The following is a 57671-nucleotide window of genomic DNA, read 5'->3' as shown; positions in this document are numbered from 1 at the left end:
AGGTCGTCGATTTTGACCTGACAGATCTGTTTCGCAAGGCGATGTTGGGACAGCGCCAGACCTGCTTTGAAGCATTCTGTACCCCGAGCGGAGTATGGTATGAGATTAACGCGTTTCCGTCCGGTGAGGGCTTGGCCCTTCTGCTGCGCGACATCAGCGAGCACAGGTCGGCGGTGGAGGCGCGCCGCCAGATGGAGGAGCAGCTTCATCAGAGCCAGAAGATGGAAGCCGTCGGTCAGCTGACGGGAGGCGTGGCGCACGATTTCAATAATCTGCTGATGATTGTTGCTGGAAACCTCGAGATGATCGAGGAGCAAGCTGCCGATCCTGACTGTGTGCGGCGGCTTGCGGCAGTTGCCCGGAAGGCCGCTGACCGGGGCACGGCAGTGACCAGCCAGCTACTTGTCTTTTCGCGCCGCCAAGAGCTGAATCCGCGGCCGGTCTACGCGGATCACCTCATCAGGGATTTCGATGAGCTGATCCGGCGTGCGCTGGGAGACCGGTGCGAGCTCAGAATATCCGCCGACGAGCGCCTGTGGCCGTGCCATGTGGATCCCGGTCAACTTCAGACCGCGCTCCTCAACCTGGCCGTCAATGGGCGCGATGCGATGCCAGATGGTGGTGTCCTCGCGATTGAGGCGCGAAACGTCACCGTAGATGAACATGCGATTGGCGTTGAGGCCGGATCCTATGTCAGGATTTCCCTGACAGATACAGGGAGCGGTATGACATCCGATGTGCTCGATCGGGCGTTTGAGCCATTCTTCACGACAAAGGATGTGGGAAGGGGGACCGGGCTCGGCCTCAGCATGGTCTATGGATTTGTTCGGCAGTCGGGTGGCCATATCACTATCAAGAGTGCGCCCGGAAACGGGACGACCGTCAGCCTCTATCTGCCCCGGTCGTCCCAAGTGCTCGATGCGAATGGGCCAATGGTTCGGGCGCAGAAGGCTTCCACCGATTCCGGTCGAGTGCTCCTGGTCGAGGATGATGACGATGTTCTGGACGTCACATCTTCGATGTTGGGCAGGCTTGGGTATCAGGTCGTTTGCGCCCGTAGCGGCATAGAGGCCATCCGCATGCTCAAATCGGATAAGGAATTCGATCTCCTGTTCACGGATGTGTTGATGCCACAGGGCGTGAATGGCATCGAGCTCGCCCGCGAAGCCAGAAAGATTTGCAATGGCATCAAAGTGCTGCTTGCATCCGGCAACGCGACGGATGTGCTCGCCAGGCACGGGGCAGTCGACGAGTTTCCGATCATTGGTAAGCCTTTTCGTCGATCGGAGCTGGCGCAGCACCTGCAGGTGGTCATGGGCGATGCATGATGTCGGGCCCGATCGCAAATCGGGCCGACGTTGTTGGCCCGTGAGTTGCTGAAGCTTTGGCACAAGCCCCGCATAGATCCGTTTGCGGGCCGCGATTATCAGCTTGTCTGATTGGACGGATTAGCCTCAGAATCTTGTAGCCATTTCAGCAAGGCGCCGATGTGCGTTCTCGCGTGCCGACCGAATCGGCTCAGGCGCCCCAGTCGTGGGACCGATCGCCACGAAGCGCACATCCTTGACGCCGACGAAGCGGAGCGCCTCGCGCAAATAGGGCGTCGCCATGTCAGTGCGGCCGCGGTTCATGCCGGTAGTGTAGTCGCTGCCGCTGGCGAGGATAACGAGCGTCGGCCGGTCCTTGAGCAGGGGCACATAGCCGTCGGACGGATCAAAGCGGAACGTCAATCCGGGCTGGATGATGATGTCGAACCATTGCTTCAGCTTGTACGGAATGCCGAAGTTCCACATCGGGGTGGAGATCAGCACGCGCTCGGCGAGCGAGAAGCGGACGGCAATGCGTTCTGCGACGGCAAACTGATCACGCTGCGCATCCGTGAAGGTCATCCCCTTGATGCGAGCGTATTTGGCTTCGAGAAGGGCGCCCGCAAACTCCGGCAGGCGTTCTCGCCACAAGTCCATGACGTCGACGTCCCAATCCGGCCGCGCCTGGCGAAAGCGATCGAGAAAGACCCGCGCTCCGGCCGCCGATTCGGAATCGGCGCGCGGCGAGCAGGCGAGGTGCAGGAGCTTGGGCATCGGTGGCCTTCACTCACCCCAGCGCCTTGATGACTGTATCGGCATTGGTGACGACGGAGACATTCTGCAGGGCGAAGTTGATCGAGGCGTTGTGCCACTCGGCATTCATGGTCGAACAGCAGTCCTCCGGCGTAACCATGAAGTAGCCCTTGTCTGCGCCGGTGCGCGCGGTGTGCTCGACGGACATGTTCGTCCATGCACCGGTGTTGACGATGAAGTCGCGGCCGGTGGCCTTGAGAATCGTCTCAAGCCGCGTGCCTTCCCAGGCGCTCATGCGCATTTTCTCGACGATGAAATCGCCGGGCCGCGGCTCCAGTCCGGACACAGGCGCTGCGCCCCAGCTGCCGCGCACCATCGCCTTGCTGTCAACCAGCCCCTCGAACAACGGCGCATTCAAGGTGACGCCGGGCGCGCCGGGCTCGACAACGAACCAGACATGAATAATGACGACGCCGCGAGCCCGCGCGGCATCGGCTAGACGGCGGACGTTGTCGACCACGTGCTGTTGCCGCGCATGTGCCGGTGCGCCGGATTCCGCAAACGCGCCGCCATCCATGATGACGTCGTTCTGCAGGTCCTGGATAATCATCGCGCAGCGCTGTGGATCCAGCCGCATATCGCCCTCCGTCATCTTGGGCGTCTGTGCGGACGAAGCAGCACCGGTGCCGCGTTTGGCGCTCATATAGGGCTCATGGCGCGGGCCGACCTTGGTCGGGATCGCATAAACCGAATGGGTCGCCGTCAGATAAAGGGTGCGGAAGTCGGCACCGCCCCAGGCGAGATTGGCGACGAGCTCAGGGACACGGACTTTCCCGAGCAACTCTCCATTTGGCGAATAGACCCACACGCCGCCGGGCGCGGTGACCCAGACGTTGCCGCGCTGATCGCACTTCATGCCATCAGGCACGCCGGGCTCGAGCTCGGAGCGGATGCCGCTGGCAAAGACACGCGAATTGGTAAGAGAGCCATCGGCTTGCACATCGAACACACGGATCAGAGCCTGCGTGGTGTCGTTGGCATAGAGCCGCCGTTCGTCCGGCGAAAAACACAGGCCGTTGGGCTGGTCGAACAAGTCGCGATCGACCAGCAGCCTCGGCTCACCGCCGCCGGGCGGTACCCGATACACGCCCTGGAAGCCGAGCTGGCGCGGCCGCTCGACGCCATAGACCGGCATGCGTCCGTACCAGGGATCGGAAAAATAGATCGCGCCGGAGGAATGCACGCAGACATCGTTGGGGCTGTTGAGCTCCTGTCCCTGGAAATGTGAGGCGAGCACCTCGCGCCGCCCATCGCGGCGTTCGCGAATGAGTGATGACGTGGCGTGCTCGCAGACGATCAGATTGAGCTCCGCGTCATAGGTCATTCCATTGCATTTGTTCGAGGGGCGCTTGACCTCGGCGACACCGCGCTGCGCGTCCCAACGCCTTCGCACGTCGGCCGGCATATCTGAGAACAACAGGTGGTGGTCGACCGGATGCCAGATCGGACCCTCGGTAAACTCAAAGCCCGTGCCAACCTGGCCGACTGGCGCATAGGGATCGATGAGGTTTTCGAATTCGCTCCGCAGGGTGACGTGTGTCATCGGTCGGTCCTCGCAAGCTCAGGCGGGAAACCAATCGCGCCGCGGCAGGGTCTGAACGATGGGGCCGGGCACCTGGTCATGCAGCCGTCCGACGACCGTGCCGCCTTCGATTTTTGCTGGTCTGTCGTGAACCGGAAGGAGATAGCGCGCGTTGCTGAGCAGCTTCTTGATCGCGGCCTTTTCGGCGCGTTTGCTGGTGCCGTGATTGCCCGTGGTGCGCGGCTCCCAATCCTGGATTTCGTTGAAGGGCGTGACGATCTGGTCGTTGAAATCGTAGATCACGTCGCCGCAGATCGTCGCAATGCCGTCGGCGGTGTGGACGTGGATGTTCATCGAGCCCTCGGTGTGCGCATTGGCGGCCTCGCAATAGACGCCCGGCATCAGTTCGATCGGACCGGTCAGATCGAGATCGAGGAAACGCAGCGCGCCTTTGGTGTGCAGGCGATCGACGAGATGCTTGATGTCCGGCGCCGGATATTGCGGATGCATCAACCCGGAGACGGAATATTCCAGCTCGCGGCGATTGAGTACGACGGTCGTGTTCATCGGAAACAGATCGTCCTTCCCGGCGTGATCGATATGCAAATGTGTATGACAGACAAAGCGTACGTCGCCCATCCGCACGCCGTGACGGGCAAGCTGGTTCTCGATCATATTCTCATGGAATTGCAGGCCGCGCATGCCGAGCGTTTCCATGATCTGATTGGAGCGGTAGCCGGTATCGACCAACACCGGATAGGGGCCGCCGAGGATCAGAAAGCCCAACGTCAGGACGCGGCGCGTCCGGCCGCAGTCGCGGCCGAGGACAAGGAAGCTCGATTCGAGCTCGATATCGCCATAGTCCAGGATTTTGATCTCCAGCGGCATCCGATTCCTCCCCGATTGCTGTCTGTTGTCACGCCACAGCCGCTCTTAAGAACTTAGGCGGTAGACACGCGTGGCCGTTGTCCTGAAGATCGCCTCGCGCTGATCCGCGCCAAGCGGTGTGGCCGCGGCAAGATAGGCGTCCACCAGGCTGCGGTAGCTGGTCCACAATTTCTCGATCGGGAAGTTCGAGCCGAACATGCAGCGCTCGGCGCCGAAGATCGCAACCGTCTGATTCAGCAGGTCGGCCACATGCCCGGGATCGTTGCGATGCACAAACGTGCCGAGACCCGACAGCTTTGACACGACGTTCGGGCAAGCGGCGAGCTGCTCCATGCCGGCGCGCCAGGCGGAGCGGCCTTCGGGCGAAAGGTCCTCAAGCATGCCGGCGTGTTGCAGGATAAAGGTGATCCCCGGACAGGCCTGGGCGAGGGCGGCGGCACCCGCCATTTGCCGCGCGAAGACTTGCAGATCGAAGCTCCAGCCGTAGTCGGCGAGATGCGCAATGTTGCGCCGGATTGTGGGATCGGCGCAAAGATCGGGGCTCTCCGCAAAGCGGTACAACGGGTTGTCGTGCCAGTGCAACTGCATGCGCGTGCCGCGCACAAGCGGATAGCGCGCAAGGCGGTCGAGCTGGGGACGGACGTCGTCGACGGAGAAATTGGCATAAGCGACAATCGCGTGCGGCCAGCCGTGCTCGTCGGCGGTCTGCTGCACCCACGCGGCTTCATCCTCGAAGTCCTCCCTGGCCCAATTGGTCTGCACATAGACCGAGCCTGTCACGCCTGAGCTTGCGAGATCGTCGAGATATTCCTGGATGGTGTAGTCACGCCGGATCGGTTCATAGGGACCAAAGATACGCGGTTGCATAGGGCCGGACAGCCAGGGGAGGTCGGCCTGACGCCAGATGTGATGATGCGCGTCGACGATCCCCGTCATGCCGCTTTCCTAGATCCAAGTGATAGCAGGTGTGAAACGACCGCTGCGCTCGATCCGCCATCGACCATGTCGTCGACGAACGGCGCTATCGCAATCAGCGCCTCGGTTTGCGGAAGAAAGCCGGTGGTGGTCGCGAGCGGGGTGAGCCAGCTGAGCCGCCAGGCGCGCCGCGACAGCTTCGCGGCCGCATCGCGCAAGCTTGCGGGATCGCCGCGTTCCAGTCCGTCCGAGATGACGACGACCACGGCGCCACGTGCATAGCCGGCAAATCGCGGCACGGCCAAAAAGGCTTGCAGCGCGTCGCCGATCCGGGTGCCGCCATCCCAGTCGCTGACGAGATGCGCCGCGGCATTCAGCGCCTGTTCCCGGCGCTTCAGGCGGAGCGCGCGGGTGACACGGGTCAGTCGCGTGCTGAAGGTGAAGACCTCGATATTGGCGACGGCTTGCGCAAGCGTATGGGCAAGCCGCATGTTCTCCTCGGTCCGCGCCTTCATCGATCCAGACACGTCGATCAGCAGGAGAATCCGGCGCAGCCGCGTCCGTCGCCGCAGCCGTGCCAGATGCAGGATCTCGCCGTCGCTTCGTACCGATTCACGCAAGGTGTGGCGAAGGTCAGCCCAAGGACCGCGCCGTGCCCGCTTGTGCCGATACCCGCGCCGCCGCGGCAGGCGGGACGGTGCCTCGCGGGATAGGCGGCGCAAGGCATCGGCGGTCGCACCTCGCGCGAAGCGGCGCTGGACGAGGGCTTCGGCGCGCGTCGCGGTCAGGCCTGATTCGTTCGCCTCGTCCGCAAGCAGCGGCTCCTCGTCACCGCCGCCTTCTTCCTGCAGGCGGACGAGCTCCTCGTCCTCGGCGTTGTCGGCAGCGAGCTGCTCGTGGCCGATAAAGTGGATATCGAACAGCCGGTGATAGGTGGCTTGTCGCTCGGGCGGCGGTGCCAGCGTCGCTAGCCCGGCCTGACGGATGTCAGCGAGGCTCTTTGGACCCAGAAGTTCGATCGCAGCGAGGAACGTGGTGGTCTGCTCCGGCGCAACCGCAAAGCCGTTGGCGCGCAACAGTGCGACGAATGTGACGAAGACGCGCGCTACGGGTGGCAGTTTGGCTTCGTCGCTCATGCGGCTGCCTCCGCGATCAGGGCGTCCAGCCGCGGCGACATGAAGCGCAGGTCCTCTTCATCCTTCAGCGCGAGGCCGATGGAGCGCCTGAAGGCATCCGGCCAGCGCGCGCCCCGTTGATGCAACACGGTTGCCGCCTCCGCCCAGTCGACGGCCTCGGCAATTCCGGGCGCCTTGGTCAGGGGCTCGCGCCGCAGCTTGCCGACAGCCGCGACGACCGCGCGCGCTGTCGATTCGGCGACGCTTGATGCCCTCATCATCACGATGCGCGCCTCGCGCTCCGCCGTGGGATAGTCGATCCAGTGATAGACGCAGCGACGCCGCAGCGCCTCGTGAAGATCGCGCGTGCGGTTCGAGGTCAGCACGACGACGGGACGTTCGGACGCACGAACCGTGCCGCGCTCGGGGATGGAGATCTGGAAGTCGGAGAGAAATTCGAGCAGAAAGGCTTCGAACTCCTGGTCGGCACGGTCGATCTCATCGATCAGGAGTACGGCGGAGTCAGCGGCGCGCAAAGCCGCGAGCATCGGCCGCTCAATGAGAAATGACTCGCCGTAGATATCGATGCTCTCGTCGCCCGCTTGGCGGATCGCGAGCATCTGGCGCGGATAGTTCCACTCGTAGAGGGCAGCGGCCGCGTCGATCCCCTCGTAGCATTGCAGGCGGATCAGGCGACGGCACAGCACCGCAGCGATGGCCTTGGCCGCTTCCGTCTTCCCGACCCCCGGTGCGCCTTCCAGCAACAGCGGCTTGCCCAGCGCGAGTCCAAGATAGGCAGCGGTCGCAAGCCCCTCGTCGGCGAGATAATAGGCCGCGCGCAGCGCCTTCTCCAGCGCCTCCGGACTATCGATGCCGACGATATTGCTGCGAACCGCCATCGTCCGCGACCTCAGCGCCGCGCCTGCGGCTGCGCGCCGCCTTGTGCCTTGATCGCCCGCAACACCCGTTCGGGCGTGATTGGCAATTCATCGATACGTACGCCGACGGCATTGAAGATCGCATTCGCGACCGCGGGCAGCACCGGATTGGCGCACATCTCGCCGGGGCCCTTGGCACCGAACGGCCCGTCGGCCGCGGGGCGCTCCAGCACGGCGATATCGTGCGGGCAGATATCGCCGGGTCCCGGCATCAGATATTCGACGAAGTCGCGTGGTCCGTGGCTTGAATCAGGATAATACGGCTCCGTCGTCTCGTAGAGCGTATGGCTGATGCCCATCCAGGCCCCGCCGACCAGCTGCTGCTCGACCAGCCGTGGGTTGAGGGCGCGACCGAGCTCATAGGCACTGTCCATGCGGATCATGGCAACGTCGCCGGTCTCGTCGTCAACCTCGACCTCGGCGACGAGGCAGGCATGTGCATAGCACGTCGCCGGCGACATCTCTCCGGTCTCAGGATCGACGTCGGACAGCGGCACCAGGAAGATGCCGCGTCCCGAGATCGTCTTGCCCTGCTTGAATTGTGCGGCGATCGCGACGTCCTTTGTCGAAATTGACCGATGCGGAGCGCCCTTGACGTGAATATTGCCGCGTCCGTCGGTCTCGAGATCGGCAGCATTGACCTCAAGCTCCTCGGCTGCTGCTTCCATCATGACGCCCCGCGCTTCCTTGGCCGCCGCCATCACCGCATTGCCGACGCGATGGGTACCGCGCGAGGCGAACGAGCCCATGCAATGCGGTCCGGTGTCGGAATCGGCGGTATCGACATAGACGTCCTCGACCGGTACGCCGAGGGTCTCGGCACAGATCTGGCGCGTGACCGACTTCATGCCCTGGCCGAGGTCGATTGAGGACAGCGAAACCGTGAACTTGCCGCTGGGGTTGGAATGGACCAGCGCCTGGCTGGGATCGCCGCCGAGATTCATGCCGATCGGGTAGTTGATCGAGGCGATGCCGCGTCCGCGATGCTTTGCCATCTCAGCGCCTCCTGGTGCCGAACACAGAGGAGAAACGGGTCGCGCCATGCGACGGCGTCTGCGGGCGCGGAGGAGGGGGTGGGGGCGGCGAAGGGGAAGGAGGCGGCGGTGGCTCTCGTGACGTCGTCGCGGGTAGCCTATCGTAAACGGTGCGTTGCGAGGCAGCCGCAACAGACGCAGCATGCGCTTCGCGCGGCGTTGGCGGGACAGTAGCCCGTGCGCCACCGCCCCCTTGGCGTGATGAGGCGCGCTTGAACTCCTCGCGCAGCGGCCACTTGGCCTTTTCGGCGGCAACCTGGACGCATTCGATCAGCGCCGTGTTCTTGGCCTCGCGCCTGTGCGCCTTCATGTCACCGTCCCGATAGGCGTTGAGAATGCGAAACTCCATCGGATCCATGCCGACGAGATGCGCAAGCTTGTCCATCTGGCACTCGATGGCAAAGTCCATCGCGGTGACACCGAAGCCGCGCATCGCGGTGGCGGGTGTCCGGTTCGTGAAGACGCAATAGACGTCGCCATAGACATTGGGAATCGTGTACGGCCCTGGCAGATGCGCGGCACATTTTACCGCGGCATAGCTGGATAGCCGGGTATAGGCGCCGCTATCGAAATAGGCGCGGATCTTGCGCGCCACGACGCGTCCATCGCGCATCACGCCGTCCTTGATGTAGATGCGCTCGGCACCGCGCGGCGGGCCATATTGCATTTCCTCCTCGCGCCCGAGCAGGTAGCGCACCGGCCGTCCTGTCAGCATCGCCGCGAGAATGCAGAGCGGCTCGGTGATTGTGTCGACCTTGCCGCCAAACCCGCCACCCACGGTGCCACCGATGAAGTGGAAAGTGTTTGAAGGCACGTCCAGAACTTTCGCGCAGGTGTCGACGGAGAAAAAGAGCGCCTGTGTCGAGGTGTAGACCGTGTAACGGCCATTGGTGTCGGGTGCTGTGATCGAGCCGTTGGTCTCGGTCGGCGCGTGCTCGATCGGTGACATCTGGTAACGTTGCTCCAGCACGTGATCGGCCTGCGCGAGGCCTCGCTCGACGTCGCCGAAACGCAGTTTCTGATGATCGTATTTTTCGTAGTAGATGAACGCGTTCTTTGGATAAGTCTCGTTGACGACAGGCGCGCCAGGCTTCAGCGCATCCTCGACGTCAAACACGGTCGGCAGCGGCTCGTAGTCGACCCGTACTTTTGCCACGGCCTCGTAGGCTTCGCGCGGGCTGTCGGCGACAACAGCGACAATCGGCTCTCCCTTGTAACGGACCTTGTCGACCGCAAGCGACGGTTCGTCGTCCTTGCCGAAATTGATCAGGCTCAAAAGCGTATTGAGATTACGCGGTACATCGGCGCCACGGATGATGCGTCGTACGCCCGGCGATCGCTCGGCCTCCGTCGTCTCGATGCGGCGCAGGCGGGCATGCGAATGCGTGCTGCGCACGACCTTCAAATGCAGCATGCCCTGCAGCTTGTGATCATCGAAATAGGTCGAGGTGCCGGTGACATGGCCGAGCATGTCCTGCCGCTGCGTGCCCTTGCCGATCTCCTTCAAATTGTCATCCCGCTCGTCGGCGAAGATGTCCTTGCGCAGTTCCAGCATTGTCTTGTCCTCTAGGCCCGGGCGCGGTTGCCTGCGGCGGCGAGCACGGCGTTGATGATCGGCTCATAGCCGGTGCAGCGGCAGATATTGCCCGAAATTGCTTCGACCACCTCGGCGCGGCTCGGCTGTGGATTGCGGTCGAGCAGCGCTTTTGCCGCCATCAGCATCCCGGGTGTGCAGTAGCCGCATTGGGCGGCAAAATTGTCGGCAAAGGCGCGTTGCAGCGGATGCAGATTAGGGCCTTCCTTCAACCCATCGAGCGTCTCGACCGAGCGTCCTGCGGCGGTTTCGGCCAAGGTCAGGCAGGCCAGGTGAAGTTCGCCGTCGATCAGTACGCTGCACGCGCCGCAGCCGCCCTGGCCGCAGCCGAATTTCGGCGTCATGTCGCCGATCAGCTCGCGCAGTGCGACCAGGAGATTGGTGCCGCCGTCGACGAAGATCGCGACATCGCGGCCGTTGTGACGAAATTGCAGGGCAGTCTTGGACATGTGATCTATTCCTGGTCGGATAACAGCCGCCGCAAATGCACGCCGATGATCTCGCGGCGATACCAGGCGCTGCCTAGCGCATCGTCGACCGGCGAGGTGCCCTCGGTGATGGCTGAAGCGGCGGCTGTGATCGTCGAAGTATCGAGCGGGCGGCCTTCGAGCGCGCGTTCGGCGGCTCTGGCGCGAATGGGCATGGGCGCCATCGAACCCAGCGCGAGGCGCGCCCCCAACACCCGGCCGCCGCTCATGGGGACGTGGGCAGCGAGGGTAATGACGGAGGCGCCTTTCGGTCTGATACGCGTGATCTTTCGATAGCGGAACGCGTCCGAGCTGGCTGGCCTCGGGCAGGAGACCGAGAGCACGAGATTGCCGGCTTGCCGTTCCCGCGACTGCAGAAATTCGTCGATCGGTAGGTCACGTGCGCCGAAGCCGCCCTGCACGGACACCGTGGCATCCAGCGCAAGCAGCGCGACCGTGAAATCGCCGTAAGGGTTGGGCGCGAACAGGTTGCCGCCGACAGTCCCCATATTGCGGACGGCAGGTCCCCCGATCGAGCGCGCCGGGGCGTGTAGGAAGGCCAGATCCCGCTCAGCAAGGATTTTCGCAAAGGTCACGCCGGCGCCGATGGTCACGCGCGGGCCGGCGGCCTCGATACGCCGCAACGCAACGTCATTCGCCCGTACGATGCTCGAAATCGAGACGTCGCCCTCGTTCAGCGCACGCATGACTAAGGTGCCGCCGCCGAAATAGCGGGCAGTTCGGTCCGAGGACAGGGCGGATGCCGCTTCGCCTGCGCTCCCGAATGTCCTTACCGTGACGGGCATGATGCCTCCACTCTCATGCGGCCTCCCTGAGATGCGTCCGTATGGCGTCGAATCCGGTCTGATAGATCTGCTCCGCGACCATTTGAGTAATGCTTTGCGCGTCCTCCGGCTTGGTCGTGAAGCGCGATTCCCAGTGCCAGAAGGTGCGGTCGCCGTCGGTGACCGGGAGCAGGCGGACGTGAGCGACATAATTGAACATCGGGATCGGGGTATCGAGCAGGCAATAAGAGAAGGTCTGCTCGAGATCTGAGAGCGCGAGCAGCTGCTCACGCAGCTCCGAACCGTCCTTCAACTTGAAACGGCGCACGCAGCCGATCTTGTCGGACGGTTGCGCCCGCTCGATGGCGCTGGTCGCAACCGCCGGATGCCAACGGTCGTGGCCATTGAAGTCGCGCAGCAGGTTCCACACCGCGTCGGTCGGTGCATCCAGGACGGTGCTTTTGACAATATGCGGCACGACTAGCCTCCGAACGCCCGCTTCAATGCGTCAAATCCGCCCTGGAACACGCCGCTGCCGATATTGTTAACCAGTTCCGCTTCGCGCTCGGCCGCGCAATCGAACTCCGCGGTCCATTCCAGGAATGTCTTGTCGCCATCGGTCACCGGCGTGAGCCGCAGCGTCGCGACATAGTTCTCGACCCCCATCGGGGATTCCAGGATCGAATAGGTGCAGAACATGTCGTAATCGGAGAGGCCTAGCAGCTTCTCGCGGATGCGATCGCCGTTGCGCAGGCGAAAATCCCGCACGCAGCCGATCTTGTCGGCGGGTTCGCCGCCCTCGATACGACTCTCCGCAATCGCCGGATGCCAGTTGGGCAGGCCGTTGAAGTCCCGCACGCGCGCCCAGACGCGGTCGTTGCGGGCATTGACGACAGAGGAGACGTAGACTCTCGCCATGCGCCTTTAGCCTTTCTTGCGCGGGCTGCGCTCAGTGGGCGTTGCGGCGGGCGTCGATTCCGCCGGCGCTGCGGCCGACTTGCTCTCGCCACCGCCTTTGCGCGTCGAATCCCGGATGCCCTGCATGTCACGCGCCTCGCGAATCAGGCCCGGCATCTTGGCCAGGCTGCCGCCTTCGACCCCGATCTCGGAGAGGATTGAGTCGATCAGCGGCGCCTGCACCCGATATCGCAGCGCAGAGTCGATCACCTCGTCGGTGGCGCTGCGACCGGAGCCATTGGCGTGACCGTTGCCGTTGAGGCCGTCGACCTGCAGAATGCGGATGCCCTCGATCTTCTCCATCGGCTTGACGCTTTCGCGCACGATGCCCTCGATACGATCAAGCAACTTTCTGCGGAACAGCGAGAAGCGGGCTTGATCGGTGAGTACGTTCTCGGCCTCGTTGAGCAGCCGCTGCGCTTCGGCTTCCACCGCCGCCCGGACACGCTCGGCTTCGGCCGCGATGCGGGTTTCCTCCGCCTGTTTCTCGGCGAGCAGCACTTCGACCGTCTTGCGCCGCTTGGCGATCTCGTTCTCCCGTGCAGTCACTACGCGCTCGGCGGCCTCCGTCGCACGTATGCGCGCCTCCTCGGCTGCCGCGCGGGCCGCAGATTCCTCCAGCGACTTCTGATGGATGGCGATCGCCTTTTCCATCATCGCCGTTTCGACGTCCTTCTCGCGGCCGACCTCCAGCTTGCGCAGGTCGCGCTCGCGGCCAATCCGGGCCTCGTCGAGCCCGCGATCGGAGGCGATGCGGGCGCGCTCGACCTCCTCGCGCGAGGCAATTTCGGCTTCCTGCAGCGCCTGCACGCGCGCGATTTCGAGTTGCTCGGTGGCGCGGCGCCGCTCCAGCCTTGCCGCGTCCAGCGCCTGCTCGCGGTTCACGTCGGTCGCCTCGACCTCCTTGCGCGCAACAATCTCGGCCTGCTTGACCTTTCGGTCGGCATCCATGCGCTCGGAGCGCTTGGCGGAGAGCGCGATGACACGGTCCTCGTCGGCAATTTCGACTGCGCGCTTCTGCTCGATGTTGAGCACTTCGCGCGTCTTCGACGAAGCGATGCGTTCGGATTCCAGCGTCAATTCGACGCCAATCCGCTGACGCTCGATGGCATCGCGGCGCTTGAGCTCGGCGGCTTCGATCGTCTCAGTCCGCTCGATCTCCAATGATCGCGTCTCCCGTTCAGCGCGGATGCGCTCGGCGGCGATCACCTTTTCCTGCGAAATACGCGCGGCTTCGATGGCCTCGCGGGAGGCGATGTCGGCCTCCTCGACGGCGCGGTTGCGGGCGATCTCGAGCGAACGGACGCGCTCCTCTTGCGCAATGCGCGAGCTTTCGGTGGTCTCACGTGCGGTGATACCGGCAACATCGATGGCCTGGTTGCGCTCGATCTCCAGCTTTCGGGTCGCATGCTCGGAGCCGATGCGCTCGGCAGCGAGCGTGCGCTCGCGCGCGATTTTGGCGGCCTCGACGGCCCGCTGCGCCTCGATTTCCGCCTCCTGGACGGCGCGCACTTGCGCAATCTCGAGCGCGCGCGTCCGCTCGTCGGAGGCGATGCGCTCCGCATTGACCGCCGTCGTCTGGGCGATGCGCGCCCGTTCGGTCGCCTCGCGCGCGGTGATTTCGGCTTCGTCTACGGCGCGGGTGCGCTCGATCTCGCGACGACGGGTCTCTTCCTCGTTGGCGATGCGGGCGTCGGTGACGACGCGATCCTGCTGGATTTTAGCCTTTTCGACCGCTTCGCGGGCGGCGATCTCGGCTTCCTCGACCGTGCGCATACGCTCGATGTCACGCTGGCGCACCTCACGCTCGGAAGCGATCCGTGCCGTATCCACCGCGCGCTGATTGGCAATTCTCGCCTTTTCCACTTCCTCGCGGGCGACGAGTTCCTTCTCCTCGATGGCGCGTGTACGCTCGATCTCTCTCTGGCGCGTCTCGCGCTCGGAGGCGATGCGCGCCTCCGCGATCGCCTGCTCATTTGCGATGCGAGCCTTTTCGATGGCCTCGCGCGCGGTAATCTGCGCCTGTTCGGACTCGGTCTCACGCAATGCGCGCTCGCGAGCGACTTCCGTGCGCTGCAGCGCACGGCGCATCTCGATGTCGCGCTCCTGCTCAAGGCGCGCGGTTTCGCTCTCGCGTTCGATCTCGAGCGCCTGCCGCTCGGCTTCGAGATTGCGGGAACGGATCTTGATCATCGAGTCCTGCTCGATGTCGTTGCGCAGCTTGCGCTTGGCTTCGATGTCTTCCATCAGGCGGGTGAGGCCTTCGGCATCAAACCGGTTGGATGGGTTGAAGAATTCGAGATCGGTCTGGTCGAGATCGGTGATCGCGACCGATTCGAGTTCGAGGCCGTTCTGGGCCAGAGCCTCGGCGGCCGCAGCCTTGACACGCGCGACATAGTCGCCGCGCTGCTCGTGCATCTGCTCCATGGTCATTTCGGAGGCGACCGAGCGGATGGCAGAGACGAATTTGCCGGACAGCAGCGCATGCAGTTTCTCGGGCTCCATGGTACGGCGGCCGAGCGTGGCGGCAGCGATCGCAACCGCATCGCGTGTCGGCTGCACCCGGACATAGAAGTCGGCCTCGATATCGACGCGCATGCGGTCACGGGTAATCACCGCGTCCTGCCGGGCGCGAACGATGCCCATCGGCAGCACGTTCATGTTGACGGGGGTGTAATCGTGGATGAAAGGCAGCACAAAGGCGCCGCCATTGATCACCACGCGTTCGCCGAGAAAGCCGGTGCGGACGAAGGAGGTTTCCTTGGACGAGCGGTGATAGAGCCAGTTGACGATGTAGACGCAGATCACGATCAGAATGATGGCTACGATCAGCCAGAGGATCAATTGACCAACGAGAATCCCTGACATTGTCGTTCTCCCCTTAAGTCGGGCGATCAGCGCGCGCCGATCGCCTTGAATTTGCGAACCTGATCCGTCAGCGCCCGCTCCACCGGCAGTCGCTCCATCGAGGAGGCACCATAGAAGCCGTGGCAATGACGGGTGTTCTTGATGATGAAATCGGCATCCGCGGGATCGGCGATCGGGCCGCCATGCGCAAGAACGAGGATATTCGCATTGACGCTGAGCGCCGCGGCTGCCCAGGTGTCGATGCGCTTCGGGCAGTCTTCCAACTTGAGGGCGGTGTGTGCGCCGATCGATCCGCCAGTGGTAAGGCCAAGGTGGCAGACGATGATATCGGCGCCCGCAATGGCCATCGCGGCGGCCTCTTTTTCGCTGAAAACGTAGGGCGTCGTCAGCATGTTCTTCTCGTGGGCCTTGGCGATCATCTCGATCTCCAACGCATACGACATGCCGGTTTCCTCGAGATTGGCGCGGAAGACGCCGTCGATCAGCCCGACCGTCGGGAAGTTCTGCACGCCGGAAAAGCCGAGCGCCTTCAACTGGTCGAGGAACATATCCATGTCGCGGAACGGGTCGGTGCCATTGACCCCGGCGAGCACTGGTGTCCTCGTCACGACCGGCAGAACCTCCGCGGCCATTTCAACCACGATGGCGTTGGCATCACCATAGGGCATGAGTCCCGCGAGCGACCCGCGTCCGGCCATGCGATAGCGGCCGGAATTGTAGATGACGATGAGGTCGACGCCGCCGGCCTCTTCGCACTTGGCCGAGAGACCGGTGCCGGCGCCGCCGCCGACGATCGGCTGGCCGCGGGCGACCATGTCGTGAAACTTCTCCAGGAGCTCTCCGCGTTCAAACCTGGCCATGGTTACCTCGCAGCTCTGCGCCGTCCGCTCACGCGCCCGATCAGGGCTCGGAACGCGCTGACAATCGTGGTTGCGAACTCGGGATCGTTGATATTGTGCTTGACGCGAATGAGCTGGCGATTGCTGGTTTGGCGCACCGTGCGCTCCAGTGTTCGGAACAGTGCCGCGTCGGCTTCCGGGTCCCAGAACGGCTGGCCGGGCGCATCGAGTGCGGACACGCCCCCCTCAGGCAGGAAGAAGCGGACCGGCCCATCCATCTGATTCAGCCGCTCGCCGATCCAGCGTCCCATGCGCTCGTTCTCGTCCGGCGTGGTCCTCATCAAGGTGACTTGCGGATTATGGACATGGAATTTGCGCTTGCCGTAGCGCTCGGGGACTGTGTCCGGCGCGCCAAAATTGACCATGTCGAGTGCGCCCGTCGAGCCGACATAGGGCACGCGCTTTTGAATGATCGCGCCGAAGCGATCTTCGGTTGCCGGAAACACCCCGCCCATCAGAAGATCGCAGATCTCGGTCGTGGTGAGGTCGATCACCGCGGCCAGCTGTCCGGACTCGACAAGCTTTTCCATAGAACGGCCGCCGACGCCGGTGGCATGAAATACCAGGCATTCGAATTCGTCGTGCAGATCGGCGGCGACCTTCTGCACGGCCGGCGTCGTCACGCCGAACATTGTGATGCCTATAGCGGGAAGGGCGGTAGCCGCGGTGCGGTTCTGGCCCGCGGGCCGATCGAGCCGCGCCTTCACCATGCCGATCACGGCATTGGCGCCGTTGGCGAGGACCGCGCGCGAGACGGAGTTGAGGCCCTGCACATCGGTCACCGAATACATCATGGTGATATCGGCAGGCCCGACATAGGGGCCGACATCGCCCGACGCGATGGAGGAGATGATGAGCTTGGGCACTCCGACGGGAAGGGTACGCATCCCGGGGGCCACCAGCGAGGCGCCACCCGACCCGCCGGCCGAGATGATACCGGCGATGTTGGCCTGGCGGCGCACCCAACTGGCAAACGCGTCCGCCATCGCGGTCACCGCGGCGCCGCGATCGGGCCCAAACACCGCCGACCCGCCGCGCGCGTGATTGAGCGCGATTTCCTGGGCGGGGACGTCGCAGGTCGACGGCTTGCCGCTGGTCGAGAGATCGACCAGCCGCGTGCGAAGGCCGCTGGCCGCGATGATGTCGCGGATATAGCGTAGTTCCGTGCCCTTGGTGTCCAGCGTTCCGGCGATCAGAACGACCGGTGGGCCGGATGTTTGCGCGGTCGGTGTTTCGCGCCGCTGCCGCACCTCTTCGATACGCGCAACGCCTGTCGAAACCGTCCGTGCCGCCGCCTCGATCCGGGCAATTGGTACCGGTTGCGACCAGCGGGTGGGCAATGTGGGGTTGGAGATATAGATGCGGACGGGTCCTTTCGTCCGCGCGGGCTGCGGGGCGCGTTCGGCCTCGAGGCGTTGTGGCTCGGCCGCAAGCCCCGAATCGATCTCAGCGTGCAGCCCGACTCCGAGCAGGCGTTGTTGCAGGTTGCGGTCGGCGGCAAGCTGCGCGGAATCTATGATGCGATTGACACGTCCGTTGACCATGACTGCGACGTTGCGCGATACGGCGGTTGCGACCCCGATGTTCTGCTCGATCACCAGCACAGCGATGTCGCCTTCGTCGCCAAGCCGCACCAGCATCTCCTCGACCTGGGCGACGATCACCGGTGCGAGGCCTTCCGTTGGCTCATCCATGATCAGGAGGATCGGATTGGTCAAAAGCGCGCGCGAGATTGCCAGCATCTGCTGCTCGCCGCCGGAGAGCTGGCCGCCACCATGGTCCTTGCGCTCGGCCAGCCGCGGGAAGGTCTCGTAAATGCGCTCGACGGTCCAGGACCCGCGCCGCATTCCAGCGGCGAGACGTAAATGCTCATCGACGCTGAGCGAGCGCCAGAGCCGGCGCCCTTGCGGGACGTAACCGACGCCAAGCCGGGCGATCGCGGCCGACCCAAGGCCAGTGATGTCTTCGCCACGGACGCGTACCGAACCGCCGCTCGTGCGCACCAGGCCCATGATGGCGTTGCACAGCGTAGTCTTGCCCATGCCGTTGCGGCCGACGACGGAGAACACGCCTTGCTCGACCGTCAGGTTGACGCCCTGCAGCGCATGCGAATGGCCGTAATAGACATCGAGGCCCTTCACCTCGAGCGCTGGCGCGGAGGGGCGGCGGGCGTCATTCATGGCCGCCTCCGAGATAAAGCTCTTGCACTTCCCGATCGGTTTCGATCTCGCGCGGCAGGCCTTCCTTGAAGATGCGGCCGTTGTGCATCATCGTGACGCTCTCGACGACGCGCAGCGCCACATCCATGTCGTGCTCGATGATGATGTAGCCGATATGCGCCGGCAGCGCGGTCAGGATCTCGATCAGCTCCAGTCGTTCGGCGGGCGACAGTCCCGCTGCCGGCTCGTCGAACAGGATGAAGCGCGGCGCCCCGGCAAGCGCAAGGGCGATCTCGAGCTGCCGCTGCTGCCCGTGCGCGAGCTCGGCAACGCGCTGGTCCTTGACCGCGCTCAAATGCACGGCCTGCACCAACGCTTCCGCGGACTGCATCAGCGCATCGTTCTGGCCGGGACGCAGCATGGAGAAGCGTCCCCGCGAAACGCCGCGGCAGGCGAGATAGACGTTGTCCTGCACCGTGAGTCCGGGAAACAGGGCGGAAATCTGGTAGGTGCGGCGCAGCCCACGGCGGATGCGCTCATAGGGCGGGAAATGGGTGATGTCCTCGCCAAAGAAACGGATCGTGCCGGAGGAGGGTGGAAAATCACCGGTGATGCAGTTGAACAGCGTGGTCTTGCCGGCGCCGTTCGAGCCGAGCACCGCACGCCGCTCACCCGGCCTCACCGTAATTGTGATGTCGGTCAGCGCAGCGAGTGCACCGAACATCCGGGTGACGCCGCGAAGCTCGAGCGCGGCTCCAGCGCCGACCGCCGAGAGACGTTGTGCGACGCTATCCATGGCCATGGCGCCTGCTCGTACCAGCCGGATCGGATGTACCGCGCTTCCAGCGCTCCCAAAGCCCAATCACGCCGTCGGAAGACCAGAACACGACGGCAAGGAAGCCGAGCCCGATCAGAAGGCGGAACCGGTTGCCGTCCAGCCCGATCTTGACCAGGAAGTCGAGCGCGAAGGTGCGCAGAATGACGAAGATGAAGGCGCCGATGAACGGCCCGACCGGCCGGGTGATCCCACCGACGACGGCGATGATCAGAATGTCGATGGCGGCCCCGACACTGACGGAGCCCGGGGCAATCTGCCGATAATTCCAGACCTGAAGAATGCCGCCGAGCGCAGCAACGAAGGAAGCGAAGGCATAAGCCGCGACCCGATGCGCGTTGACATTGAAGCCGAGCGCAGCCATGCGGCGCGGATTGTCGCGCACGCCTTGCAGCGCCAGCCCAAACGGCGCCCGCGACAGATATTCAACCGCGAAATAGCAGAGCGCGGCAACCGCGAGCACCACATAATAGAATGGAATGTCGCCGCGCCAGTCGACGCCCCAGAAATGCGGAGTTGCAATGGTGTTGATGCCGGTGTGGCCGTTGAAGAGCGGCCAGTTCTGATTGGTGAAATAGAAGAACGCCGCAGCGATCGCGAGCGTGATCATGATTGTGTAGATGCCGGCGGTGCGGACCGCCAGCGCGCCGCCGAGCGTCCCGAAGATGGTTGCGAGCGCGAGTGCCATCGGCGTTGCGAGCCACCAGGGCCAGCCCAGGCTGATGTTCGCGCTCGCGCTCATGCCGAAGATGGCATACATGTAACCGGCAAAGCCCGCGATGGTGAGCTGCATCAGGCTCACCATGCCGCCATAGCCTGCAAGAAACATCAGGCTGAGCGCGACAATCCCGAGGATCAGCGTGGTGCCGAAGATCTCGATCAGGAAGAAGCCGTTGGCGATCAGCGGCATGATCAGGAGAATGATGGCGACGATCCAGGCGGCGGGATTGTTGATCTCCGGCCAGGTACGGATGGAGGGGCGCGCCGCAATGGTCGGCGGGGTGGCGTGAGCGTGGGCGCCGTGGCTTAGCGACATGTCACCGCCTCGCCAGCAGGCCCTGTGGGCGCAGCGCCAGCACCAGGACCATGATGAGGAAGGTCACGACGATTGCATAGGTCGGGATGTAGACCGAGCCGAGCTGCTCGGCCAACCCGATGATCAGCGCGCCAAGTGCCGCGCCGGGTATCGAGCCCATGCCTCCGACAATGACGACCACCAGCGACGCAAGCAGAAAGCGCGTGTCCTCGCCAGGCGAGAGCGACGAAAACGTGCCTCCGACGACGCCGGCAATACCCGCAAGGCCCGCGCCCAGCGCGAACACGAGGACGAATACAAGCTGAATGCGCACGCCGGTCGCAGCGAGAATGTCACGGTCATCGACGCCGGCGCGGATGATCATGCCGATCCGCGTGCGATTGAGCGCGAGCCACATACCGATCCCGATCACGACGGAGGCCAGGAAGATGACGAGGCGTACCAGCGGATACTGTAGATAGATTGCCTCGCCCGAGGAGCGCACCGCCGTGACAAGCGGGATCTCCACCGGTCCGATCAGCCAATTCGGTGTCTGGATCTGATAGAAGTCGCCACCGAATGCCCAGAGCATCAGGTCGGCAAAAACGATTGAAAGCCCGATCGTCACCATCGTTTGCCGCAGGTCCTGGCCCTCCATGCGGCGGAACACGACGATCTGCAGCAGGATGCCGATCAGCGCCACGACGATGAAGGCGACGATGAAGCTAAGGATCCACGAGCCGGTCGCGCTGCTTACGATGTACCCTACATAGCCGCCGAACAGGTAGAGCGAGCCATGTGCCAGATTGACGTTGCGCATCAGGCCGAAAATGAGGGTGAAGCCGCTCGCGACCAGGAAATAAAGCCCGCCAAGCGTGACGCCGTTGAGGACGGCGTTGAGGAAAACCTTCTTCCGGCCGATCGCCTCTTCAAGGCCGGGCGGCCAGACAGCGAAAATCAGCCAGAGCAGGACCGCAACCGCAAGGATCACGATCAGCGCCCACGCCGGATGGCGCTCGATGAACCTGGTCACGTGCGCGACCTCGTCGCCGAAGCGGCGCCTGGCTGATCGTCCCGGCCGAGATCCGGCGCATGGCAAATGGCTGGCGGCCCCGCCATCGACGCGTCCTCCCGCAAAATGCGACCTCTTGCGGGTCGCGTTTACCGGGCATCCTAGCGTGGCCGCAGGTCGGGCGTTTGATCCTCAGTATCTTTTCGCGCCATCTTACGCCCGCAAAACCTTGGCCGCACGACGGTATTCGGTCGGCGCCAGGCCGACATTGGCGGCAAAGAATCGGGTGAACGCGCTTTGCGAGGAAAAGCCGAGATCGACGCTGATATCGGCAATCGGTGCTTCGGTTGCGACCAGCGCGTCCAGCGCATGCTCCATAATCAGCGTGTTGAGATAGAGGTTCGGGGTGACGCCGGTCTGGATGCGGAACAGGCGATAAAAATGGGGCCGCGACAGGCCGGATTCACGGGCGATGGTATCGAGTTCGATCTCGGCGCCGGGGCATTCCGACATCAGCTTGATGCTTTTGCGGACGCGAAAATCCGTAACGGCTGCCGTCGCCTTGATATCCTGCGCCGGCGCGGATTGCTGCCAACTCTCGACATGGCAGATGTCGATCAGTTGCCGGAGTTCGTTATCGAGGCTGCTCAGCGAAGGCGCCCCGCAGACGAGCGCGGCCGTGTGTCTGACCTGTTTCCTGAGGTTCGGCGTTCGCTTGAAACAGGTAGAGCCGAAGCGCAGTCCGTTCGCGTTGGCCACACTCGGCGCGAACCACTCCCAATTGACATAGAGCACAAAGAAGATCGCGCCGTTATCCATATCCGTGGGAAGGAAATTATGTGGCTCCCAGGGATTGACGGCGACGACGGAATCGTCGGTCAGAAGGTGACGTCGGTCGCAAACATCGATTTGCGCCGGCGTGCCACCGACATGAAAGATCAGATGCCCCTCACGATGCGCATGCACGTTGAAGGGCCGGTTCAACTGGTACACCGTCGCGCGGCCGAAACGGCCGTGGAAGACGGCGAGCGCCCGGCTCATGCCCTCCCTCCCGCTGGATGTTTTTGTTTTTTTATACCGTTCAACATCCGGGGAGGGAATGCAAGCTCATCGTCCGTCTACCGGTCGCCCGCTCGCAAGTGCGAAATAGGTCAGTACTTCTTGCACTCCGGAATCGTGCGGCTGGGCAGACCGATCTTGGCAAACACGGCCGGATCGTAGCCAAGCGTCTGGTTCACATTTGGGATCACCTTGACGACCTTGGAAAACAGCGCGCCTTTGCCGTCGTCGATCACCTCGGTCACGAAGTTGGTGCCGATCGCCTGGCGGTTGGAGTCGAGCTTGATCTTGCCGTTGGGTGCATCGATCTCGATCTTGGCGAGTGTTGCCTTCAGCTTTTCCTGATTGTTGCTGAGGTCGCCATTCACCGCCCGCAGCGCCAGGATCAGGGCCATCGTTGCGTCATAATAGTTGGTTGCGAGCAGCGACGGACTCGGGAAGCGCTTCTCCGGCGGGAACGAGTCCTGATAGGCCTTGACGAATTTCTGCCAACCCGGATCGTCCCAGGTATCGGCCTGGCCGCTCGCAGCGAGCGTGCCGATCAGTGCGTTCTTGGCGCTGCCCTTGGCGGAGAGAATGGTCTGGTCGACCAAAATCGATCCGCCCATCAGATGCGCCTTGCCGCCGGCCTGCTGGTATTGATTCAGGAAATTGACGGCGTCGGCGCCGCCGAGCCCGAGATAGATCGCGTCCACATCGTCAGGCAGTGAAGCGATCACCGAGGCAAAATCCTTGGTCCCGAGCGGCACCCACTGCCGGTTCGTTACCTGTCCGCCGGCGCCACAGAAATCGAGCACCAGGCCGAACACCTGCGTGTAGACGAAGGAATAGTCCTCGCCGACCGTAGCGATCTTGCGATAACCTTTGTTTTCATAAGCGTATTTGCCGAGACCCACCTGCCACTGCGCGCCATCCATGTTGTAGCGGAAGAAATTCGGCGCCGGGTCGACGTAAGTCGTCTCCTGCGCTCCGGAGGCCGCGTTCACGAAGGTCAGCTCGGGATGCGTCTTGGCGAAATTCTTCACCGCGATGCCTTCGTCACCCGACAGCGGCGAGAGCAGGATCTGCACCTTGTCCTGCTCGATCAGCTTGCGTACCGCGCGGACGGCTGAGTCCGGCGTCGCATCGGTCGAGGCGACAACATATTCGAGTTCCTTGTCACCGATCTTCTTGCCGAAGGTGTTGAGTGCGGTCTGGAAGCCGCGCATGCCGTCTTCGCCGAGCACCGTGTAGGTACCCTCGAGCGTCGCCGTGACGCCGATCTTGATCTTTTCCTGAGCCATGGCTGTGCCTGAAAGAAAAAGGCTCATCAATGCGATCAGTCCTACACTGCCTTTCGTCATTGCACTCCTCCCTGATGTCGTTCGAACGATAGGTTCGCCGGCCGCGCTGCCGCGGCTCCCTTCGCAAAGCTTCGCATCGTGTGCGCAAGGCTAGCCGATGGTGGGGACAGTGCGCGTGTCTTCACCTCCCTGAGGCTTGACAGGCAGTCTCATTTTGCATGTTGCGCCGCGGAAGTCGGCGCTTCGACGTCGCGGCGTCGAACGGTCGATCCAGGTCGACAATGTCGGCGTAATCTCGCCGGTCGGACTGTTTTCGGAAAGATCAAATCACTCCATGTTGCTTCTCTGTGACGACAGCCCCTGTCGTTGTTTCTGACCGGGCAGACCATGGCGGGCATGCGGGCAATCAAAACTGCAAAGGTCGCTTCGCTGAAAAATAACACGAGGTTAAGCCCGCAGCACAAATGGGTAATTGTGTTAAGCCGCCGCACCGATATGGTTTGCCGCATTCGGGACGAAGTGGCTGCGCCGCGCCAACGCCCCACAGAGCACCCCGCAAAACAAAAAAGCCCGCTTTCGACGGGCCGCCAGTCATCAACGCCGGAGGAAGCGAAAAATGAGTGAATCGTCGAGCCGTGCGACAAACCTGCATCAATCGAGGAGGGCCGCCGCCAGCGGTTGGATAGGATCCGCCCTCGAATATTATGACTTCTTCATCTACGCGACCGCTGCATCTCTCGTCTTTCCGCAGATCTTCTTTCCTTCCCAGAACCCCACCGTGGCGATCATCGCGTCGCTGGCGACCTACGGCGTAGGCTATGTCGCCCGGCCAATCGGCGCCCTCTGCCTCGGGCACTGGGGCGATACGCATGGACGCCGAAACGTCCTGCTGCTTTGCATGTTCCTGATGGGTGGCTCGACCATGGCGGTCGGCATCCTTCCGACGTACCAGCAGGTTGGCATTTGGGCGCCCATCCTTCTGGTGGCGCTGCGGCTGATCCAGGGCTTTGCTGTCGCGGGAGAGATTTCGGGCGCCAGCTCCATGATCCTCGAACACGCGCCGCTGGGCCGGCGCGGCTATTATGCGAGCTTTAGCCTGCAAGGCGTGCAGGCCGGCCAGATCCTTGCCGCTGCCGTGTTCCTGCCACTGGCAGCCTATTTGCCCTCCGAAGCCTTCAACAGCTGGGGTTGGCGCATCCCGTTCATCCTGAGTTTCTTCGTCATCATCGCCGCTTACATTATTCGCCGTGAAGTCAATGAAACTCCGGCGTTCGAACGGGAGGAAAGGGCAGGCGAGCTACCGCAAACGCCGATCGTCGAGGCTTTCCGACAGAGCTGGGCCGATATTCTGCGCGTGGCCTGCATGTCGTTGATGAACGTTATCCCCGTCGTCGCCACGATTTTCGGAGCTGCCTATGCCGTGCAGCCGGCCTACGGCGTCGGCTTCGCAAAAGAGATTTATCTTTGGATTCCCGTTGCCGGCAACATCATAGCCGTGGTGATCATTCCTTTCGTCGGGACGCTCTCCGACAAGATCGGTCGTCGTCCTCCGATCATCGCGGGATCGCTGGCGGCTGCCTTGCTATCTTTCTTCTATCTCTATGCCGTCAGCATTCACGATGTTTGGATGGCAGTGGTCGTGTCGCTTTTCATGTGGGGGGTGCTGTACCAGGGCTATAATGCGGTCTTTCCTGCCTTCTATCCCGAGCTATTCCGTACCCGCTATCGCGTGTCAGCAATGGCGATCGGGCAGAACATTGGAACCGCGCTGAGTGCATTCCTGCCCGCCCTCTTTGCGGCTGTCGCGCCTCCCGGCTCCAGCAATATTCCGCTGACCATAGGCGGGATCACGCTGGGCGTCGCCGCGATCGCTTCGATCGCGGCGTTTTCCGCGCGCGAGACCTATTCGCTCAATCTGAACGATCTCGGCAATCCCGACGCAGTTCCTGTCCCCAAGGACGAGTACACGCGGATCAGGGCGCTTGGCACGATTGGCGATACTCGCCTTGCAGGCGGCTGATCGATGGTCGGATCCGGTCTCAAGATATTCGGTGCTCAATGAAGCGGCTCATATACGTGCTGAATGGCCCAAATCTCAATCTGCTCGGCAAGCGACAGCCTCACATGTATGGTCATGAAACGCTCGGCGATGTGGAGGTTGCCTGTCGCCGCTTCGCCGAAGCCAACAGGCTTGAGCTTCGTTTTCATCAGAGCAATCGCGAATATGAAATCATTGACTGGATTCACGAAGCTCGCGAGATCGCTGCCGGCATTGTGATCAATCCGGCGGCGTTCACGCACACGTCCGTGGCAGTCCTGGACGCGCTCAACGCGTTTGACGGGGCTGTCATCGAAGTTCACATATCGAATATCCACAAGCGGGAGCCCTTCCGTCATCATTCCTACGTCTCGGGCCGTGCAGATGGCGTGATTGCGGGCTTTGGGACGGAAGGCTACACACTCGCTCTGCAGCGATTGGCCACCTTGCTCGAGGGAGGTGCACACCGGCAGCCAGAAGCCAAAGCAGCCATCACGGGCTTTCCGCGCGAGAGCGGTCATGTGTAACTTGTCAAGGTCGTCCTTAAAGGTTACCTGTTGATCGCCCGCTGAAGGTTATTGTCATGGCTGATCAACGTCCTCCGCCTTTCTTTATTGCGGATTCCCCCGGCCTGGATTTTCTGAACGCGCTCGCCACCCCCGTGGATAGCCAGGTCGAGTGGATCACTTCGGGCGAGGACCTGATCTCGTGGCTCTTGCAGGCCGGCTTGGTGGCTCCCAAGGTCGTAGCCGAACTGCGAAAAAGGGCGGCGCCCGGCGATTTCGATGCTGTGGCTGCTCAGGCGCGCAAGCTGCGGGAATGGTTTCGTGGATTTGTGAATGCGCACAGAGGCAAGCCGCTGAGGGCGAAGGCTATCCACGAACTGGAGCCGCTAAACCGGGTGCTCGTCAGGGACGAGGAATTCGGCCAAGTCGTCGCCGGTGAGACGGTCCGGAAGAAGTCGGAGCAAAACGAGCCGTCCGTCTCTGGACTGGTATGGAGCCCGCAGCGCCGATGGCGGTCCCCCGATGCGCTGCTATTTCCGATCGCGCAAGCGATGGCCCGGCTTGTATGTGAAGAGGACTTCCGGCACGTCAAGGCCTGCGAAGGGCATCGTTGCACCTTGTTGTTCGTGGATAGAACGCGGGGGCGCGTCCGGCGTTGGTGCTCGATGTCGGTCTGCGGTAACCGCGCCAAACAAGCCGCCCATCGAGAGCGCGCTATGCGCGCCAGCGAATGAGCCGCCAACACACGATTGCTCAATCGCTCGTAGCTCCGCGTGCGGGTATGGTGAACTGAAAAGCGGCCCCGCAAGGTTGGTTTGGGCTGGCCCACAATCGACCGCCATATGACTCAATGATCGACCGGCATATCGACAGCCCGATTCCCAAACCGCCCGACTTTGTCGAATAGAAGGGCTCGAAGATGCGATCGTGATCTGCGGGCGACAATCCCGGGCCTGTATCCATGATCGCAACGAGAACGCCATCGCGGTCAGCGTAGGCTGTGCGGATCACGAGTTCTCGCGCTCCCGACGCCATTTCGCTCATCGCCTCGATGGCATTGAGGATCAGATTGACGGCAACCTGTTGCAGCTCGACCCGATCTCCTAAGATCTCGGGAAGGCCTTCCGCAAATGCAGTTCGCACCGACACTCGGTTCCTTGCGGCCTCCGCCCGAGTGAGCTCGATCACCTCGTGCATGACCCGGTTGACTGCCAGGAAGCCCGTTTTCGGCGGTTTCTTCTTGATGAGATCGCGAATTCGCCCGATGACCTCGCTTGCCCGAATGCCATTCTGGACGACGCGGGCCAGTGCCTGGCGCACAGCCTCCAGTTCGGGTGGTTGACGCTCCAGCCACCGCAGTGCAGCTTCCGCGCTGGCAATCACGGCGGTGGTCGGCTGGTTGACCTCATGAGCGATCGATGCGGTCAACTGACCGGTCACCGCGACACGGTTCGCGTGGGCCAACTCCATCTGTGCTTCGCGGTAGCGCTGCTCGTTCTCGCGAGCCTCGGTTTCCGCGCGCTTGCGCTCGCTGAGATCCAGCACGAAAGCAACACCTTGCTCGCGTTCATCGTCGAATAAGGCTCCGCCGGTCAGCACCGGCACGCGGCTGCCGTCCTTGCGGAAGAATTCCTTCTCGAAGGGTTGGACAACTCTGGTCGCCTTTAGTTCTGCCCGGGCGCGCGCGGTGCGGTCGCGCCATTCGGGCGGCGTCAACTCGGCCCAGCACAACCGGCCGGCCTTGATATCCTCGCGGTCGTATCCCAAAGTCCTAAGGAAGGATTGGTTGGCGTCGAGGATATTAGGGACGTGATCGAAGATGAAGATCCCGATGATATTGGAATCGACCAGGCGACGAATCCGGGATTCCCGTTCCTGAAGCTCGCGGTACAGGCGAGCGTTGTCGAGCGAAGTCGCAGCCTCGGACGCGAGAAATTTCAGAACGGCGACTCGCGCTGGCGTAAATACGCGCGGTGCGAGACTGTTTTCGAGATATAGCAACGCTACGAGCTTGCCCTGCTTGATGAGCGGCAAAGTGAGGACCGAACGTGTGCGCTTGCGGCGGACATATGCGTCGTTTGCAAATGCGCCGAGCGCGGAAGCGTCGTCGAGGATGACGCTTTCCTGCAGGCGCGCAGCGTATAGAACAATCGACTCGGGCATTTCTGCGCCGCAGAGCGGCAGGTCGCAGAGACCGATGGCGATCGATGCGCCGCCGGTCGTCGCTTCGGCCTGAATCCGTAACTCCGATCCCTTCGGCAAAATCAGCAGGCCGCGTTCCGCGCCGGCATGTTCGATTGCTGTGCGCAGCAGTGTATCGATGAGCTTCTCCAGAACGATCTCACCTGACACGGCTTCCGACACTTTGAGAACCGTGGCCAGGTCCAGATGCTCAACCGGCGCCCCGATAGTACGCATCAGACCGAGACCCGCGTCTCTCCCTCGGAGGTTCGGAAACGTCTCTTCGAGATGCCGCACCTTGGCCTCTGCACCCCACCGGAGATAGCAATCGCGTGCAATCGTCAGATATGAGAGAACGACCGTTTGGATGCCGCGAGCCTCGTAGAACCGGGCCGCATGCTCCGCGGCGATCGCCTCGATTTGGACGAATTCCGCTTCCCGTGCCAATCGGATCGACTCTTCGTATAAGCGTTCTGCTTCCAGTTCGTGGCCTTCGATGCGATTGATCTCGGCAGCGAGCAGTGCTTGTCGAGCGGCAAAGTTGGCCGGACAGCGGTCGGACCAGATCGTGAGTTTGCGGTGCTGTTCGCGGAGGCCGCCGATGTGTTTCTTGCGGTCTTCGGGCGATGACGCGTCATGGGCGGCGGCATGGGCGAGCCCCGTATAGAAGCGATATTCAGTGAACTCCGAATAGGCCCGGGCGCACCACGATAGTTGTTCCGCACGCTCGGCGCGCGCAAGCGCGATATCGGGACGTCCGGCGAGCAGATTGAGCTGGACTTGCGCGGCGTAATAGAAGAAGGCACTCAACGGCTCGGTAATGTCCGAGGGGCGGGGCTCACCTGGCACGTCGAAGCTGCGCTCCTCGTCGCGCCCCATCAGGCCTAGCGCCAGACCTCTTTGTTTGGCGAAGAACTCGATGGATAGCCGGAGGCCATAGGCGTCGGCGAACGCCAGCGCCTGCTCGGCGTGCAAGCAAAGGTCAGGGAGCGGCTCGCCGCAGAAGAGTCCCACGGACAGCAATCCGCGGTGCGAGTAGGCAGCGAAGGCCAGATCCCCGACCGCCAGGGAAATCGCAAGACCGCGCTGTATGAATGGCCGTCCGGATCGGATCGGACGTACCCATGGTGTGACATGGAGCCCGAATACCAAAAGAGCCCGTCCGCTCAGTCCCGATTGCGGCTGCTTGTCAGCGAGGGCAGCCCCAAATTGGGATAGTCGGAATCCAAGCGACACATCAGTCGAATTGCTGGCGAGAACGCCGAATATGGTGGTCAATGGATAGCAGGTTTCGGGGCAGATCCCGTGCTCGAGCGTCAGCCGTGCTGCTGCCAGCAGCATGATATCGGACAGGTTGCGATCAGTGAGAAAGGCGGGCGTGACCAGGTCGGCCAAAACGCACATCGTTGCGCGGTGACCGGAATCGGTCATTGCGGGCATCGCATGAAGCCGGTCATCGGACAATTCCCCTGCCAGGCTTCGCAGGCGCTGCCGTTCCTCGTCTACTTGGCTGCGACTCGGGTGAGGGGACCAGTCGATCCCGACCTGGCGCAAGAACGCCAGACAGACATCGACGGCGCGCTCGAGTTGCCCCGCGGCGGTGTAGAGTTGCGCCTGAAGCCTGGCGACGTCGGCGCCAGCCAGGACGTCCGAGCAACTCTGCGAGAGGACCAGCAATTCCGTTTCTGCGACATCCAGATGCCCGACCAGGAATTCGCACTCGGCGTGAAGCGATGCGACTGCGAAGGCGGTCCGGCTGCAGCGCGGATGGGCTTCCTCTCCGAGTAGCCTGCGTGCGATCTCAAGGTAGATTATGGCTGCATGGTAGGCTGTGGCATTCCGTGCCCGCTGGCTAGCAGCGAGGTTGACGGTTATGATCTGTTTCCGTTCGGCCTCACTCGTCAAGGCGGTGACGCCGCGGTTCAGCTGGTTGGCAACAATGTAGAGTTTCTTGCTCGTCTCGTCTGGCGCAAGGTGTGCTGCAAGCGTGATGCCGATGCGTAGATGCAGAGCTGCCCGCTTGTTTGCGTCCGGCTGCAACCCATAGGCGGCTTCCTGCACGCGGTCGTGTGCGAAGGCGTAGGAGCTATCGAGACGCTGCACCAATTCAAGACGAACCGCTTCGCGCAAATCCGCGTGTACCTGTTGCTCCGATGTCCCGTGCACCCAAGAGAGCGTCGTCACTTCGGCGCCGTTGCCCAGGCAGGCCAATGTCAGCAGGGCCTGCCGGGTCTCGCCGCGCAAGCCGCTCAGCTTGCCAACCATAAGGTCTGCGACGTTTTCGGTATAGCCCTTGGCATGGATGCGTTCGAGATCCCAGCGCCACTGGGCCTTGTCGTGATCGAATGTCAGCAACTCTTCTTCGGCGAGCGCGTGCAGAAATTGGATGAGAAAGAATGGATTGCCGCCCGTCTTTTGATGCATCAGCTGAGCGAGTGGCGCGGCGCGCGCGAGATCGCAGCGAACGGCATCCAACGTGAATTGCTCGACGTCGCCTCGGGAGATGGGCGCCAGGCTGATCTCCTGGACTCGTGCGCCGGACTGGCGAATCGCCGCGAGCTTTTGCGTCAGAAGGTGTTTCGCATCGACCTCGTTGTGACGATAGGCGCCGATCAGGAGCAGGTGTCGGAGGTCGGACCGGGCTAACAGAGTCTCGATTAGATCCAGCGTGGCCACATCCAGCCACTGCAAATCGTCCAGGAAGATAGCGAGTGGATGGTCTGGCTGGGCGAAGACGCCAATGAAGCGCTGAACGACGAGTTGAAAGCGGCGCTGTGCGTCTTGCAGCGAAGCGTCCGGGACCGGAGGTTGATCGCCGATGACCATCTGCAGTTCGGGAACGAGATCGACCATGAGCTGGCCGAGCGGGTTCAACGCTTGGCGCAGCGCGTCGCGCCACGGCGCCAAGTCGGCGTCGCTTTTGGCGAGAAGGCCCCGGATAAGACCCTGAAATGCCTGAGCTAGCGTCGCATAGGGCATATCGCGCTTATGCTGATCAAGTTTGCCCGATGCGAAGAGACCGCCCATCGGGACCAATGCTTTATCCAGCTCGTGAACGAGTGCCGACTTGCCGATCCCGGAATGGCCGGACACCAGGACCAGCGCCGGGGTACCCCTCTGGGCGACGCGGTTGAACGAGGCGAGCAGGCTTTCGATCTCAGGCTCTCTGCCGTACAACTTCTCCGGAATCAGGAGCCGGTCCGGCATATCGGTTTCGCCGAGGACAAAATCCTCGATCCGGCCTTGCGCCTCCCACGCGGCAAGGCCGCGCTGCAGATCATTCTTGAGTCCGGCAGCGGTCTGGTAGCGCTCCTCGGCCGTCTTGGCGAGAAGCTTCATGATGATCGCCGAGACGGCGCCAGGCACGCCCCTCATTCGTTCGGCAGGCGGCACCGGCCGCCTCGCGATGTGGCAGTGCACCCATTCCATCGGAGCGGTCGCGGTGAACGGCAGGGTGCCCGTGAGCATCCGGTAGAATGTAACGCCGAGTGCGTATAAGTCGCTGCGGGAATCGATCGAGCGGTTCATACGTCCGGTTTGTTCGGGCGCCATGTAGGCGAGCGTGCCGGCGATGGTCTCGGCCGGTTCAAGCTGCTGCCGCTCGCGCGACAAGCGCGAGGCGATGCCAAATCCTGTCACCCTGACTTCATCCGTGCCGTTCACCAGGAGATTTGCTGGTTTCAGATCCTTGTGGATCAAGCCTTGCCGATGGAGTTGGGTGACCGCGGCGGCGATGGCGATAGCCAGCGGCAAAAAGCGCTCCAACGTCATCGGCGCGCCGAGCAGCCGGTCGAGCGGCTCGCTGTCAGGGTCTTCGAGCACCAACAAGGTCCGACCGCGCTCGCGGATCAGCTCGAGGGGTCGTACGGCCCAGGCGCCGTTCAGCTCATCCCGCAAGGCGTATTCATGCGCAAGTCTGTCGAGGCCAGCGGGTATCGGACAGTCAGCGGTCAGCCTAACGATAAGGACGCTGTTTGGCTTGCCTTCAGCGCCCGGGTGCCGTTCGCGGCAGACGACGCGTTCCCCGTCGTCCCACAAGACCTCGAGATCAGCCGCTCTTTTGGCGGGGATTCGCGAAGATACGTTCATCTGCCGGACTCCTGAATCTGGCCGGCCGCTCGTTTGAGCGGGACGCCAACTGCGTCCTGCCTCCAAGAGTAGCTCCGCGGAAAACCCCTACAACGCCGGGAGCAGCGCGGGTGCATCGGCGCCATGCGGATGGACTAATCCGGCCGAAGCGCGGTATCCAGCCTCACTTTCGAAACCTGGTCAGCGGCAACAGCGCCGGCCGCGCCGCCCCAGCTATTTCGCATATAGGTGAGGACCGCCGCGACCTCGTTGTCGTCCAGTTGCCGGCCATAAGAGGGCATTCCGGGAGCAGTGGGCTGGGCGCTGGTTCCCACACTTCGGGCGCCCCTCAAAATGATCCGTATCGAAGTCGTCGGATCGTCCGACCTCGCCATTGACGAGTCTGCGATGGACGGAAACAGTTCAGCGACGCCCTTGCCGTCCAGGCCGTGGCATGCCGAGCATTGGTCGCGATAGATGGCGGCGCCGGCGGCCATTGTGGGCTCATTCGCGGAAAGCGGTGAAGCTTGCTCGGTCTTGCCCGGCAGCGATTTCAAGTAGGTCGCAATGGCATTGAGGTCGGGATCTGTCATGTGCGCGGTTGAGAGCGTCACCACTTCGCCCATCGGTCCGGTGGCCGCAGTGACGCGGTTGTGGCCAGATTTTAGATAGGAAACCAGATCCTCTTTCGACCATCCACCCAAGCCGAGGCGGGAGTTGTTTGTTATATCGGGAGCTGACCAGCCTTGGAGATAACTACCCTGGAGATATTGATCGGTTTTGTCGCCGCCAAGAAAGGTCTTCGGAGTATGGCAAGCGCCGCAATGGCCTGGACCGTCAACCAGGTAAGCACCGCGATTCCATTCGACCGATTGCTTGGGATCCGGTCGATAGTCGCCTTCCTTGAAGTAGAGGGCGTCCCAGACCCGCATGGCTGTGCGGATGTTGAACGGGAATGGCAGTGTGTTGGCGATGACGGCGTTGCCGACCGGCGGCACTGTATTCAGATAGGCGCGGATCGCGAGCACGTCGTCGCGGGACATTTTTGTATAGGCGTTGTAAGGCATCGCCGGATAGAGACGCGAGCCGTTGCGTCCGATGCCTTTCCGGACAGCCGCATCAAATTGCTCATCGCTCCAGCTGCCGACGCCGGTTTCGGGATCCGGCGTGATATTCGGCGCGACGATATTGCCAAACGGAGTTTCGATCGGCCGGCCGCCGGCGAAGGGTTGGCTACTGTCCGGAACCGTGTGGCAGCTCGCACAGTCGGAAAGAATCGTCAGATATCGTCCGCGCTCGATCTGCGTGAACGCTTGCGGGTCGGTATCGCCCGCAAAGGACGAGGCCGTAGTAAGGAGCAGGGCGGTTACGGCGAGAGAGCCACGGAATCGTCTACGCATCGACAAGTCTCCCCGGGCTCTTCAAATATTTGTTTCGGATCGCCGCGGCTGCCCAGAAGGCGAGCGCGCCGACGGTGAGTGTCGGGTTGTAGCCCGGGTTCTGCGGAAACGCGCTGGCGCCGAGCACGAAGAGGTTCGGTACATCCCAGCTTTGAAGGTAGCGATTGATGACGCTGGTGGTGGGATCGCTGCCCATCACCGCGCCGCCATTGAGATGGGTCGTCTGATAGGTCGTGATATCGTACGGCCCGGTGCGGTACTGCACCGCGAGCTTGTCCGCACCCATGGCCTTGATGATCTCGGCGAACTTGTCGGTCAGAAACTTGTTCTGCTTGATCTCGTTTTCCTTGAGATCCATCGTGATGCGCATCAGCGGACGGCCGAAGCGATCCTTGTACGTCGGGTCCAGGTCGAGATAGATGTCCCGATAGGCATAGAAGCTTCCATGCACACCGGTACCGGGCTTGACGGTCGATAGGTAGTTCTCCTTCACGGCCGTCTTCCACGCAGCCCCCCATTTCGGCGTGTCGGGCGGAACGAGCGCGCTTTCGATCGGCCGTGCGCCCGTCTGGACTTGTCCCATGTAACCGCCGCCCACAAAGCCGTGAGACCCATGATCGAAATTATCACCGTTGAACTCGTCGATGCACATGCCGATCGAGCCCGACGCAATGAATGGGTTGAAGTTGAATTTTTTCGGATCGAAGAAGCCATTCACCGTCGAGACCGTTTGATGCGTGTAGTTGCGTCCGACGGTGCCGGTGTTCGCCACGGGATCATAAGGACGACCGATCTGCGAGTGCAGTAGGAGCTGGACGTTGAACATTGTATAGGCTGAAAGGATCACGAGGTCGGCCGGCTGTTCCCACACCTCACCGCTTGTATCGACGAAGGTGACGCCCGTCGCCCTCTTGCCCGACTTGTCGACGTTGATCTTGATGACTTCCGAGTTGTCGCGCGCGGTGAAGTTCGGTTTACGCACGAGATAGGGAAGGATCGTGGTCTGCGGACTTGCCTTCGAATAATTGCTGCAGCCGAACCATTCGCAGAAGCCGCAATAGGTGCATGGCCCCATCTTCAGTCCGAGCGGGTTGGTGTAGGCTTGCGAAAGATTGCCCGAGGGTTGCGGAAACGGCTTGTAACCCAGCTCGCGCGCGGCCTTCCCGAACAGCGTGTGGCTGAATGGCTGCGCCTGCGCGGGTGTCGGGTAGGGGCGGGATCGCGGTCCTTCGAACGGATTGCCACCTTCCATGATCTGGCCACGGAGATTGCCCGCGGTGCCGGATGTCCCGCACAGATATTCAAAGCGGTCGTAGAACGGCTCGAGTTCGTCGTAGGTGATGCCCCAATCCTGGATCGTCATATCTTCGGGGAGGAAGGAAGCTCCATATCTCTCGGTCAGATGGGTCTTGACCACGAAATCGGACGGCAGGAAGCGCCACATCTCGGCGTTCCAGTGCACGCCTCCGCCGCCAACCCCGTTCGGCGGCATGAACGCGCCCCAGCTCCGGATCGGTAGCGCCGTCTGGTCCATCTTGTTCCGGAAGGTGAAGGTCAACTGATCGGGTCGCAGGAACAGCTCATGCCGAATCCGGTAACGCAATTCGTCTTGCATATACGTCGGCGGAAAGTCCGTCGGCGCATCGCGCCAGGGGCCGCGCTCGATGGCGATCACCTCCAGGCCTTCGTCGGTGAGCTCGTTGGCCATGATGGAGCCGGTCCAGCCGAACCCGACGATCACGACGTCTTTCTTGGGAAGCCTTCTCGCCATGAGGTCACCTCTGTGTCCGCGTCGTCCATTCGGCGCGCCCGGTCATGCTCACCGGCGGCAACGGAAACTTTTCGTTATGTCGGCTAACCCAATCCAGATAGTTGTAGCGCGCGCCGGGATACCCGATCATCTTCCACGCGACCATGTCGCGGTTGCCGCCGTAAATCGGATCGGCAAAGAATCCCATCTGGACGTCCTTGACGACCTGTTCGAAAAAGGCCCTTCCGTCGACGCCGTCGAGCTTGAAGTCTCCGCTCTCGAGGCCGTTGAGGACACGGTCCTTGTCGGCATCGGAAAGTTCGAAGAAGGCCTTGCCTCCAAGCTGGTCCTTGCAGGCTTTGTCGAGCGCAGCGAGCCCCTCGCGGTACTCTTGCGCCGGTCCTTTCTCGGACTGATGACCTTGGTTCTTGGCTCCCTTTAGGAAAGGCGGTCTGACGTAAAGGCCGTCCTGACGTCCGTAGGGCCCGGCGAGCTGGCGGTCGATGAAGACCGCACTTCCGGACTCCTTGCCGCCAGGCGTTTCGGGATCAGGCGGAATGATGCGATCGGCGAGAGCTTCGACAGTCTTGCCTTCGTCGCCAGCGAAGAAAAGCCAGGGGCCCGGCGTGGCGGCGGTCGGAGGATCGCCGGCGTTGGGAGTCCATGGAAGATGATCGAAAATGACGGTAGCGCTGGAGCGCGAAACCCCGAGAGCGAAATAAGCTGCCCCGGCCAACAGCTCGCGTCGACAGATCTCAAATCGACTATGGTTGTCCTTCATGGGCCTCCTTCGCCAAATGTCGGCGGTTGGGTGTGCTTGCAATCAATTCTCCGTACACGCGGTAACTCTAGTTGAGTTGCGACGGAACCGGTACCGCCTGCTTCAGATATTCGGACGTACTGGCCAGCCGGTTACATCCGGGGAGCGATTTTCGTCGAGATATCTGCGCTTTCACCGGTGCGAAACCAGCGGCTCAAATTTTACCGGAGCTGACCGACGGCGCGGAACAAGATTAATTGGGCGCCTACGAGATCGCGCCTATTGCGACGCATGCAACTGTCGTCCCCGGCTTCCATGCTGTGCCCGCATTCTGCAGGCCGGCAATTCTTTCGCCAGGCTGTAACCAAATCACACCGCTCGGCGAACTAGCTTCGCTGAACTACATTGAACACGTGTTCTGCAAGCCGGCCAAAGCATGTTTCCCAGTGGACGACCAGGAACTGCTTGAGTGCTGGTGATCAGAAGTGGAGCTGCACCATGTCCGCCCTTCCCCTGATCGTCTTCGACGTCAACGAAACACTCCTCGACCTTAAAGCGATGGAGCCGGTTTTTGAGCGCATATTTGGAGACAAGAAGGATATGCGCCTCTGGTTTGCCGACCTCGTCATGTATTCATTGGCGCTGACACTCGCCGATTCCTACGTGCCATTCACGGATATCGGCTCTGCGGTGATGAAGATGTTGGCTGATACGCAAGGCGTCAAGATTAGCGACGCGGACAGGCAGGAACTCACCGAGAAGTTTTCGACCATGCCGCCGTATCCGGAAGTCCCCGCTGCGTTGCAGAAGTTGCGTGATGCGGGCTTTCGGCTGTTCACGTTGACAAACAATCTGGTTGAAGTCCAGGCCCGCCAGCTCCAGCACGGCGGTATCGCCGACGCCTTCGAAAAATGCTTCAGTGTCGACAGTGTCAAACGTTATAAGCCGTCGCGCGAGACGTACGGACACGTTGAGAAGGAACTGGGAGTCGCCCCTTCGCAGCTTTGCATGATCGCCTGTCATACGTGGGACACGCTTGGTGCGGTGGCAGCCGGCTGGGAGGCGGCCCTGGTCAAGCGTGTCGGCAATGACGTTTTAGGCGTCGGACCGCAGCCTCAGATCGTCGGTGATGATCTGAACGACGTTGCCGATCAACTGATCGCGCGGCACAAAGGACGCCGCTGATTAAGCCCTGATCTCGGGGGCGATCGATGTGATCGCCCGATTTCATTTCACTGCGTCGCTTCTCGCTGAGCAATCCCTACCAAAGGCACTCGCTGGCTGGCACTTGCACGCAGAATATCGTGTTTGAGTAGATAGACCGAGGCGGCGAGGAGGACGACGTCCTTCATGAGAAAAAGAAATGGCAACGTCGCTGCCGGAAATCCGCCGGCCGGCTCTGCCCAGGGCTCAGGGAAGAATGGGATTATCGTGACCGTTCCCACAAAAGTCGCGCATGAGCCCAGCGAACCAAGAATGGCGAGCTTCCTGTTCCAGAAACCGAGAAAGAGCAGGGTACCGAACAGGAATTCCGTCGTGCCCAGAAAGAAGGCGGCGCCGCGTATCCCGAACAAGGGATACAGCCAGAAGATCAATGGGCCGTGGCTTATGAAGGGGATCAAGGCATGGGCTTCATAATCGAACCACTTCTGGCAGCCAAAAACCAGGAAGACGATCACCATCGCCGCCCGGGTCAGATGATAGTCGAAGTCGCCTCTGACGATCTTGAGTTTTGACAGGTTTGCTATCAGCTGGTCCATTTGATCGGCTCCGATACGTTTTAGGTCGCGAGTAGCAATGCGACTGGCGCATCTCTTTTGATGATTGGGGGCACGCCGGCGACCGGCTCACAGGCATGGAGCACTAGCAGGACCCGCCAGGGACCGCTGCGCGTGAGTTATCGCGAATTTCGCAATCTTGCGAATTTTCAAGAGATGGATGTTCGATGCGCGCTGCATCGTTTCATGGCGAGGAGCAGGGCGCTTTGACCTTGCTTTGGATGACCCATACCTAGGTATGGGTCTGGGTATCACTACCGAGAGATTGTAAGGGACGGTGGCCGGCGGCATGGTGCCGCTGCGAATCTCGACGCCATTGGCGTCCGGTGGAGTTGCCCACCATGAGTCACACTGTCCATATCTGCTCACAGCTACATGACACCGCTCTGTGCTCGAAATGGAAATCGAGTGTCCGCCAAGGCTCGGTGGCAGTCGGTGCCGGCTCCATTGGGCTTCGATGAATGTGCACGCTTGGCGGGGGTGCGGTCAGTGGCAGCCCTTTGGTCGGAGTCGTCGATGACGATGAAGCGTTATGTTCATCCCTGGTGGACCTGATGCGCTCGGTCGGCTACCGCGCGGAGCCGTTTTATTCGGCGGATACCCTGTTGGCGTCCGGCAGCATCTCCAGCTTTGACTGCATCATCGCCGATGTTCACATGCCAGGAATAGGCGGGATTGGCCTGGTCCGCGCGCTTCGGGAGCAGGGCATCAAGACGCCGGTGATCCTGACCACAGCCCTGCTCCAAAGACATCTTGACGACGAGGCGGCGTCAACGGGGGCGTTTTGCCTTCTCAGAAAACCGTTCGAAACGAGTGTCTTGCTCGAATGCATCGAGAGGAGCCTTCTCAAATGAAAACCGGTTCCGGCGACAGCATCGGCGGCTCAGCAGCGGAGTTGCTCCCCAGCGTCATGGAGGCGGCTCGGGAGCCAACTGGCTGCAATTGCGAGGTGCATTCTCGGCGAAGCGCGCAGAGAATAGCTCATGGTGGGAATTTGGATGGACGTTCAGATCGCTGGGGCAGTCTGATGGTCGCGGCTCGGGCCGGCGACGGCCAGGCGTACGAGCAGCTGCTTCGGGAATTGGATGCCTGGCTCCGCCGGTATTATGCGCGGCGGCTTCCGCATCCGGCAGCCGATGATGCAAGGCAGGAGGCGCTTTTGGCGATTCACGCCAAGCGTCATACCTACGTCGCATCGAGACCGTTCGGCGCCTGGGTGAATGCTATCGCTCGCTACAAATGGGTCGACCGTATCCGCGACGCGTCGCGTTTCTCAGCGGTATCGCTCGGCGAGGAAATACCGATCGAGGATCACGAGGACGCCGCGATAAGCGCCGCCGCATTGGATCACTTGCTTGGCCGGTTGAAGCCTGCTCAGGAGAGCGTGATACGTCTCGTGAAATTGAAGGGCTTCAGCATCGCCCGTGCGTCCGGCGCAACCGGCCAGTCCGCATCTCTGGTCAAGATCAACATCCATCGCGGCCTGAAGAAATTAGCCACGTTGGTCTCCTGATACGGCTATGGCAGAACGCGCCGAGGCGTCGCGCATCCGTTGGAAGCCATCGCGCTTCGCGTCAACGCCGATCCGCTGCCGGCTATTGCCGCCTGGCGGCTTGCGGGCGATCTCCCGTCCGCGCAGTCCTTAACGGCGGGTTGCCTTGAGTGCTTCACGGAGCAGTCCGACGACCTTGTCGGGTGCGGTGAAAATCGGGGTATGATCGACGTCCATGCGGTGGACGCCTGCCTTCATGCGCGACGCCATGAATTCCTGTGTCTTCGGATTGATCATGCGGTCCTGCTCCGCAACGAGGTACCAGGACGGCACGCTTTTCCAGAGAGGTTTGGGCGCTTTTTCCTGGATGCAGGCCACGTTGAGGGGACGCTGAACGGCGGCAAACAGCGCATTGTCCTGCTTCGAAGCGTGTTGCGCGAAGGCCGCCGGGAACGCGGAGTCCGGCATCCAGATGAAGCCATGGGAGTCGGGTGCCAGCTGCGGCGCTTGCTGATGCGGTTGCTCGCGGTAGAAGACATCGCCGACCGTCTCTCCCTCGTCGGGCGCTAGCGCCGCCACGAAGACCAGTCCTTTGACGCGATCACTCCTGGTCGAGCCGATCACCGCGCCCGCATAGGCGTGAGCCGCCAGCACGATCGGCCCATTGGTTCGCTCGAGGGTTCGGTCGAGTGCACGGACATCATCCGACAAGGAGCTCAGGGGAATTGGTGCTGCGACGGCCTTGACGCCATCGGCCTGCAGCAGCCGGATGACTTCCTTCCAGCTCGATCCGTCCGCCCAGGCTCCGTGGACCATCACCACCGTTGGCTCTGCATCCGATGCATTCATGATATTGACCTCTTCTGGCAAATAATGGCTCTCGTGGACCGGCTTTATCTACCGGTCTCGGGTCTGCACGCATCGGGGAGCTCCGAAGGAGATCGGATCAGTCGCCTATCCGACTCACTGAACTCCCGGCGATAAAGCGTCGGTGTCCAGCCTGTCGTCTTGCGGAACGCGCTGCTGAAAGAGCTGGTTTGGGCATAGCCCAGACTGAGCCCGATATCGGTGATCGACGATGCTGGATCCGCGAGGAGCAGCTTTGCGACTTCCATGCGGCGATGCACTTGGTATTGGTGGGCGGGAATTCCGAACGAGTACTTAAACGCGCGGCAAAAGTGGTGCAGGCTCAGCCGAGCGAGTTCTGCAAGTTTCGAAAGGCAGACCCGGTCTCCCAGGTGCTGTTCGATGTAGTCCATGACGACGCGTTTTTGCCAACGGGCGAGACCGCCGCGATGGACTGTCGGCTCGCGAACAGCAGATTGGTCGGCGCAGGACAACTCATGGCCGAGCACATCCGAGAGCGCTGCCAGATACGACGGGCTTTTATCCCGGCCGCTCTCGATCGTGCCTCTCAGTTTGGACGCCGTATCCCAGACGAGGGCATCGTCAAAGAATATTCGCGGGAGGAGATAGCCGGCCTCTGGCCTCTGCAAGGCAGCGCGATCCAGATAGAGAAACGTGATGCAGATCGATGCAGCAGCCTCATGCCGCTCCCGAAAAGCGCATCCGGCGGGCACGAAGGTCAGCTTATGCGCAAAGCGTCGAAGCTTTGATGAGGGTAAGCCCTCGATTGACGTCTCGCCGCTTTTTCGGACACCCTCATAATACATTGCCAGGAGATGCCTGGGGCCCTGAAAGCGAAATTCGATTTGACTGCGAATCGGAACATGGATGGTTTCAGAAAACCACCAGCGCCAGCCCGTGCCGAGACGTCTTGTGGGTTCGGCAGCAGCGATTTCAACAGTTCCTGCACCACCGACCGATTTGAGCGCGTCCTCGCAAGTATCCGCCTGACGGTGCGCCGTGCCGATGAAGGTCTGATGCAAGCTGTGCCTCGGGACCCCTTTGATTTCGGCATAGGCTGCCATCGACATGATCCTGTGCTTATCCAGCCGACGGCGGTCCCGGCCAACGCCGTGGAGGTGTCGAGATTCCATCAGGTGCTGAGTAGCGACGGGATGGGCGCCGAGACCATGTCGTCGGCCAAACACGCCGGCAATCTCTCGGTAGTGATGGCTCGGCGCATACCTTGGTATGGGGAGCTGCCACGCCAAATCCGGGATTACGCTACTCCGGAATGCCCAAGGCGAGGTGTCTCACACCGTGATGTCGAGCGCTTCAGCCATCCGGGTGAGCGCTGCAACGGATTTGGCTTCCAGCTTTCGCATGACGCTGCCGCGGTGCATCTTGACGGTGACTTCGCTGATAGAAAGCTTGCTTGCGATCTGCTTGTTCATGAGTCCTGACGCGACGAACGCCATCACTTGCCGTTCACGAGTGGTCAGAAGCGCATATTTCTGCCGCAACTCGGCCATCTGGGCGATATCCTGCCGCCGGTCCTGGTCCAGTCGGATGGCCGCAGCGACAGCATCGAGTAAATCCTGATCTCGTATCGGCTTGGTGAGGAAGTCGACCGCGCCCAACTTCATCCCCCTGACAGTCATGGGGATGTCACCAAAGGCGGTCATCAGAATGATGGGCAGCCCTATATTGATGCTTGCAAGATATTCCTGCAACTCCAGGCCGCTCGTGCCCGGTAACCTTATGTCAAGCACCAGACACGCCGGGGCATCCGGCAACGTAACCTTGAGAAAATCCAGGGCAGACCCATAGAGGGCAACTCGATAGTCCATCGATTGGAGCAGGTCTCCAAGAGACTCTCGAACAGCCTGGTCGTCATCGACGATGTGAACAAGGAAGGAAGACGGCATCCGCGCCTGTTTCCTGAAATCTGGTTCGATCGGCATAGCAGGAGAGCAAAGGCGAACGTCGTGCCACGGGTCGTGTTTTCTCTCATCCATAGACGTCCTCCATGGACAGTGACCGTCTTGCGGGGAGCGCGCCGTTGGTGCGTTCACGCGTTCCTTCGCAGGGAAGAGCCATCCCCAATCACCTCATTGCCACCGACAATCGTATAACCTCCTACAGCCGATCTGACAAGTTATGGTCTTGAAGTCGCAAGGGAAACTATTCGGTCGGGGCAATCAGACGCCGCCTCCTCTAAGCGCCAGGCCGGAACTACCACCATTCTACTTCGCCCGATTGTCGTTGCAGACGAAGACGCAGAGGTCATCAGCGGCCTGTAACCAAACCAGAGCGAGCCACGAAATAGGTAACTGAAGCCGGAGCTGGCGCCTGTGCAAAGCGCGTAATTGCTTTGACCGTGCACAAGACCGTGAAGCTACCTGTCGGAACCGTGAGGGGACCGCTTATGACGACAATCCATTATCGAAAGGCCAACGTCGATGGCTTGAACGTTTTCTACCGGGAGGCCGGCCGCGACGATGCGCCGGCCTTGCTGTTGCTTCACGGATTTCCCAGCGCCGGCCACATGTTCCGATCGCTGATCCCGGCACTGGCGGATCGCTTCCGCCTCGTGGCGCCGGACCTGCCCGGGTTTGGCCAGACCGAGATGCCGCCGCGCAAGACGTTCTCCTACACGTTCGCGCGACTGGCTGAAGTCATCGAGCGGTTCACCGAAGTCATCGGTCTTGCTCGTTTCGCGATTTACGTGTTCGACTATGGCGCGCCGACCGGCTTTCGCATCGCCGTTCGCCATCCCGAGCGCGTTACCGCAATCATCTCGCAGAACGGGAACGCCTACGAGGAAGGACTCAGCGACGGCTGGAACCCAATCCGGGCCTACTGGCAGAATCCGTCAGACGCCAACCGTGCGGCACTGAGAGCCTTCCTTTCGCCTGAGACGACGATCTGGCAGTACACCCACGGTGTTGCCGACACGTCCCTGGTTTCGCCGGACGGATATTCGCTCGACAATTTCTATCTGGCGCGTCCAGGCGCGGATGAAGTGCAACTCGACCTGTTTGGCGACTACAAGAGCAATGTAGCCATGTATCCGGAGTTCCAGGCCTATTTCCGCAAGCACAGGCCGCCCTTGCTGGCGGCGTGGGGCAAGAACGATCCCTTCTTCCTGCCGCCGGGCGCGGAGGCCTTTAAGCGGGACATTCCTGGCGCACGAGTGCGCTTCTTCGACACCGGCCACTTTGCGCTCGAGACCCATTGCGACGAGATCGCAACAGCGATCCGCGAGTTTCTCCCGCGCTCCAAGTGACGGAATTGGAAATCATGCCATGCCAGCACGTCCTCTGATCGTCTTTGACGTCAATGAGACGCTCCTCGATCTCCAGACAATGGAGCCCATCTTTGAGCGCATCTTTGGCGACAAGCGCGACATGCGCCTCTGGTTCGCGAACCTCATCATGTATTCGGCAGCCCTGACCGTGGCGGGATGCTACCTGCCGTTCACGGATATCGGCGCTGCCGTGATGAAGATGCTGGCGGACACGCAGGGCATCAAGATCAGCGATGCGGACAAGCAGGAGCTGAAGGAGCAGTTCTCGGCAATGCCGCCGCATCCCGAGGTACCGGCCGCGCTTCGCAAGCTGCGCGGCGCAGGTTTTCGGCTGTTCACCCTCACGGATAATCTGCTCGAGGTGCAAACCCGCCAGCTTGAGCACGGCGGTATCATCGATCAGTTCGAAAGACGCTTCAGTGCCGATGGCGTCAAGCACCATAAGCCATCACGCCAGGCTTATGCCTATGTCGAGAAGGAGCTTGCTGTCGCTCCCTCGCAGCTTTGCCTGATCGCCTGCCACACCTGGGACACGCTCGGCGCTGTGGCTGCCGGTTGGGAAGCCGCGTTGATCAAGCGCGTGGGCAACGATGTCCTGGGAGTCGGTCCTCAGCCGCAGATCGTTGGCGATGATTTGAACGACGTTGCCGATCAGCTGATCGCGCGCCACAACCCGCGCGGCTGACGAGGCGGACGGCCGGCTGGATGGAGCACCGTCGGCGCCGCCACGCCGCTGGCAGCACTATCGAGAGGAGTGATTTCATGGACGATTTTGGTCCAATCAGCCGCCGCCCAGTTCTTGCAGGAATCGGCGCCGCTGCGCTTGGTGTCTTTTTGGATCCGACATGGGGGCGGCCGCAGGCGCTTGATCGGCCACCCAAGGTGCTGGCCTTTGATGTCGCGGAGACTCTGTTGGATCTCCAGGTGATGCGGCCTCTGTTCCAGCGGATATTCGGCAACGGTGCGGTCGTCGACGACTGGTTCGGCGAGACCATTCTCTATTCAGAGTCGGCGACTCTCACCAATACGTTCGTGCCCTTCGGTCAGCTTGGCGCGGGCGTACTCCGCATGCTCGGGCATATCCATAACGTTCCCATCAGCGAGGCCGATGTCGCCGAGCTCGGCAAGAGCCTGGCAACGCTGCCGCCGCATCCGGATGTTCCCGACAGCCTTCTGAAGCTGAAGTCGGCAGGCTATCGCATGGTCACCCTGACTGACGCGCCAGCCACTTCCGATCGAGGACCTCTGCAGGCAGCAGGCCTGGGGGATGCGTTCGAACAGCACTTCTCTGCCGAGACGGTGCGCCGCTACAAGCCCGCCCGAGAAACCTACCTGATGGTCGCCAAGGCGATGGGAGTTGAGCCTTCCGAACTGTGCATGATCGCCGCGCATCCCTGGGATCTTATCGGCGCGCGCGCAGCCGGTTGTTCAGCCGCTCTTATCGAGCGGGCCGGCGTGGTGCCCCTGATCGTGCCAGGTCTCAAGCAGCCTGAGATCAGCGGAGCGACCCTGACCGAAATCGCGGCGGAGCTCATCCAGTTGAAGCACGCTTGAATCCGCCTGACCGGAGTCTTCCATGTCAAAGGTTCGCAACATCGTTTTCGACTGCAACGAAACGCTTCTCGATCTCACAACCGTCGCTCCAGTCTTTCAACGCCTGTTCGGCGAGCCAGGCACCGTGCGCCTCTGGTTTCGGCAACTCATCACCTATTCGCAGGCGCTGACCATCGCCGACGTCTATGTGCCATTTACCGACATCGGCGGGGCGGTGCTGGACATGATCGCCACGCCGCGGGGCGTCAAGATTACGGCGGCCGACCGTCAGGAGCTGACCGATCGGTTCGCCACCATGCCGCCGTACCCCGATGTTCCCGTGGGCCTGCGGCGGCTGAAGGCGGCGGGCTTTCATCTCTTCACACTGACGGACAACACGGCTGCCATTTCCGGCCGCCAGCTGACGCATGGCGGCATCGTCGATCTGTTCGATCGCCGCTTCAGCGTTGACGACACGGCCAAGCGGCACAAGCCGGCGCCGAAGGCCTATGCGGAGGTTGCCCGAGGGCTCGGCGCTTCGACGTCGGAGATGTGCATGATTGCCTGCCATACCTGGGACACGATCGGGGTCCAGGCGGCGGGATGGGAGGCCGGGCTGATCAAGCGCGTCAACAACGACGTCCTGGATACGGCAGCGCAGCCTCAATACATCGGAAAGGATCTCAACGAGGTCGCCGATCAGATCATCGCACGCCATGGTTCTGAGCACGGTTGAGAAACCAGGAGACCTCCAATGTCGAAGTCAGTTGCCATTGTCACCGGGGCAAGCCAGGGCATTGGCCGGGCGACCGCCATTCGTCTTGCCCGTGACTTCTCGGCGCTCGTCCTTGTCGCGCGCAACCGCGCTAACCTGGAGCAAACAGGTGAGGCGGCGAGGGCGGCAGGTGCCGAAGTGCTCGTCATCGAGACCGATCTCGCACAACCCACCACCGCGCAGACGGTCATCGACCAGGCCTTGGCGGTGTTCGGCCGGATCGACGCCCTGCTCAACATCGCGGGAGCGGTGCCCCAGGTCGATTTGTTCGAAATGACCGATGCGCAGTGGGAAGGCGGGCTGGCGCTGAAGCTGCACGGCGCACGGCGCCTCACCATTGCCGCTTGGCCCGCGCTCAAGGTCGCCAAAGGCGCAGTGGTGCTGATGTCCGGAAATTCGGCACTGTTTCCAAAAGCCCCGTACGCTGCTGTCGGTACCATCAATGCCGCCATCGTTGCCTTGGCGAAGGCGTTCTCTGACCGCGGCATCAGCGATGGTGTGCAAGTCAATAGCGTGCTGCCCGGTCCGGTCATGACCGGGCGGCGCCGTTCCTATCTGCAGCACTGGGCGCCGTTGCATGACATGACGGTCGAGGAGGCGACGGCCAAGTTTCCGAAGGAGGCCGGGATCGCACGCTATGGCGAACCCGAGGAGATCGCCGAGCTCATGGCGTTCCTGGTGTCGCCCGGCGCGCGCTGGATGACCGGCTCAACACTACGCATGGACGGCGGTGAGGTGAAGTCGATCTGAACCCAGTCGAGCCGGCTTCTGCGCCGCTGGTTCAGCAACGCGAGCAGGTTTGTGCGACTGCAATTGCGTCGCCGCAATCACAGGAAGGGAAACTACGATGTCTCAGCCCGAACATTTTGATGTTGTCATCCTTGGAAGCGGCCAAGGAGGAAAGTTGCTTGCCTGGCATCTCGGCAAGTCCGGCAAGAAGGTTGCCGTCGTCGAGCGTCGCTGGGTCGGCGGCTCGTGTCCTGCGGTCGCATGTCTTCCGTCCAAGAACGAGCTGTGGAGCGCACGGATCGCTCACCTCGTGCGGAATGCCGGTCGCTTCGGAACCCTGGTGGATGGCGTCAGGACCGATATGCTCAAGGTGCGCGCCCGCAAGCAGGACATGATCGATCGTGAGATCGCGTTTCATCTGCAGGCCTATAAGGAAAGCGGCGTCGACCTTGTCATGGGCAATGGGCGTTTCGTCGCTCCCAAAGCCATCGAGATCTTGCTGAACGACGGCGGTATGCGGCTGCTCGACGGCAAGGAGGTTGTCGTCAATGTTGGCTCGCATGCCGCCATTCCGGATCTGCCCGGCCTGCGGGACGCGCGTCCGTTGACTCACATCGAGGCGCTGGAGCTGGACGAGGTGCCGCCGCACCTGATCGTACTCGGCGGCGGTTACACCGGTGTCGAGTTGGCACAGGCCTATCTCCGCTTCGGCAGCCGTGTGACGATTATCGAACCGGGCCCCCAGATCATGGGGCGTGAGGATGCGGACGTATCGGAAGAGATCAGGGCGCTGCTGAGCCGTGAAGGCATGAAGATTCTGGTAGATACGAGGCCGCTTGGGGTTCACGGGTCGTCCGGCGACGCCGTGACAGTCTCCGTGCGGACCGATGCGGGGGAACGGAAGATCGAGGGCAGTCATCTGCTGGTTGCGGCGGGCCGGATCGCAAATACGGCGGACATCGGCTTGGATAAAGCCGGCATCGCAGTGGACACGCGCGGATTCATTCGCGTCAATGAGAGGCTTGAGACGACTGCTGCTGGCATCTGGGCCATCGGTGAATGCGCCGGCAGCCCACAGTTCACCCATGTTTCGGTCGATGATTTCAGGATTGTCCGGGACAACATGGCTGGAGGCAATCGTGGCACTGATGATAGGCTCGTTCCATACGTGATGTTTACGGATCCGCCACTCGCGCATGTCGGCCTATCCGAGCGTCAAGCGCGGGAGCAAGGTATCCCAGTGCGCGTGGCAAATCTGCCGATGCGAAATGTGCTGCGAACGCAGGCGACCGACGAAACGGAAGGATTCATGAAGGTGCTGGTCGGGGCGAACGACGACCGTATCCTGGGCTTCACGATGATCGGCTCCGAGGCAGGCGAAGTGATGGCTGCAATACAGACAGCGATACTCGCCGAGCTGCCTTATCCGAAGCTGCGTGATGCCGTCATCACGCATTTGACCGTCGCCGAAGGCTTGGGGCCCTTGCTGGGGAACGTCCCGGCGCGGTCCGCCTGATCCGCCAGTCGCAAGTCGGCCGGAACCGCAAATTGGGACGGCCGCGCCAGAGGGTTGTTACTGGCTCGTTGCGAGGAGACGCCCGATCACGATACGACCAAAGCCGCAGCTCGCACTGGTGATGAGCCAATTTCTTCGAGTCATATGTTAGGTCTCCTTTTGACGGTCGGGAGGGCTCAGAAGCGTTCGCCCACCATCTCCTCGCTCTTCGCCCAAAGCGCTTTGGCGCGCTCCAGATCGAGCGCGTAGGGTCTGACACCGGGGCTTGCCGGACTGACCAGCCCTTCAGTGATCGGCGACATCTGGCAGTTTTCGCAGTAGCGGCCGCCCACATCCTCCGCCGGCGCGACGAAAGCGGCCCAGACCGATGTTGCGGCTCCCTGCGGGATCGTCTTCCACTGGTAGGGCGGCTGGCCGTCGGCTGCCAATTGCGCATTGATCTGCGCTACGATCTTGTCGAGTTCGCCGGGCTGCATATGGCGGCCAAGCTCGGTTTTGATCCCGCCTGGGTGCACCGCGGTTGCCCGTACGCCGCCCGCCTTGTGCCGCCGGTCGAACTCTACAGCGAACAGGATGTTGGCGGTCTTCGAGCGGCCATAGGCCATGCTCGGGTCATAGGGCGTGCGCTCGAAATTGGGATCGTCGAGATCGACGTCCGCATAGCGGTGGCCGGAGGAGGCGACACTGACCAGCCTGCCGCCCGGCGCGATCAGCGATGTGATGCGGTTCACGAGCAGGAAATGGCCGAGATGGTTGGTGCCGAACTGCGTTTCGAACCCATCGGCGGTGTGGCCGAACGGTGTCCGCATGACGCCGGCGTTGCATATAACGACATCGAAGCGGCGGGCATCGGCGACCAGCGCTTCGGCGCAGGCGCGCACGCTGTTGAGCGAAGCGAGATCCAACTCCACCAACTCAAGGCCGCCGCCGTTCGCCGATTGCGCGCGGACATCCTTCGTTGCCCGCTCCGCCTTTGGGAGGTCACGCGCCGCACCGACCACTTGGGCTCCGTGTGCCACCAGCGCGCGCGCCGTCTCCACCCCGAGCCCGGCCGACACGCCAGTCACAAGCACGCGCTTTCGGCTGAGATCGCTTCCCGCCAGCACATCATCGGTGGTGGTCGTGGCCCCGAAGCCATTGGTCATGACAAACTCCTTCACCTTTTTTGGGCACAGATCTCCCCTGGGTGGGCAAACCATTGTCTGTCAAGCCCTTTTGGCTTAAGAGGAGAGTGTCTCCGTTTTAAATACGGAGACATTCTCCGTTTATCAAGGGGTATTTTCGGCGTGGTTGATGAGGGGAAAACCGCTATCGCCCGCAAGCCGCGCGCCGACGCGCAGCGGAACCGCATCCGCTTGCTCGAAACCGCGAAGGCTGCCTTTGCTGAAAAAGGACCTGGGGCCAGCCTCGATGAGATTGCGCGGACTGCGGGTGTCGGGGCTGGGACGCTCTACCGTCATTTTCCCACGCGCGACGCGCTGATGGAGGCGGTCTACCGCAATGAGACGGAGCAGCTCGTCGCCGCCGCCACGCGGTTGGCCGATACACAGTCTCCGACCGGCGCCTTGCGCGAATGGTTGCTGTTGTTCGTGGACTATATAGCCGCCAAGCATGGCATGTACGAGGCGCTGAACTCGATCGTCGGCGGCACGACCGAGCTGTACTCGGCGTCCACTGAGCAAATGAAGCGGGCAATTGCAAAGCTGATCAGTCGTGCGGTCGCAAGCGGCGACGTTCGACTGGATATCGACCCGCTGGACCTGCTGCGCGCATTGGCTGGCGTTGCCAGCATCAGCGCGGGACCGGACGGGAAGCAGGCCGCCAAGCGCATGGTCGACATCCTGATCGCGGGGATCCGGATCAGGACATGAGTCATATCTTCGGCCTTCGCCTTCTCAAGCAGCGGATCCGTTACGATGCGCCGTAGCCGTTCGTTTCTGATATCGCTTTGACCTCGGGCAGCTATCCGCCAGACCGGGTCCGCGGGTTTGACAACGCCATGTGTGTTGCCTTCGATGCCTCTGCAGTGGCGTCGACGCCAGCGCGGCAAGTGGCCAGCGAGGGCGCCTGAAATTGCTGGCGTTCTCTTAGTTCGGATATCTCCGTGGTAGAGAGTCGTGAGCTGCCGCCTCCCTTCGCGATCGATAGATAGCGAGAACGCGAAGACAGGTATCTACATTCAGTTTAAAGAAATCGATTTTCAGCTGATCCAGGTCCCCAGCCGTAATTCGATAATCCGGCGCGCCCAAGAAGAGCAGCGACATCGCTGTCGTCCATGAGAAGCCCAGAGCCTTCGCCAAGATCAGCACAGGTTCCCTATTTCTGTCGACCAGTGCACGCTCGACGATATCAATCGGTACGAAGCACAATAGCGACAGGGCAACTACCGTTTCATTGAATTTCAACGCATGGGCCAACTCGAAGACCTTCTCTTGGGTGAGTTCTCCCAACTGATGGAGTTTCGCCACTGTTCGTCTTGCGATGAAATAATCCTTCGAGGCCGGACCAAACCTGGCATGGAATGTACCAGCAACATCGGTAACGACACTCTGGATGCGGCTCTCCATATCGGGGCGCTCACGTGCCAGTTTTTGTCGCACCTCGTCGGAGGCTTTGGAAATCAGCTGATGGAAGATATGCCTGGGAATATCCGTTCGAAAGCCTACGCTTTCAGCAAGGATGGAATCTCCGTCCGAGCGTCGTACCAGATGCAGGAAGCCGGAGGTCGAAAAATGTGCGCCGCTATTTTCAGCGATTGATGTGACAACCTCCTTCGATCCTCGAACTACCAAGATATCAGTCACGGCCTCGGGAACAGATTCTCGCTGGGATATGGCAAGTAGGTGCTGCTGACTTTTGGTTCTCGCGCAGGCGACCAACGTTTTGGTGTCGAGCCGTTTCGAGTGTTGCAGCACCGGCTTTGCAACGTCTATTGAATCGTCGGACGCGAGTTTCCTGACAACGTCGAATGGTGCGTTGTTGCTGCGGGCCAACTTGCTTGCGAGTCTAACGCGAGCGCCAAGTTCAATTTCCCTTGCAAGCCGACCGATTATCTCTCCGAACGTCCAGATATGTTCTTCCGAATACGACCCGGCAATCAGAACGTCAGTTGCATGCCATAAGGCCTGCAAGCAGCTTTCGGCGGTGCCTTTGGAAACCGCTTCCTCCAGATCGGCTAGGAACGATGTACGATCAACCATCTGACTGGCTCAATTGCCGCAAAAACAATGTGAAATGGGCTTTCAAACATGCGCCGACAGCGTAGTACTCCTCTTTGAATTGAAAGAATTGTAAAATTCCGTTCGCTAACCTTGGCGAGATTAACAGATTGCAAACAGGTACGTTAGAATTCGCTCCTTTGGCCCGTGGAACGGGCCATTGCTGGGTGTAGACGGCACCTGACATTTTCGCCGCAGAATGCAGGCCGGCAACAGCCGCAAGCGCGTCGAGAAGCGAACTGCGCGGCTGATCTCAGGTCGTGGCGACGGAGGAGGGACGGTATCCCCATGCACTCGTTTGCAGGAGGCAAGGCTCACCAGGGTGTCGCTCCTGCCTGGCCGCTGGCGATCATCGGTGACTTAATTGGCCAGAAACTGTCCCACTTACGACAGTAAAGCACCACGGGGATGTTTTCGTTGCGACAAGATTTTTTCCAAAGAACAGTATTCACCATTGCCAATGGTGTGTCTCACTTTTGATGGGGAGTGGGCCGTGGAGTTGTATCGGGCGCATAAAGTCGCAGAGATCGAAAGCTCCTCGATTAGGCGTTGTCGCTTCTGTGGGGAAAAGCTGGTGCTTGTGCGAACAGTCATGAACGAGCACACCGGGCAGATGATCCATATGTTCGAATGCAGCTGCGGTGAGCGCATTTGGGACGATTGACTATCCTCTGGGATGAGCGACGGCCGGTCAGTTGATCAATCTGCATCAGTTGCAGGTGCGAACAGAGGCGCCGTCTCCAGCAGGATCCCCAACCCCTTGGCAATCGGATGGTCGAGGTCGCGGAGCGGGTGATCGATGCAACATCCAAGTGGACGGGGGCCTTGGCAATCACGCGTCGGTAGTGGGACCATCGCGCCGGGCTTGCTGAGGCAGCTGATCTTCTACGCCAGCCTGAGCAGGCGGATTTTGTTCGAGAGCAGCGCCGTGGCCGCCATAGCTGCGCGCCAGTGCTTGCCACGCGAGGGCAAGGAATAACCAATCGGATCGATCGATCTCACTCGTTGCTGCATCCGCCATCTGCGCGGCCGTTCTTGACTCGGCTTGGTAATCGCAAAGCATCATGCCCATTTGGTCAGGGACCTTATTAAAGTGCCGTGCGGGACGACCCGCCGCGTGGCGCGCGGGTCCGCGTGTTCACCGGAGGACCTGACAGGTGAAAATCCGATGAAGACACGGCAGTCTGCCGCGAAGGTCGCCAGCGGGCGACTGCGCGAAAGGATGTCCTGATTACCTCCGAGGGGCCGATATTTCTTTAGCGGCCTTTTCGTCGCAAATCGCTGCGGCTCGGGCTGCTGCGTTGCACAGGCGTATCCGGCCATCATGATCAAGCCGAGTTTTCTTCTGAGGACCGCAGGAAAGGCGGCGTTTGCCAGTGATCGTTCGCGCTCTATCGTTTAGGCAAGACGAGGAATGGTGTCGCCTCGCAGCATGCGCGCGAAATTGGCTTTGCTCAGTGTGATTGGCTCGTTACAGATACGTTTTGGAAAATCAAAGCTAGTCTAGGTGCAGCCTCTAGAAGCGAAACTGACCCGCTTAGCTCACCCAATAGAACTGTCGCGCTCCGCGCATGCTGTTTGCGATCATCGGTATACATTCGCGTTCATGGATTGAGGTCATTTCTCAAACGGGCCAGTTTAATGCCGCATTACCGTCTGTATATTTTGGATCAGCGCGGCGACGTTGAGGGGGCCGTCGACCTCGACTGTATTGATGACGAAGCGGCGCTAGAGCGCGCGAAAATGGTATTAGGAGACCATTGCGGCGAGCTTTGGCGGCTTGTTACAGCGTCCGATGCCGATCGCTCGTCGGTTAAGCCAAAGCTTCAATGATCTCTCCCAAAGACCATTTCCTCAAGTTGCAGCGCTCGCCTTAGTCGTTTTCAAAACCGTAGAGGTCGTAAAGCGAACTGGCCGCTCCGTCGGCGATTTCCATCCCCGTTTGCTTCCCTGCATCGAGCCCAATGGGGTAGCCCCAAATAGCCGGCCCGCTGGACCCGGCCCCGGATTTGGTGCTTCCCGTAGGAAATCAACCGCGACTAGGCCAGCGTTAGAACGCATCGCTCAATCACGGAATGCTATTTGAATTTTTGCGCTGCGATCGTCGCGGCCAGAGCCGTAGCCGAATGAACAGTCTAAAATTCTCAACTGCCCGTTCTCGCTGGGTTCGCTCGGGCCGCTTTGGGAGGTGATCCGCTGGCCTTAGAAATGCTGTCCGTGTTCAGGACTGGGCAGCTGGATTGCAGCGGCCGCGATGAGCCTGGCGGGTGCGATAACAGCTATGCGCGAGGTCTTGCGCCGGCACGTAGACCAACCCAAGCGGTCATCCAGGCGGGCGGTGCGCACCTGAATAACGCGGGTGCGCGGTCGCCACACGGGCCCTGCGGTGGCCATCCTTGTCCTTTTCTGAAGTAGCTGAACGATCCCGCACCAGCGCTGCGTGGCGCGAAAGAACCTTTTCGGCCGCGTGCACAAGCGGTGCGGATCAGCCTCACCGAAGAGGAAGAATTCGATGCAGGTTCTTTGAAAATACGGCATGTCAGGTCCGGCGCCGGGTTCGTGGCGCAGCGAAATCGTGGCAATTAGAAGGCTGTCAAATACATAGTTCGGTTTACACTGAGTATTCTGTTGATAAGCTTTTGACGTTGTGGGGTCTTCCATGTGTATTACGGGGATTTACCAATGGGGAATATCGAACAGCTCCGAAAGAGTACTGAAGTCAGTTTGGCTCAACTTGAAGCAGATATCACCGGGTCTCGTCCCGGAGGATCATTGGCTTCAATCGCGTTGCCCGATTACGTGGAGCACCAACAGGGCGTCTCCCGCGTTGGCGCGCTGAGCGCCGAGGCGGTGGTGCGCGACTATGAAGTGGCCGCGAGAGAGATTGAATCGATGGGCGCGGAGCTAATCGACGCCGCCAAGAAATGCGAGGCTATGACTGCGGAAGTCCATAATGCCATTGCCTATATGCGCGACACTGCGGCAGCCTATCGTGAGGAAGCCAAAAGAATCTTCAAGCGCATAGAAGATTGTGCGGTGTTCACCCAGGATGTCCGCAAGACCTGCGAAGAGGTCAAGCGCAGAATGTCGGAAGGAAGCGGTGCGGACTGAGCTGGTCTGGCCAAGGGCAATGTCATCGAACAATGACCTATGCCACAGTCGTGATTGAAGAATTTCACGCGCGCAAGCAAAAGACGTGAGGCGGTGAGAGGCAAGGCGAGCTCGCGGGAGCTCACGCTTGCCTGTCGCGTCGACGTCTGGCAGCGAGGCCATCATGAGCTTTCTAACCATCAAGCTGGACGAGGAGCCTCCCATTTGCCAAGGATGTGGAAGCAAGCCTCGCCTTGTAGGCAAGATGCTTGATCCGAAACAGGGCGAAACGGTCCGTATGTTCATCTGCGAATGCCACAAGCTGACCAGATGGCCGACGGTCTGCACAAGAACGGCATTCAAGAGCGCCAGTTGACGCCGGTTGGTCAAGCCAATCGGCTAAAGCCCGATGAGTCGGGTTGAATTGTTATCGCGCTCGAGGTTCTTGATTGAGGATCATCTTTCGGAAGGCGCATTGCGCGCTTTGCGCCAGCTAACCGCGCCCCTTCGGGGCCGATGATGCTCAACTATTGCAGGCTCAATCTGGCCAAAGCAGTCCTGTGCATCGCGAGAGCTTCACGAAAACCGGCCGCAAGAGAGCGGTAGAGTGCCGCAAGGTACTCATATTCTGTTCGTAGTGAGCGATCAGCCGCCAGCTGCGCGAGTATCTCGCATTCGGCCGCAGAGGTCTCATATCGCTCAAGCCTTTGGTGTCGAACGTCCGTTGCCGACATGCACATCGTGGTCCCTTGGGCGGAGTTATCTTTTTAACTGCGCAGCTCTTCGCGGTCCGACAAGCTCGTGAGCTTGCACCCAGAGTTTGTCGTTTTCACAGTGGTTGCCTGTTGTCCTGTCAATCCATGCCGCCGCTCGAGCGTTCTTTCTCCGCGTCCCGATCTTGAGCGGTCGTTCTTCAAATCCTTCAGCTTGCGCATGTAATAACCGCGGCTCTGCACGGCGAGCCTGATATCGTCACTGACGCTGACGACCTTCTTCCTCTTGCGCCATCTTCCTGACGCACCAGCAACCGGAATTGGAAATCCCTTGCGCACGACCAACAGATCGCGCCTGTCGTTCAAATAGACATCAAACATGCGATGACACTCCAGCCCGAAGAATGCCGAGCATAATGTTATCGCGGGCGGGAAGGCGTTACCGAGCTGCAACAGGTAGTCAGCTTATGATGGAGCTTCGCTCCAGATGATTTTACCGCGGACGAGATTTGCTTATCACCACGATCCGGATCGCGCCGCTACGTCGAGCGCCACTTTATGACGGATCGCTCGCCGCTCCTTGTGTGGCGCGGTGCAAACGAATTGAATTCGCTTAAACCTCATAGTCACGCATCGGTAACGCGGTATGAAGTTGGCGCTGATGCGGAGCACTAGTGATCCAATTCCCACACCGCCGCCAAAAAGCTTTCCTTCTGTCGACTTCCGAACAGACGGGCGTTCCTCCGCCGTTCAACGTATAGCCATTTTATACCAGCTGATATTTGCGATTCCGCCCGGTGGCCCCTCCAGACCACCGGGCTTTTCGCGTGTGCTAAATCAGCAAGCGAAGGAGTTAGCATGAGCAGCATGAGCTGCAGTGCACCAGATGCTTAGGCCCACGAGGTATCGGGTTTGGAGTGACAACTAGGTCTGACAGTGGAGGGGGGCGAGAACCGACGCGCTCGACGCAACAAGGGGAACTGCCTTCGGATACCACTGCAGAATGGCGATGCAGATACGGGGGGCAGCATTCGGCTCTCTGAGATGATCATGTGGGGAAAGTCGCCCTCGAGGCGCTTTGTCGCGAAGGCTGGATGCTGACGATTTGGTCGGCCGTCAAATCTCCCACTTTCGGAAGTACTCGACTTATCAAGTTCGATGTTTCTGATGCTGCGTGGTGTTTCGACATTAATCGTTCGGTGACCCAAATGGATTACCGTTCGGGGGCTTGACATCGTCATCTCAGAAATCTCTGCGCCGCACGGCTGAATTCAGCCTGCGGCAATTACCTCGTGTTGACCAACGACAAGGAATGATCCTATCGTCCAATATCGAAGTGGAGATCCGGTGGGGACAAAAAGGGGCGGATTGCCAACCATTCTCATCGATACCTTGAGTCATGCTTGTCGGCGCCCGTTGTGCAGACAGCCGTGGCGCAGCCTTCTTGTGCAGCGTGTGTAATGTTTGACTTTCTATGATCGTTCGGATTGGAAACAGCTCGTTCGTGCGCGCGCTCGCGACCGGCGTTGCCGTTGCCGCGCTGTCGCTCTTGGTACCTGATCGTGGGGCTGTCTCCGAGACCATCGAAGGTGCGTTGGTTCAGGCCTATCGAAGCAATCCCCAGCTCAATGCGCAGCGGGCGCAGGTGAGGTCGACCGACGAGGCTGTCCCGCAGGCGTTGTCAGGCTATCGCCCGAAAGTCGCCGTGACCGCGAGCCTGGGCTACCAATACACCGATACGCTCGCCACCCAGGGAGGCACGCCGACCGCGTTGGTGCGTACCGATCTTCATGGCACGAATCCGCCGCGCAGCGCGGGCATCACTATCAACCAGACGCTTTACAACGGCAACCAGACCGCCAACAGGACGCGCGCCGCCGAGGCGCAGGTGTCGGGGTCGCGCGAAGCGCTGCGCGTGCTTGAACAGACCGTGCTGTTCAGCGCCGCCAGCATCTACATGGATTATCTGCGCGATTCTGCCATTGTCGAGGTCAACAAGAGCAACGTCCGCGTGCTCGAGCAGACGCTGAAGCAGACGCGCGATCGCTTCAACGTGGGCGAGGTGACGCGCACCGACGTCGCGCAATCCGAAGCTCAGCTTGCCGCCGGCAAGACCCAGGAGCTGACCGCCGAGTCCCAACTGAACACGACGCGCTCGAACTACCGCCGTATCATCGGCAGCGAGCCGCGAAATCTCGCGCCCGGCTCGCCGGTCGATCGCTTCCTGCCGGGGACGCTGCAGCAGGCGGTCGATATCAGCCTGATCGAAAATCCCAACGTCACTGCTGCGATGTACGGCATCGACGTGAACTTNCTCACGGTCAAGGTCAATGAAGGGGCGCTGCTGCCGACGGTGAACCTGCAAGCCACGGCGCAGGAGGCCTACGAGCAGACCTTGATCACCCAGCGCTCGTTTAATGCCGGTGTGGCGGCGCAGCTCACCGTTCCGATCTATCAGGGTGGCGCCGAATATTCTCTGATCCGGCAGTCCAAGGAAAATCTG

49 protein-coding genes (1 of these 49 running past the window's edge) are annotated in these 57671 nt (G+C 61.3%); 17 read left to right on the top strand and 32 right to left on the bottom strand.

Annotation, left to right across the window (positions count from 1 at the left end; genetic code table 11):
- Positions 1 to 1328: the 3' portion of an ATP-binding protein gene (locus A3AI_RS0130105; protein ID WP_245286980.1), read on the top strand. 1282 nt of this gene lie to the left of the window's left edge; only the last 1328 of its 2610 coding nucleotides appear in the window; the start codon falls outside the window, past its left edge; it ends in the stop codon at positions 1326 to 1328.
- Positions 1329 to 1454: 126 nt separating this feature from the next.
- Here A3AI_RS0130105 and A3AI_RS0130100 read toward each other — a convergent pair whose 3' ends face one another.
- The 20 genes from A3AI_RS0130100 to A3AI_RS0130005 form a co-directional block, all read right to left on the bottom strand.
- A complete protein-coding gene (locus A3AI_RS0130100; RefSeq protein WP_024519145.1) occupies positions 1455 to 2081 on the bottom strand; it encodes an FMN-dependent NADH-azoreductase in 627 nt (208 codons plus the stop codon).
- Between the two features lie 13 nt (positions 2082 to 2094).
- Positions 2095 to 3663 carry an isochorismatase family protein gene (locus A3AI_RS0130095; RefSeq protein WP_024519144.1) on the bottom strand — a complete coding sequence of 523 codons (1569 nt, stop codon included), beginning with the start codon at positions 3661 to 3663 and terminating at the stop codon, positions 2095 to 2097.
- Positions 3664 to 3681: 18 nt separating this feature from the next.
- Positions 3682 to 4530: an MBL fold metallo-hydrolase gene (locus tag A3AI_RS0130090; RefSeq protein WP_024519143.1), complete on the bottom strand. Its 849-nt coding sequence runs from the start codon at positions 4528 to 4530 to the stop codon at positions 3682 to 3684.
- 45 nt (positions 4531 to 4575) lie between these two features.
- On the bottom strand, positions 4576 to 5466 hold the full coding sequence (locus tag A3AI_RS0130085; RefSeq protein WP_024519142.1) for an amidohydrolase family protein: 891 nt from the start codon (positions 5464 to 5466) through the stop codon (positions 4576 to 4578).
- Complete coding sequence (locus A3AI_RS0130080) at positions 5463 to 6581, bottom strand: vWA domain-containing protein (RefSeq protein WP_024519141.1); 1119 nt, start codon at positions 6579 to 6581, stop codon at positions 5463 to 5465. Before A3AI_RS0130080 ends, A3AI_RS0130085 begins: the two co-directional genes overlap by 4 nt.
- Positions 6578 to 7459 (bottom strand): AAA family ATPase, encoded by an 882-nt coding sequence (locus A3AI_RS0130075; protein WP_024519140.1) that lies wholly within the window; start codon positions 7457 to 7459, stop codon positions 6578 to 6580. The genes A3AI_RS0130080 and A3AI_RS0130075 overlap by 4 nt, the downstream gene beginning before the upstream one ends.
- Positions 7460 to 7470: 11 nt before the next feature.
- Positions 7471 to 8493 (bottom strand): xanthine dehydrogenase family protein molybdopterin-binding subunit, encoded by a 1023-nt coding sequence (locus A3AI_RS0130070; protein WP_024519139.1) that lies wholly within the window; start codon positions 8491 to 8493, stop codon positions 7471 to 7473.
- A 1-nt stretch (position 8494) separates the two neighbouring features.
- Entirely contained in the window at positions 8495 to 10087 is a 1593-nt protein-coding gene (locus A3AI_RS0130065) for a xanthine dehydrogenase family protein molybdopterin-binding subunit (RefSeq protein WP_024519138.1), read from the bottom strand.
- Between the two features lie 11 nt (positions 10088 to 10098).
- On the bottom strand, positions 10099 to 10575 hold the full coding sequence (locus A3AI_RS0130060; RefSeq protein ID WP_024519137.1) for a (2Fe-2S)-binding protein: 477 nt from the start codon (positions 10573 to 10575) through the stop codon (positions 10099 to 10101).
- Between the two features lie 5 nt (positions 10576 to 10580).
- Positions 10581 to 11399: an FAD binding domain-containing protein gene (locus tag A3AI_RS0130055; protein WP_024519136.1), complete on the bottom strand. Its 819-nt coding sequence runs from the start codon at positions 11397 to 11399 to the stop codon at positions 10581 to 10583.
- Positions 11400 to 11412: 13 nt separating this feature from the next.
- On the bottom strand, positions 11413 to 11856 hold the full coding sequence (locus A3AI_RS0130050) for an SRPBCC family protein (RefSeq protein WP_024519135.1): 444 nt from the start codon (positions 11854 to 11856) through the stop codon (positions 11413 to 11415).
- 2 nt (positions 11857 to 11858) lie between these two features.
- Complete coding sequence (locus A3AI_RS0130045) at positions 11859 to 12296, bottom strand: SRPBCC family protein (protein ID WP_024519134.1); 438 nt, start codon at positions 12294 to 12296, stop codon at positions 11859 to 11861.
- Between the two features lie 6 nt (positions 12297 to 12302).
- Positions 12303 to 15203, bottom strand: a complete 2901-nt coding sequence (locus A3AI_RS0130040) for a flotillin family protein (RefSeq protein WP_024519133.1) — start codon at positions 15201 to 15203, stop codon at positions 12303 to 12305.
- A gap of 26 nt (positions 15204 to 15229) precedes the next feature.
- On the bottom strand, positions 15230 to 16063 hold the full coding sequence (locus tag A3AI_RS0130035; RefSeq protein ID WP_024519132.1) for a phosphoenolpyruvate hydrolase family protein: 834 nt from the start codon (positions 16061 to 16063) through the stop codon (positions 15230 to 15232).
- 2 nt (positions 16064 to 16065) lie between these two features.
- Positions 16066 to 18282, bottom strand: coding sequence for an ABC transporter permease (locus A3AI_RS0130030; RefSeq protein WP_024519131.1), 2217 nt, complete (start codon positions 18280 to 18282; stop codon positions 16066 to 16068).
- Entirely contained in the window at positions 18275 to 19057 is a 783-nt protein-coding gene (locus A3AI_RS0130025) for an ABC transporter ATP-binding protein (RefSeq protein WP_024519130.1), read from the bottom strand. The genes A3AI_RS0130030 and A3AI_RS0130025 overlap by 8 nt, the downstream gene beginning before the upstream one ends.
- Complete coding sequence (locus A3AI_RS0130020) at positions 19050 to 20132, bottom strand: branched-chain amino acid ABC transporter permease (protein ID WP_024519129.1); 1083 nt, start codon at positions 20130 to 20132, stop codon at positions 19050 to 19052. The genes A3AI_RS0130025 and A3AI_RS0130020 overlap by 8 nt, the downstream gene beginning before the upstream one ends.
- 1 nt (position 20133) lies before the next feature.
- The gene (locus A3AI_RS0130015; protein WP_024519128.1) at positions 20134 to 21144 is read right to left on the bottom strand and encodes a branched-chain amino acid ABC transporter permease; all 1011 of its coding nucleotides are present in this window, start codon (positions 21142 to 21144) and stop codon (positions 20134 to 20136) included.
- 192 nt (positions 21145 to 21336) lie between these two features.
- Positions 21337 to 22164, bottom strand: coding sequence for an AraC family transcriptional regulator (locus tag A3AI_RS0130010; RefSeq protein ID WP_024519127.1), 828 nt, complete (start codon positions 22162 to 22164; stop codon positions 21337 to 21339).
- Between the two features lie 110 nt (positions 22165 to 22274).
- A complete protein-coding gene (locus A3AI_RS0130005) occupies positions 22275 to 23525 on the bottom strand; it encodes an ABC transporter substrate-binding protein (protein WP_024519126.1) in 1251 nt (416 codons plus the stop codon).
- A 306-nt stretch (positions 23526 to 23831) separates the two neighbouring features.
- Between A3AI_RS0130005 and A3AI_RS48075 the strand changes: the two genes are divergently transcribed.
- From A3AI_RS48075 to A3AI_RS0129990, 4 genes are read left to right on the top strand one after another with little or no spacing between them, the layout of a single operon-like run.
- The gene (locus tag A3AI_RS48075; RefSeq protein WP_156928002.1) at positions 23832 to 24089 is read left to right on the top strand and encodes a hypothetical protein; all 258 of its coding nucleotides are present in this window, start codon (positions 23832 to 23834) and stop codon (positions 24087 to 24089) included.
- Complete coding sequence (locus tag A3AI_RS0130000; protein WP_024519125.1) at positions 24082 to 25485, top strand: MFS transporter; 1404 nt, start codon at positions 24082 to 24084, stop codon at positions 25483 to 25485. The genes A3AI_RS48075 and A3AI_RS0130000 overlap by 8 nt, the downstream gene beginning before the upstream one ends.
- 38 nt (positions 25486 to 25523) lie before the next feature.
- The gene (gene aroQ, locus A3AI_RS0129995) at positions 25524 to 26030 is read left to right on the top strand and encodes a type II 3-dehydroquinate dehydratase (RefSeq protein ID WP_024519124.1); all 507 of its coding nucleotides are present in this window, start codon (positions 25524 to 25526) and stop codon (positions 26028 to 26030) included.
- A 56-nt stretch (positions 26031 to 26086) separates the two neighbouring features.
- Positions 26087 to 26743, top strand: coding sequence for a CGNR zinc finger domain-containing protein (locus A3AI_RS0129990; RefSeq protein ID WP_024519123.1), 657 nt, complete (start codon positions 26087 to 26089; stop codon positions 26741 to 26743).
- A gap of 19 nt (positions 26744 to 26762) precedes the next feature.
- Here the strand turns inward: A3AI_RS0129990 and A3AI_RS0129985 are convergent, their stop codons facing one another.
- The 4 genes from A3AI_RS0129985 to A3AI_RS0129970 form a co-directional block, all read right to left on the bottom strand.
- On the bottom strand, positions 26763 to 32279 hold the full coding sequence (locus tag A3AI_RS0129985) for a trifunctional serine/threonine-protein kinase/ATP-binding protein/sensor histidine kinase (RefSeq protein ID WP_024519122.1): 5517 nt from the start codon (positions 32277 to 32279) through the stop codon (positions 26763 to 26765).
- A 134-nt stretch (positions 32280 to 32413) separates the two neighbouring features.
- Positions 32414 to 33658, bottom strand: coding sequence for a c-type cytochrome (locus A3AI_RS0129980; protein WP_024519121.1), 1245 nt, complete (start codon positions 33656 to 33658; stop codon positions 32414 to 32416).
- Positions 33651 to 35429, bottom strand: a complete 1779-nt coding sequence (locus A3AI_RS0129975; RefSeq protein WP_024519120.1) for a GMC family oxidoreductase — start codon at positions 35427 to 35429, stop codon at positions 33651 to 33653. The genes A3AI_RS0129980 and A3AI_RS0129975 overlap by 8 nt, the downstream gene beginning before the upstream one ends.
- Positions 35430 to 35433: 4 nt before the next feature.
- Positions 35434 to 36189: a gluconate 2-dehydrogenase subunit 3 family protein gene (locus tag A3AI_RS0129970; protein ID WP_024519119.1), complete on the bottom strand. Its 756-nt coding sequence runs from the start codon at positions 36187 to 36189 to the stop codon at positions 35434 to 35436.
- Positions 36190 to 36666: 477 nt separating this feature from the next.
- Between A3AI_RS0129970 and A3AI_RS0129965 the strand changes: the two genes are divergently transcribed.
- Complete coding sequence (locus tag A3AI_RS0129965; protein ID WP_024519118.1) at positions 36667 to 37353, top strand: haloacid dehalogenase type II; 687 nt, start codon at positions 36667 to 36669, stop codon at positions 37351 to 37353.
- Positions 37354 to 37400: 47 nt separating this feature from the next.
- Here A3AI_RS0129965 and A3AI_RS0129960 read toward each other — a convergent pair whose 3' ends face one another.
- Positions 37401 to 37928, bottom strand: a complete 528-nt coding sequence (locus A3AI_RS0129960) for a YkgB family protein (protein ID WP_024519117.1) — start codon at positions 37926 to 37928, stop codon at positions 37401 to 37403.
- 479 nt (positions 37929 to 38407) lie between these two features.
- On the opposite strand from A3AI_RS0129960, the gene A3AI_RS0129955 reads away from it, so the two are divergent.
- Together A3AI_RS0129955 and A3AI_RS0129950 are read left to right on the top strand one after the other, a co-directional pair.
- Positions 38408 to 38800, top strand: a complete 393-nt coding sequence (locus tag A3AI_RS0129955) for a response regulator transcription factor (protein ID WP_024519116.1) — start codon at positions 38408 to 38410, stop codon at positions 38798 to 38800.
- 173 nt (positions 38801 to 38973) lie between these two features.
- Positions 38974 to 39459, top strand: coding sequence for a sigma-70 family RNA polymerase sigma factor (locus tag A3AI_RS0129950; RefSeq protein WP_024519115.1), 486 nt, complete (start codon positions 38974 to 38976; stop codon positions 39457 to 39459).
- Positions 39460 to 39588: 129 nt separating this feature from the next.
- Here A3AI_RS0129950 and A3AI_RS0129945 read toward each other — a convergent pair whose 3' ends face one another.
- From A3AI_RS0129945 to A3AI_RS0129935, 3 genes are all read right to left on the bottom strand, one after another.
- On the bottom strand, positions 39589 to 40287 hold the full coding sequence (locus tag A3AI_RS0129945) for an alpha/beta fold hydrolase (RefSeq protein ID WP_024519114.1): 699 nt from the start codon (positions 40285 to 40287) through the stop codon (positions 39589 to 39591).
- A gap of 44 nt (positions 40288 to 40331) precedes the next feature.
- Positions 40332 to 41369 carry a helix-turn-helix transcriptional regulator gene (locus tag A3AI_RS43655; RefSeq protein WP_084801072.1) on the bottom strand — a complete coding sequence of 346 codons (1038 nt, stop codon included), beginning with the start codon at positions 41367 to 41369 and terminating at the stop codon, positions 40332 to 40334.
- A 228-nt stretch (positions 41370 to 41597) separates the two neighbouring features.
- Positions 41598 to 42248, bottom strand: coding sequence for a response regulator transcription factor (locus A3AI_RS0129935; RefSeq protein WP_024519112.1), 651 nt, complete (start codon positions 42246 to 42248; stop codon positions 41598 to 41600).
- A 464-nt stretch (positions 42249 to 42712) separates the two neighbouring features.
- On the opposite strand from A3AI_RS0129935, the gene A3AI_RS0129930 reads away from it, so the two are divergent.
- From A3AI_RS0129930 to A3AI_RS0129905, 6 genes are all read left to right on the top strand, one after another.
- The gene (locus tag A3AI_RS0129930) at positions 42713 to 43573 is read left to right on the top strand and encodes an alpha/beta fold hydrolase (RefSeq protein WP_024519111.1); all 861 of its coding nucleotides are present in this window, start codon (positions 42713 to 42715) and stop codon (positions 43571 to 43573) included.
- A 19-nt stretch (positions 43574 to 43592) separates the two neighbouring features.
- The gene (locus tag A3AI_RS0129925) at positions 43593 to 44279 is read left to right on the top strand and encodes a haloacid dehalogenase type II (protein WP_024519110.1); all 687 of its coding nucleotides are present in this window, start codon (positions 43593 to 43595) and stop codon (positions 44277 to 44279) included.
- A gap of 20 nt (positions 44280 to 44299) precedes the next feature.
- Positions 44300 to 45148, top strand: a complete 849-nt coding sequence (locus A3AI_RS0129920) for a haloacid dehalogenase type II (protein WP_084801060.1) — start codon at positions 44300 to 44302, stop codon at positions 45146 to 45148.
- A gap of 22 nt (positions 45149 to 45170) precedes the next feature.
- A complete protein-coding gene (locus A3AI_RS0129915; RefSeq protein ID WP_024519108.1) occupies positions 45171 to 45863 on the top strand; it encodes a haloacid dehalogenase type II in 693 nt (230 codons plus the stop codon).
- An 18-nt stretch (positions 45864 to 45881) separates the two neighbouring features.
- The gene (locus A3AI_RS0129910; RefSeq protein WP_024519107.1) at positions 45882 to 46652 is read left to right on the top strand and encodes an SDR family oxidoreductase; all 771 of its coding nucleotides are present in this window, start codon (positions 45882 to 45884) and stop codon (positions 46650 to 46652) included.
- A gap of 97 nt (positions 46653 to 46749) precedes the next feature.
- Entirely contained in the window at positions 46750 to 48147 is a 1398-nt protein-coding gene (locus A3AI_RS0129905) for a dihydrolipoyl dehydrogenase family protein (protein WP_024519106.1), read from the top strand.
- Positions 48148 to 48323: 176 nt separating this feature from the next.
- Here the strand turns inward: A3AI_RS0129905 and A3AI_RS0129900 are convergent, their stop codons facing one another.
- The gene (locus tag A3AI_RS0129900; protein ID WP_024519105.1) at positions 48324 to 49292 is read right to left on the bottom strand and encodes an SDR family NAD(P)-dependent oxidoreductase; all 969 of its coding nucleotides are present in this window, start codon (positions 49290 to 49292) and stop codon (positions 48324 to 48326) included.
- 141 nt (positions 49293 to 49433) lie between these two features.
- Here A3AI_RS0129900 and A3AI_RS0129895 point away from each other — a divergent pair, with 141 nt between their 5' ends.
- Entirely contained in the window at positions 49434 to 50018 is a 585-nt protein-coding gene (locus tag A3AI_RS0129895; RefSeq protein WP_024519104.1) for a TetR/AcrR family transcriptional regulator, read from the top strand.
- Between the two features lie 216 nt (positions 50019 to 50234).
- On the opposite strand, the gene A3AI_RS0129890 is transcribed toward A3AI_RS0129895, so the two are convergent.
- Positions 50235 to 51347: a DUF2336 domain-containing protein gene (locus A3AI_RS0129890; protein WP_024519103.1), complete on the bottom strand. Its 1113-nt coding sequence runs from the start codon at positions 51345 to 51347 to the stop codon at positions 50235 to 50237.
- 850 nt (positions 51348 to 52197) lie between these two features.
- Positions 52198 to 52437: a hypothetical protein gene (locus A3AI_RS48070; RefSeq protein ID WP_156928001.1), complete on the bottom strand. Its 240-nt coding sequence runs from the start codon at positions 52435 to 52437 to the stop codon at positions 52198 to 52200.
- Positions 52438 to 54047: 1610 nt separating this feature from the next.
- Between A3AI_RS48070 and A3AI_RS0129865 the strand changes: the two genes are divergently transcribed.
- Positions 54048 to 54476 carry a hypothetical protein gene (locus tag A3AI_RS0129865; RefSeq protein WP_024519099.1) on the top strand — a complete coding sequence of 143 codons (429 nt, stop codon included), beginning with the start codon at positions 54048 to 54050 and terminating at the stop codon, positions 54474 to 54476.
- Between the two features lie 746 nt (positions 54477 to 55222).
- On the opposite strand, the gene A3AI_RS50130 is transcribed toward A3AI_RS0129865, so the two are convergent.
- Entirely contained in the window at positions 55223 to 55549 is a 327-nt protein-coding gene (locus A3AI_RS50130; RefSeq protein ID WP_024519098.1) for a hypothetical protein, read from the bottom strand.
- A 1093-nt stretch (positions 55550 to 56642) separates the two neighbouring features.
- Between A3AI_RS50130 and A3AI_RS0129855 the strand changes: the two genes are divergently transcribed.
- Positions 56643 to 57671, top strand: a 1029-nt coding sequence (locus A3AI_RS0129855; protein ID WP_051382534.1) for a TolC family protein, incomplete at its 3' end; no start/stop codon positions are given.

This window comes from Bradyrhizobium sp. Tv2a-2 (assembly GCF_000472425.1).
Lineage (GTDB): Bacteria > Pseudomonadota > Alphaproteobacteria > Rhizobiales > Xanthobacteraceae > Bradyrhizobium.
This window is presented reverse-complemented; position numbering and strand designations above follow the sequence as displayed.

Coding starts and splice junctions, on each gene's coding strand:
- A3AI_RS0130100 (WP_024519145.1), bottom strand. CDS start 2,081: ATGCCCAAGCTCCTGCACCTCGCCTGCTCGCCGCGCGCCGATTCCGAA.
- A3AI_RS0130095 (WP_024519144.1), bottom strand. CDS start 3,663: ATGACACACGTCACCCTGCGGAGCGAATTCGAAAACCTCATCGATCCC.
- A3AI_RS0130090 (WP_024519143.1), bottom strand. CDS start 4,530: ATGCCGCTGGAGATCAAAATCCTGGACTATGGCGATATCGAGCTCGAA.
- A3AI_RS0130085 (WP_024519142.1), bottom strand. CDS start 5,466: ATGACGGGGATCGTCGACGCGCATCATCACATCTGGCGTCAGGCCGAC.
- A3AI_RS0130080 (WP_024519141.1), bottom strand. CDS start 6,581: ATGAGCGACGAAGCCAAACTGCCACCCGTAGCGCGCGTCTTCGTCACA.
- A3AI_RS0130075 (WP_024519140.1), bottom strand. CDS start 7,459: ATGGCGGTTCGCAGCAATATCGTCGGCATCGATAGTCCGGAGGCGCTG.
- A3AI_RS0130070 (WP_024519139.1), bottom strand. CDS start 8,493: ATGGCAAAGCATCGCGGACGCGGCATCGCCTCGATCAACTACCCGATC.
- A3AI_RS0130065 (WP_024519138.1), bottom strand. CDS start 10,087: ATGCTGGAACTGCGCAAGGACATCTTCGCCGACGAGCGGGATGACAAT.
- A3AI_RS0130060 (WP_024519137.1), bottom strand. CDS start 10,575: ATGTCCAAGACTGCCCTGCAATTTCGTCACAACGGCCGCGATGTCGCG.
- A3AI_RS0130055 (WP_024519136.1), bottom strand. CDS start 11,399: ATGCCCGTCACGGTAAGGACATTCGGGAGCGCAGGCGAAGCGGCATCC.
- A3AI_RS0130045 (WP_024519134.1), bottom strand. CDS start 12,296: ATGGCGAGAGTCTACGTCTCCTCTGTCGTCAATGCCCGCAACGACCGC.
- A3AI_RS0130040 (WP_024519133.1), bottom strand. CDS start 15,203: ATGTCAGGGATTCTCGTTGGTCAATTGATCCTCTGGCTGATCGTAGCC.
- A3AI_RS0130035 (WP_024519132.1), bottom strand. CDS start 16,063: ATGGCCAGGTTTGAACGCGGAGAGCTCCTGGAGAAGTTTCACGACATG.
- A3AI_RS0130030 (WP_024519131.1), bottom strand. CDS start 18,282: ATGAATGACGCCCGCCGCCCCTCCGCGCCAGCGCTCGAGGTGAAGGGC.
- A3AI_RS0130025 (WP_024519130.1), bottom strand. CDS start 19,057: ATGGATAGCGTCGCACAACGTCTCTCGGCGGTCGGCGCTGGAGCCGCG.
- A3AI_RS0130020 (WP_024519129.1), bottom strand. CDS start 20,132: ATGTCGCTAAGCCACGGCGCCCACGCTCACGCCACCCCGCCGACCATT.
- A3AI_RS0130010 (WP_024519127.1), bottom strand. CDS start 22,164: ATGAGCCGGGCGCTCGCCGTCTTCCACGGCCGTTTCGGCCGCGCGACG.
- A3AI_RS0130005 (WP_024519126.1), bottom strand. CDS start 23,525: ATGACGAAAGGCAGTGTAGGACTGATCGCATTGATGAGCCTTTTTCTT.
- A3AI_RS0130000 (WP_024519125.1), top strand. CDS start 24,082: ATGAGTGAATCGTCGAGCCGTGCGACAAACCTGCATCAATCGAGGAGG.
- aroQ (WP_024519124.1), top strand. CDS start 25,524: ATGAAGCGGCTCATATACGTGCTGAATGGCCCAAATCTCAATCTGCTC.
- A3AI_RS0129990 (WP_024519123.1), top strand. CDS start 26,087: ATGGCTGATCAACGTCCTCCGCCTTTCTTTATTGCGGATTCCCCCGGC.
- A3AI_RS0129985 (WP_024519122.1), bottom strand. CDS start 32,279: ATGAACGTATCTTCGCGAATCCCCGCCAAAAGAGCGGCTGATCTCGAG.
- A3AI_RS0129980 (WP_024519121.1), bottom strand. CDS start 33,658: ATGCGTAGACGATTCCGTGGCTCTCTCGCCGTAACCGCCCTGCTCCTT.
- A3AI_RS0129975 (WP_024519120.1), bottom strand. CDS start 35,429: ATGGCGAGAAGGCTTCCCAAGAAAGACGTCGTGATCGTCGGGTTCGGC.
- A3AI_RS0129970 (WP_024519119.1), bottom strand. CDS start 36,189: ATGAAGGACAACCATAGTCGATTTGAGATCTGTCGACGCGAGCTGTTG.
- A3AI_RS0129965 (WP_024519118.1), top strand. CDS start 36,667: ATGTCCGCCCTTCCCCTGATCGTCTTCGACGTCAACGAAACACTCCTC.
- A3AI_RS0129960 (WP_024519117.1), bottom strand. CDS start 37,928: ATGGACCAGCTGATAGCAAACCTGTCAAAACTCAAGATCGTCAGAGGC.
- A3AI_RS0129955 (WP_024519116.1), top strand. CDS start 38,408: ATGTGCACGCTTGGCGGGGGTGCGGTCAGTGGCAGCCCTTTGGTCGGA.
- A3AI_RS0129950 (WP_024519115.1), top strand. CDS start 38,974: ATGGTCGCGGCTCGGGCCGGCGACGGCCAGGCGTACGAGCAGCTGCTT.
- A3AI_RS0129945 (WP_024519114.1), bottom strand. CDS start 40,287: ATGAATGCATCGGATGCAGAGCCAACGGTGGTGATGGTCCACGGAGCC.
- A3AI_RS43655 (WP_084801072.1), bottom strand. CDS start 41,369: ATGGCAGCCTATGCCGAAATCAAAGGGGTCCCGAGGCACAGCTTGCAT.
- A3AI_RS0129935 (WP_024519112.1), bottom strand. CDS start 42,248: ATGCCGATCGAACCAGATTTCAGGAAACAGGCGCGGATGCCGTCTTCC.
- A3AI_RS0129930 (WP_024519111.1), top strand. CDS start 42,713: ATGACGACAATCCATTATCGAAAGGCCAACGTCGATGGCTTGAACGTT.
- A3AI_RS0129925 (WP_024519110.1), top strand. CDS start 43,593: ATGCCAGCACGTCCTCTGATCGTCTTTGACGTCAATGAGACGCTCCTC.
- A3AI_RS0129920 (WP_084801060.1), top strand. CDS start 44,300: ATGGAGCACCGTCGGCGCCGCCACGCCGCTGGCAGCACTATCGAGAGG.
- A3AI_RS0129915 (WP_024519108.1), top strand. CDS start 45,171: ATGTCAAAGGTTCGCAACATCGTTTTCGACTGCAACGAAACGCTTCTC.
- A3AI_RS0129910 (WP_024519107.1), top strand. CDS start 45,882: ATGTCGAAGTCAGTTGCCATTGTCACCGGGGCAAGCCAGGGCATTGGC.
- A3AI_RS0129905 (WP_024519106.1), top strand. CDS start 46,750: ATGTCTCAGCCCGAACATTTTGATGTTGTCATCCTTGGAAGCGGCCAA.
- A3AI_RS0129900 (WP_024519105.1), bottom strand. CDS start 49,292: ATGACCAATGGCTTCGGGGCCACGACCACCACCGATGATGTGCTGGCG.
- A3AI_RS0129890 (WP_024519103.1), bottom strand. CDS start 51,347: ATGGTTGATCGTACATCGTTCCTAGCCGATCTGGAGGAAGCGGTTTCC.
- A3AI_RS48070 (WP_156928001.1), bottom strand. CDS start 52,437: ATGGGCATGATGCTTTGCGATTACCAAGCCGAGTCAAGAACGGCCGCG.
- A3AI_RS0129865 (WP_024519099.1), top strand. CDS start 54,048: ATGGGGAATATCGAACAGCTCCGAAAGAGTACTGAAGTCAGTTTGGCT.
- A3AI_RS50130 (WP_024519098.1), bottom strand. CDS start 55,549: ATGTTTGATGTCTATTTGAACGACAGGCGCGATCTGTTGGTCGTGCGC.